General features: G+C 58.6%; 54 protein-coding genes and 1 riboswitch (2 of these 55 cut by a window edge). Of the genes, 36 read left to right on the top strand and 18 right to left on the bottom strand.

Translation table 11 applies throughout. From position 1 onward, the window contains the following. Together AABE20_RS13265 and AABE20_RS13260 are read right to left on the bottom strand one after the other, a co-directional pair. Positions 1-341, bottom strand: partial view of a methionine synthase gene (locus tag AABE20_RS13265; RefSeq protein WP_338333515.1) — the beginning only. Its footprint begins 688 nt before the window's first position; 341 of the gene's 1,029 nt are visible here — the first part of the coding sequence; it begins with the start codon at positions 339-341; its stop codon lies beyond the left edge, outside the window. A gap of 27 nt (positions 342-368) precedes the next feature. Next, complete coding sequence (locus AABE20_RS13260) at positions 369-1,352, bottom strand: DUF1852 domain-containing protein (protein ID WP_338333514.1); 984 nt, start codon at positions 1,350-1,352, stop codon at positions 369-371. Positions 1,353-1,707: 355 nt separating this feature from the next. Between AABE20_RS13260 and AABE20_RS13255 the strand changes: the two genes are divergently transcribed. The 17 genes from AABE20_RS13255 to AABE20_RS13175 all read left to right on the top strand — a co-directional run bounded on the left by AABE20_RS13255 (position 1,708) and on the right by AABE20_RS13175 (position 17,935). Then, entirely contained in the window at positions 1,708-2,205 is a 498-nt protein-coding gene (locus AABE20_RS13255) for an RNA polymerase sigma factor (RefSeq protein ID WP_338333513.1), read from the top strand. Positions 2,206-2,295: 90 nt separating this feature from the next. Continuing rightward, entirely contained in the window at positions 2,296-3,240 is a 945-nt protein-coding gene (locus AABE20_RS13250) for a FecR family protein (RefSeq protein ID WP_338333512.1), read from the top strand. Positions 3,241-3,515: 275 nt separating this feature from the next. After that, on the top strand, positions 3,516-5,948 hold the full coding sequence (locus tag AABE20_RS13245) for a TonB-dependent siderophore receptor (RefSeq protein ID WP_338333511.1): 2,433 nt from the start codon (positions 3,516-3,518) through the stop codon (positions 5,946-5,948). A gap of 35 nt (positions 5,949-5,983) precedes the next feature. Next, positions 5,984-6,232 (top strand): hypothetical protein, encoded by a 249-nt coding sequence (locus AABE20_RS13240; protein WP_338333510.1) that lies wholly within the window; start codon positions 5,984-5,986, stop codon positions 6,230-6,232. A gap of 1 nt (position 6,233) precedes the next feature. After that, positions 6,234-7,784, top strand: coding sequence for a PepSY-associated TM helix domain-containing protein (locus AABE20_RS13235; RefSeq protein ID WP_338333509.1), 1,551 nt, complete (start codon positions 6,234-6,236; stop codon positions 7,782-7,784). Further along, on the top strand, positions 7,784-8,143 hold the full coding sequence (locus tag AABE20_RS13230) for a DUF3325 family protein (protein ID WP_338333508.1): 360 nt from the start codon (positions 7,784-7,786) through the stop codon (positions 8,141-8,143). Before AABE20_RS13235 ends, AABE20_RS13230 begins: the two co-directional genes overlap by 1 nt. Positions 8,144-8,361: 218 nt before the next feature. Further along, on the top strand, positions 8,362-8,547 hold the full coding sequence (locus tag AABE20_RS13225) for a hypothetical protein (protein ID WP_338333507.1): 186 nt from the start codon (positions 8,362-8,364) through the stop codon (positions 8,545-8,547). After that, a complete protein-coding gene (gene exbB, locus AABE20_RS13220; protein ID WP_338333506.1) occupies positions 8,544-9,290 on the top strand; it encodes a tonB-system energizer ExbB in 747 nt (248 codons plus the stop codon). The genes AABE20_RS13225 and exbB overlap by 4 nt, the downstream gene beginning before the upstream one ends. 6 nt (positions 9,291-9,296) lie before the next feature. Then, positions 9,297-9,809: a TonB system transport protein ExbD gene (exbD, locus tag AABE20_RS13215; protein ID WP_338333526.1), complete on the top strand. Its 513-nt coding sequence runs from the start codon at positions 9,297-9,299 to the stop codon at positions 9,807-9,809. After that, the gene (locus AABE20_RS13210; RefSeq protein WP_338333505.1) at positions 9,806-10,678 is read left to right on the top strand and encodes an energy transducer TonB family protein; all 873 of its coding nucleotides are present in this window, start codon (positions 9,806-9,808) and stop codon (positions 10,676-10,678) included. Before exbD ends, AABE20_RS13210 begins: the two co-directional genes overlap by 4 nt. Positions 10,679-10,715: 37 nt before the next feature. Next, on the top strand, positions 10,716-11,219 hold the full coding sequence (locus tag AABE20_RS13205) for a Fur family transcriptional regulator (RefSeq protein ID WP_408740973.1): 504 nt from the start codon (positions 10,716-10,718) through the stop codon (positions 11,217-11,219). Between the two features lie 475 nt (positions 11,220-11,694). Then, positions 11,695-13,122, top strand: coding sequence for a gamma-aminobutyraldehyde dehydrogenase (locus AABE20_RS13200; protein ID WP_338333504.1), 1,428 nt, complete (start codon positions 11,695-11,697; stop codon positions 13,120-13,122). Between the two features lie 7 nt (positions 13,123-13,129). Further along, entirely contained in the window at positions 13,130-14,149 is a 1,020-nt protein-coding gene (locus tag AABE20_RS13195) for an ABC transporter ATP-binding protein (protein WP_338333503.1), read from the top strand. 45 nt (positions 14,150-14,194) lie between these two features. After that, a complete protein-coding gene (locus tag AABE20_RS13190) occupies positions 14,195-15,328 on the top strand; it encodes an ABC transporter substrate-binding protein (protein WP_338333502.1) in 1,134 nt (377 codons plus the stop codon). Beyond that, positions 15,295-16,179, top strand: a complete 885-nt coding sequence (locus tag AABE20_RS13185; protein ID WP_338333501.1) for an ABC transporter permease — start codon at positions 15,295-15,297, stop codon at positions 16,177-16,179. The genes AABE20_RS13190 and AABE20_RS13185 overlap by 34 nt, the downstream gene beginning before the upstream one ends. Continuing rightward, the gene (locus tag AABE20_RS13180; protein ID WP_338333500.1) at positions 16,176-16,964 is read left to right on the top strand and encodes an ABC transporter permease; all 789 of its coding nucleotides are present in this window, start codon (positions 16,176-16,178) and stop codon (positions 16,962-16,964) included. The genes AABE20_RS13185 and AABE20_RS13180 overlap by 4 nt, the downstream gene beginning before the upstream one ends. A gap of 17 nt (positions 16,965-16,981) precedes the next feature. Next, on the top strand, positions 16,982-17,935 hold the full coding sequence (locus tag AABE20_RS13175; protein WP_338333499.1) for a LysR family transcriptional regulator: 954 nt from the start codon (positions 16,982-16,984) through the stop codon (positions 17,933-17,935). A 68-nt stretch (positions 17,936-18,003) separates the two neighbouring features. Here the strand turns inward: AABE20_RS13175 and AABE20_RS13170 are convergent, their stop codons facing one another. After that, positions 18,004-18,966 carry a LysR family transcriptional regulator gene (locus AABE20_RS13170; RefSeq protein ID WP_338333498.1) on the bottom strand — a complete coding sequence of 321 codons (963 nt, stop codon included), beginning with the start codon at positions 18,964-18,966 and terminating at the stop codon, positions 18,004-18,006. A gap of 288 nt (positions 18,967-19,254) precedes the next feature. Between AABE20_RS13170 and AABE20_RS13165 the strand changes: the two genes are divergently transcribed. The 6 genes from AABE20_RS13165 (at position 19,255) to AABE20_RS13140 (ending at position 28,337) form a co-directional block, all read left to right on the top strand. Continuing rightward, positions 19,255-21,603, top strand: a complete 2,349-nt coding sequence (locus AABE20_RS13165) for a TonB-dependent receptor (RefSeq protein WP_338333497.1) — start codon at positions 19,255-19,257, stop codon at positions 21,601-21,603. 134 nt (positions 21,604-21,737) lie between these two features. After that, the gene (locus AABE20_RS13160) at positions 21,738-23,033 is read left to right on the top strand and encodes an allantoate amidohydrolase (protein ID WP_338333496.1); all 1,296 of its coding nucleotides are present in this window, start codon (positions 21,738-21,740) and stop codon (positions 23,031-23,033) included. Positions 23,034-23,071: 38 nt separating this feature from the next. Further along, on the top strand, positions 23,072-23,863 hold the full coding sequence (locus AABE20_RS13155; protein ID WP_338333495.1) for a TatD family hydrolase: 792 nt from the start codon (positions 23,072-23,074) through the stop codon (positions 23,861-23,863). 12 nt (positions 23,864-23,875) lie between these two features. Then, positions 23,876-25,756, top strand: coding sequence for an adenine deaminase (locus AABE20_RS13150; protein WP_338333494.1), 1,881 nt, complete (start codon positions 23,876-23,878; stop codon positions 25,754-25,756). A 69-nt stretch (positions 25,757-25,825) separates the two neighbouring features. Continuing rightward, positions 25,826-27,178: an NCS2 family permease gene (locus AABE20_RS13145; protein WP_338333493.1), complete on the top strand. Its 1,353-nt coding sequence runs from the start codon at positions 25,826-25,828 to the stop codon at positions 27,176-27,178. Positions 27,179-27,299: 121 nt separating this feature from the next. Next, positions 27,300-28,337, top strand: coding sequence for a threonine aldolase family protein (locus AABE20_RS13140; RefSeq protein WP_338333492.1), 1,038 nt, complete (start codon positions 27,300-27,302; stop codon positions 28,335-28,337). 44 nt (positions 28,338-28,381) lie between these two features. Here the strand turns inward: AABE20_RS13140 and AABE20_RS13135 are convergent, their stop codons facing one another. From AABE20_RS13135 to betC, 4 genes are read right to left on the bottom strand one after another with little or no spacing between them, the layout of a single operon-like run. Beyond that, on the bottom strand, positions 28,382-29,698 hold the full coding sequence (locus AABE20_RS13135) for an Hsp70 family protein (protein WP_338333491.1): 1,317 nt from the start codon (positions 29,696-29,698) through the stop codon (positions 28,382-28,384). Positions 29,699-29,732: 34 nt separating this feature from the next. Further along, positions 29,733-30,992: a hypothetical protein gene (locus AABE20_RS13130; RefSeq protein ID WP_338333490.1), complete on the bottom strand. Its 1,260-nt coding sequence runs from the start codon at positions 30,990-30,992 to the stop codon at positions 29,733-29,735. Further along, positions 30,992-33,403, bottom strand: a complete 2,412-nt coding sequence (locus AABE20_RS13125; protein WP_338333489.1) for a TonB-dependent receptor — start codon at positions 33,401-33,403, stop codon at positions 30,992-30,994. The genes AABE20_RS13130 and AABE20_RS13125 overlap by 1 nt, the downstream gene beginning before the upstream one ends. 7 nt (positions 33,404-33,410) lie before the next feature. Next, positions 33,411-34,949: a choline-sulfatase gene (betC, locus tag AABE20_RS13120; protein WP_338333488.1), complete on the bottom strand. Its 1,539-nt coding sequence runs from the start codon at positions 34,947-34,949 to the stop codon at positions 33,411-33,413. A gap of 119 nt (positions 34,950-35,068) precedes the next feature. Between betC and AABE20_RS13115 the strand changes: the two genes are divergently transcribed. After that, positions 35,069-35,998, top strand: a complete 930-nt coding sequence (locus AABE20_RS13115; RefSeq protein WP_338333487.1) for a LysR substrate-binding domain-containing protein — start codon at positions 35,069-35,071, stop codon at positions 35,996-35,998. Positions 35,999-36,099: 101 nt separating this feature from the next. Here the strand turns inward: AABE20_RS13115 and AABE20_RS13110 are convergent, their stop codons facing one another. The 5 genes from AABE20_RS13110 to epsC all read right to left on the bottom strand — a co-directional run bounded on the left by AABE20_RS13110 (position 36,100) and on the right by epsC (position 41,029). Continuing rightward, positions 36,100-36,519 (bottom strand): DUF6691 family protein, encoded by a 420-nt coding sequence (locus tag AABE20_RS13110; protein ID WP_338333486.1) that lies wholly within the window; start codon positions 36,517-36,519, stop codon positions 36,100-36,102. After that, on the bottom strand, positions 36,516-36,935 hold the full coding sequence (locus tag AABE20_RS13105) for a YeeE/YedE family protein (protein WP_338333485.1): 420 nt from the start codon (positions 36,933-36,935) through the stop codon (positions 36,516-36,518). Before AABE20_RS13105 ends, AABE20_RS13110 begins: the two co-directional genes overlap by 4 nt. A 3-nt stretch (positions 36,936-36,938) precedes the next feature. Beyond that, complete coding sequence (locus tag AABE20_RS13100) at positions 36,939-38,588, bottom strand: SufS family cysteine desulfurase (protein WP_338333484.1); 1,650 nt, start codon at positions 38,586-38,588, stop codon at positions 36,939-36,941. Further along, complete coding sequence (locus AABE20_RS13095) at positions 38,575-39,948, bottom strand: family 2B encapsulin nanocompartment shell protein (protein ID WP_338333483.1); 1,374 nt, start codon at positions 39,946-39,948, stop codon at positions 38,575-38,577. The genes AABE20_RS13100 and AABE20_RS13095 overlap by 14 nt, the downstream gene beginning before the upstream one ends. A gap of 247 nt (positions 39,949-40,195) precedes the next feature. Next, on the bottom strand, positions 40,196-41,029 hold the full coding sequence (gene epsC / locus AABE20_RS13090) for a serine O-acetyltransferase EpsC (protein WP_338333482.1): 834 nt from the start codon (positions 41,027-41,029) through the stop codon (positions 40,196-40,198). A 487-nt stretch (positions 41,030-41,516) separates the two neighbouring features. Here epsC and AABE20_RS13085 point away from each other — a divergent pair, with 487 nt between their 5' ends. From AABE20_RS13085 to AABE20_RS13060, 6 genes are all read left to right on the top strand, one after another. Next, positions 41,517-42,074 (top strand): TetR/AcrR family transcriptional regulator, encoded by a 558-nt coding sequence (locus tag AABE20_RS13085; protein ID WP_338333481.1) that lies wholly within the window; start codon positions 41,517-41,519, stop codon positions 42,072-42,074. A gap of 147 nt (positions 42,075-42,221) precedes the next feature. Beyond that, positions 42,222-44,225, top strand: a complete 2,004-nt coding sequence (shc, locus tag AABE20_RS13080; protein WP_338333524.1) for a squalene--hopene cyclase — start codon at positions 42,222-42,224, stop codon at positions 44,223-44,225. Between the two features lie 236 nt (positions 44,226-44,461). Then, the gene (locus tag AABE20_RS13075) at positions 44,462-45,004 is read left to right on the top strand and encodes an RrF2 family transcriptional regulator (RefSeq protein WP_338333480.1); all 543 of its coding nucleotides are present in this window, start codon (positions 44,462-44,464) and stop codon (positions 45,002-45,004) included. Between the two features lie 35 nt (positions 45,005-45,039). Then, the gene (locus tag AABE20_RS13070; RefSeq protein WP_338333479.1) at positions 45,040-45,471 is read left to right on the top strand and encodes a cupin domain-containing protein; all 432 of its coding nucleotides are present in this window, start codon (positions 45,040-45,042) and stop codon (positions 45,469-45,471) included. Positions 45,472-45,489: 18 nt separating this feature from the next. Further along, positions 45,490-46,398, top strand: coding sequence for an NAD-dependent epimerase/dehydratase family protein (locus AABE20_RS13065; protein WP_338333478.1), 909 nt, complete (start codon positions 45,490-45,492; stop codon positions 46,396-46,398). A gap of 109 nt (positions 46,399-46,507) precedes the next feature. Further along, complete coding sequence (locus AABE20_RS13060; RefSeq protein ID WP_338333477.1) at positions 46,508-47,458, top strand: LysR family transcriptional regulator; 951 nt, start codon at positions 46,508-46,510, stop codon at positions 47,456-47,458. Between the two features lies 1 nt (position 47,459). Here AABE20_RS13060 and AABE20_RS13055 read toward each other — a convergent pair whose 3' ends face one another. Together AABE20_RS13055 and AABE20_RS13050 are read right to left on the bottom strand one after the other, a co-directional pair. Continuing rightward, a complete protein-coding gene (locus AABE20_RS13055) occupies positions 47,460-47,873 on the bottom strand; it encodes a CrcB family protein (protein ID WP_338333476.1) in 414 nt (137 codons plus the stop codon). A 32-nt stretch (positions 47,874-47,905) separates the two neighbouring features. Beyond that, positions 47,906-48,724 carry a universal stress protein gene (locus AABE20_RS13050; RefSeq protein ID WP_338333475.1) on the bottom strand — a complete coding sequence of 273 codons (819 nt, stop codon included), beginning with the start codon at positions 48,722-48,724 and terminating at the stop codon, positions 47,906-47,908. Between the two features lie 138 nt (positions 48,725-48,862). Further along, positions 48,863-48,943: riboswitch (Fluoride riboswitch) on the bottom strand. 108 nt (positions 48,944-49,051) lie between these two features. On the opposite strand from AABE20_RS13050, the gene AABE20_RS13045 reads away from it, so the two are divergent. From AABE20_RS13045 to hmuQ, 4 genes are all read left to right on the top strand, one after another. Next, a complete protein-coding gene (locus AABE20_RS13045) occupies positions 49,052-49,648 on the top strand; it encodes a PadR family transcriptional regulator (RefSeq protein WP_338333474.1) in 597 nt (198 codons plus the stop codon). 58 nt (positions 49,649-49,706) lie between these two features. Further along, complete coding sequence (locus AABE20_RS13040) at positions 49,707-50,492, top strand: siderophore-interacting protein (protein ID WP_338333473.1); 786 nt, start codon at positions 49,707-49,709, stop codon at positions 50,490-50,492. 106 nt (positions 50,493-50,598) lie between these two features. Continuing rightward, positions 50,599-52,131 (top strand): MDR family MFS transporter, encoded by a 1,533-nt coding sequence (locus tag AABE20_RS13035; RefSeq protein ID WP_338333472.1) that lies wholly within the window; start codon positions 50,599-50,601, stop codon positions 52,129-52,131. Between the two features lie 200 nt (positions 52,132-52,331). Continuing rightward, the gene (gene hmuQ, locus AABE20_RS13030) at positions 52,332-52,652 is read left to right on the top strand and encodes a heme-degrading protein HmuQ (protein ID WP_338333471.1); all 321 of its coding nucleotides are present in this window, start codon (positions 52,332-52,334) and stop codon (positions 52,650-52,652) included. A 38-nt stretch (positions 52,653-52,690) separates the two neighbouring features. Here hmuQ and AABE20_RS13025 read toward each other — a convergent pair whose 3' ends face one another. Next, positions 52,691-53,359, bottom strand: a complete 669-nt coding sequence (locus AABE20_RS13025) for an HD-GYP domain-containing protein (RefSeq protein WP_338333470.1) — start codon at positions 53,357-53,359, stop codon at positions 52,691-52,693. A gap of 328 nt (positions 53,360-53,687) precedes the next feature. Beyond that, positions 53,688-55,055, bottom strand: coding sequence for a GGDEF domain-containing protein (locus tag AABE20_RS13020; RefSeq protein ID WP_338333469.1), 1,368 nt, complete (start codon positions 55,053-55,055; stop codon positions 53,688-53,690). 398 nt (positions 55,056-55,453) lie between these two features. Between AABE20_RS13020 and AABE20_RS13015 the strand changes: the two genes are divergently transcribed. Next, positions 55,454-56,137 (top strand): Fe2+-dependent dioxygenase, encoded by a 684-nt coding sequence (locus tag AABE20_RS13015; protein WP_338333468.1) that lies wholly within the window; start codon positions 55,454-55,456, stop codon positions 56,135-56,137. Between the two features lie 140 nt (positions 56,138-56,277). After that, positions 56,278-56,874, top strand: a complete 597-nt coding sequence (locus AABE20_RS13010) for a YceI family protein (RefSeq protein ID WP_338333467.1) — start codon at positions 56,278-56,280, stop codon at positions 56,872-56,874. Positions 56,875-56,909: 35 nt separating this feature from the next. Here the strand turns inward: AABE20_RS13010 and AABE20_RS13005 are convergent, their stop codons facing one another. Further along, on the bottom strand, positions 56,910-57,329 hold the full coding sequence (locus AABE20_RS13005; protein WP_338333466.1) for a hypothetical protein: 420 nt from the start codon (positions 57,327-57,329) through the stop codon (positions 56,910-56,912). Between the two features lie 86 nt (positions 57,330-57,415). Continuing rightward, positions 57,416-57,671: the end of a histidine-type phosphatase gene (locus AABE20_RS13000; RefSeq protein ID WP_338333465.1), read on the bottom strand. The gene runs 953 nt beyond the window's last position; 256 of the gene's 1,209 nt are visible here — the last part of the coding sequence; the start codon falls outside the window, past its right edge; the stop codon is at positions 57,416-57,418.

The raw sequence follows: 57,671 nt of genomic DNA, 5'->3' as shown, positions 1-57,671 counted from the left end.
TCGACAAAAACCGGTTTTTCGCGCGCTACGGTGCCCACAACGGACGGCACGCTTGCATCGTAGCGGTTGCGAATTTTAACCGTCTGACGGTTCTCGAAGTCGACGCCACTGAGATGCTCGATAAAGGTCGTAACAAAATGCTGGCGCGTCTGCTCGCCATCGCTGACGATATCAATGCCAGCGCGGTCCTGATCGTCCAGTGTCAGGCGAAGGGCATCCTGTTTGCCCTCGACCAGTTCTTCCCCCTGCAATTTCCAGGGAGACCAGAGTGTTTCAGGCTGGGCAAGCCACGAGGGTTTGGGCAGGCTACCAGCCGTTGACGTGGGGAATAGTGTTTTCATGAGAGATGACCTTGTGTTTCTGATCGCTCAAGCGGTGTAACCGGCAGACCATTTTTCAAGAATGTGGTGATACGGCCTGATAAAATGCTCGTCCGTATAGTGCCCCTGCGAGATGGCGAGCTGTGTACGTTCCTCGCGGTCGTAGACAATGCGGGTATTGGAATAGTCCTGATACTTCAGGCTTGGTTGATAACAGTCAGCCGCAGCAGAATTGGCATTGTAAATTTCGGGGCGATAAATCTTCTGAAAAGATTCCATCACGCTGATGGTGCTGATCAGTTCAAGGGGTGAATAGTCAGACAGCAGATCGCCAAAAAAATAAAAGGCCAATGGTGCCACACTGTTGGGTGGCATGAAATAACGAACCTGCATCCCCATTTTTTTGAAATACTGGTCCGTCAGAGAAAACTCATGCTGCTCATATTCAACACCGAGAACAGGATGCTGATTTTCCGCCCGATGGTAGGTGCGATTGGTTGAGACACTGAGGCAGATGACAGGCAGTTTTTTGAAGTTCTGTTTGTAAGCTGTCGAGTTCATAACGCTCTTGAAGAGGTTTCCATGCAGGTCTCCATAATTATGGGGAACACTGAATTCGGTTTTCTCCTTATTGTAAGCCGGTAACAACACGCTGAAGTCGTAATCCCGCACGTAAGAGGAAAAACTGTTCCCGGCGAGTCCCTCTATCCGTTTGTTTGTGTTTTTATCAACAAGTGTTGTGTAGAGGACTTCGATCAGAGGAAAGCTGCCCCTTTTGCCCGCAAAGGCGAGATCCATTTCAACAGAAACGATTTCAAGTTCAAGAGTGTAGCGATCTTTGTTGGCATTATCCCAATGTGCCAGATCATTAAACCGATTATCGATCATGCGCAGGACGTTGCGCAGGTTTTCCTGACGGCTTTCCCCCCTCGCCAGATTGGCAAAATTGGTCGTAAGGCGGGTTCTGTCGGAAGGATGATAGTTTTCATCGAAACGAAGCCGATGGATGCTGAATGCCGAATCCTGAATCATTGTTGTCCTGCGTCCCTTTTGCCACCGCAAACCAGAATGCGAACACTGGGGATGCAAAGCCTCTCCAGTTTTGACCTCTGAGTTTTTTAGGCGGTTGCGGTCATCACCATGGCAGCTTTATGCCTGAACGAACCTGTGAGCAGAAATGATTTGATTTCATCAATACATCAATATCGTTCATGGACCACTGTTCCCATAGGGTAACGGGACGGCTGGAGGCAGAAGACCTACCCTTGTTCAGCCTCCAGCCATCGGGTGGAATGGTTTGCGAGCACAGAGGGGCTTTGCCGTATTTGCGAGTAATTATTAGTTGTGGTATATGCGCCAGAGCATAAAAATCAGGTGGCCACGCAGGGTGGATAAGGCACAAATTAACAGGCTGTTTTTGAGCCATCGGCGTGAACTGGCTGACTATGTTGGCAGGCAGTTGAATGACCGCGATCTGGCGGCGGATTTTGTGCAAGAAACATTCATCCGGTTTATGGAACGTGGAGATGCCTTGCCCGCGGAATCCTGTAGGGCCTTTCTGTACAGCACAGTGCGTAATCTTGTGATCGACCATGTGCGTGCCGTGCGCAGGCGGGGCATTGTGGGTCAGCCGCTGGAAGATCTGACCGCTGTTATGGATGACCGCCCCTGCGTGGAGGAGGTTGTGGCCGCCAGGCAGCGCATCCGCCAGATTGCTGTTCTGCTGGACGAATTGCCCCCACTCACCCGCCGTATTTTTGTGCTTAACCGTGTGAGTGGTCTGAATTACCGCACAGTGGCCACCCGGTTGGCTGTGTCTGAAAGTACGGTGCAGAAGCATCTGGCCGCAGCGTTGCGGCACCTTCTGTTGCGTCTGCCGGGTTAAGCCTTTGGTCAATATAATGCTTCTTTGCAGGCTGGGGCATAAGGCTGATGCACGCCCGGTTGCAAATGTTGGTCAGGCGGTGTGACTGACATGCGCAACAACTCACAGGATGATCTTGAAGCCGAAGCCGCAGAGTGGGTCATCCGCCTTGGTGGTGGTGCGCCAACACCTGCGGAACGGCAGGCTTTTGCCGCATGGCGGGCTTTATCCCCCCAGCATAACATGGCGTTCCAACGGGCATCCCGCCTGTGGGGAGATCTGGACCTTGGTGGGCGGGAAAAGCAGGCCCGGCGGCGGCGGGTTATAACGCATGCCGCTACGGGCTGTATGGCCGGGTTGTTTGTGTTGGGGGTGGGGTTTGGCTCCGGCTGGATCGAACCTGCCCGCTGGTGGGCAGACTATACAACAGAAACCGGCGAAATACGAACCGTTCGGTTTGAAGATGGCTCCTCCGCTGTTTTGAACAGTTATGCCGCTCTGACCATCCGTTATACAGCGCGCGAACGCCGGGTCGTGCTTCTGGATGGAGAGGCATACTTTACCGTCGCACCTGTGCTGGGGCGTGAGAGCAGACCCTTTGTGGTGGAGGCGGCAGGGGGCGCATCAACCGCGCTGGGCACCCAGTTTATGGTAACGCGTGATGGGGCGAATGTGGATACCACTGTGACCGAACATAGCGTGCGCGTGGCCGCTACGGGGCATGGTGGGCTGCCTCAGTCTATTATTGTCCGGGAAGGGCAGAAGGTTCATTACGGCCAGGATGGTCTGACTGTGCCGCAGAATGCGCCTGTTGCGGTGCTGACAGCATGGCGCAATGGGCAGATTGTGTTTGATAATGAACCGTTATCCAGTGTGATCGGGCGGCTGAACCGCTACCGCCATGGGCGCATTGTGCTGGCTAACCGCACGCTGGCGGACCGGCGGGTGAGTGGGGTGTTCACCTGCTCGGATGTGGAGCGGGCTTTGGCAACGATCAGTCAGGAATTACGTGTAAAATCGGTTTCCATTGGTCACCTTGTTACGGTTATTTATTGATCCGCACGTGTTGGCGGGTACGTTGCAGGCTTTACCCGCAATCCGGGCTTGTGCAGCAATACATTGAAAATAAAGAACAAATTAAAAAATATTTGAAAAGATGGGAAAATCCTTACTGATTCTTGCTGGCTTGAACGTCTTACTCCACAACGCAAATGCAATTCATTCTCGGTTATGCCGGGAGCGCCTCGTGGAGTGGGAAGAGGATGGGTTTTCAAAAGGCACGCCAGCAGGCAAGGCGTGGTACGAACTACAGAACGGCTTTTTGTCGCTTGATGTCTGGCACGGCATTGGTGTGTGCAGGGGTTCTGGTGCTGGGGGAGCGCGGACAGGCCCAGAGCCAGACAGCCGTAACCACGACAGTGCAGCCCATGCTTTCGCTCAATATTCCTGCGGGTGATCTGAACACCTCCCTTCTTGCGTTAAGCCGCACGGCCGGGTTGCAGGTGTTTTATGATATGGACAAGGTCAAGGGGCTGCATGCCAATGCGCTCTCTGGCACCATGAGTGCTGATGAAGCTTTTGCGCGCATACTGGCCGGGAGCGGTTACACGTTTACGCGTTCTGGCAGCCATATTTCAATTATCAAGTCCTCATCAGCCATTATGCTTGGCCCGGTGCGGGTGGGCGGCACCTACCAGACCCCTGTTCCGTCCACGGCCATGATTGGCAACCTGCCGCCGGTTTTGCCGGGGGGGGAGATCGCACGCGGTGGACAGCTTGGTATGCTTGGCAACCGCGATGTGATGGATACGCCGTTTAATGCAACAAGCTATACAGCCGAATTTATTGAAAAACGCCAGATCAGAAGTGTGCGTGACGCCCTGAAGGATGACCCCTCGGTCAGGTCTATTTTTTCAACCGGAACTGCGGGTGTGGAGCGCATACAGATCCGCGGCTTCAGCCTTGATAACGTGGATATGTCATACGGTGGCATGTATGGCATGATGCCTTTTAGCGGTGTCACATCCGAACTGGCGGAGCGGGTGGAAGTGCTCCGTGGCCCTGCGGCATTGCTGAATGGCATGTCCCCCGGTGGAGGCATTGGGGGGGTGGTCAATGTGGTGCCTAAACGCGCGCATGACAAGCCCATGACCAAACTGGAGGCGGATTACACGTCCAATTCCCAGTTTGGTGGCCATGCGGATCTGGGCCGACGTTTTGGTTCGGAAAAACAGCTTGGTGTGCGGCTGAACGGCATGATCCGCTCCGGTTCGACCGCAATCCCCTATAACGATATGAAAACAGCCCTGATTGCGACAGCAGTTGACCTGCGCCTTGACCATGTGCGGCTTTCAACCGATTTTGGATACCAGCAGCGAGACATAGATGGCGTAACCCCCTATGTCTCGCTGGCAACGGGTGTTCCGGTCCCCAGTGCTGCGCGTTCAAAGCGGAATCTGGACCTGCCGTGGAGCTACTTTAACGGGAATGATATTTTTGGCGACTTCCGTGGGGAGGTCGATCTTTTCCGTAATTTTACGGCATATGGTAGCGTTGGTGTGCATAACTATACCTACAGGGGCGCTTACTCCCAGCAGGTTGTTATTAAGGATGCTCTGGGGAATGGTGCGGGGGCCACGCCTGTTGGTATTGCGCAGAATGGCCGTTACCTAACGGCAGAAGTTGGTGTGCGTGGGAAGGTGGATAGCGGCCCGGTTACGCAGGAACTCGCTTTTTCGGCCAACCGGCTGGACATGACCATGGGGCGCATATTTGGCGCCAATACCGGCATTCCCGCATATGCCATAAACCTGTATAGTGGCCCGGACCGGTTCTTGTTAAATAAGGCGGTTTCCGTACCCCGTAGTTCGCCCAAAACGGGCACGTCAACATTATCCAGTCTGGCTTTTGTGGATACGATTTCCGCGCTGGACAAGCGTATTCAGGTTACGGCGGGTTTGCGGGTCCAGCGTGTTCAAAGCTCCAGCTTTACCGCAGCCACAGGTGCCCAGACCGCCACATACGACAGAACGGCCATTAGCCCCTCGGTGCTGGCTGTGTTCAAACCGCTCAAAAATGTTTCCATTTATGGCAACTGGATTCAGGGCCTACAGCAGGGCACAACGGTCGGCACGAGCTATGCCAATGCGGGGGAAATTTTTGCACCCTACAAATCCACCCAGTATGAAGTGGGTGTAAAAGCTGACCTGAAAAGATTTATTTTATCGTTGGATGTTTTCCAAATTTCTCAGCCCAGCACGGTGTATGATGTAAAAACCAATATCATGTCCACCAATGGCAACCAGCGTAACCGTGGGCTTGAGCTGAATATTGCCGGGGAGGTCGTGCATGGCCTGCGCGCAACGGGCGGGGTTATGCTGCTTGACCCAACCCTGACCAAAACGCAGGGCGGAACATATGACGGCCAACGCGCCCCCAATACCGCGCCGGTTAACTTTAACATGGGGCTGGACTACGACCTGCCATTTGTTAAAGGCCTGTCTGTTACATCCGATATTATGTACACCGCGTCTGAATATATTGAAAACAGCCTGAAAAACCGCAGGAGCATTCCCGGCTGGGTCAGGCTGGATATGGGCGTGCGCTATGCTATGGATAATCCGGCTTCCAAAGACGGAAAAATCACATTCTTGCTGAATGTGGATAACGTTACCAATGCCCGTTACTGGAATTCCAGCGGTTATAACTATCTGTCCCTGAGTGCTCCCAGAACATTCCGTTTTGCGGTGACGGCTGATTTTTGATGCGGCATTCAGGGCTGAAAACAACAGGCAGGGTCATGCTGGCGGTCGTGATGGGGTATTTTGCCTCATCCGCCTTTTTTACAGTGTTGAGTGTTCTGCTTGTGGGCATGGGCATGCCACGGGCGGAGAGTGTGACTCTGGGAATCATGCTGACCTTTATTGTGTATCTTTGCCTTATTGTATGGGCTTTTGCGGCCCGCGCAGCAGGGCAGCCGGTCGTTGTGTTTTGTCTGCTGATTCTGTGCGGGTATGGGCTGCCTCTTTTTGTAAGGCATGGGGGCTGATATGGAGCAGGGTTTCCGCCGGTCCATGGAGTGGCTGCATACATGGGCAGGGGTTGTGCTGGGCAGCGTGCTGTTTGCGGTTTTCTGGATGGGTACACTCTCGGTTTTTGATAACGAGATTGACCGCTGGATGAAGCCAGCAACCCGTTTGCCACCTTCCCCCCAGACCCTCAGCCTTGAAGCCTTCCGGCCATCTCTTGATGAAGCCATTGCAGCCAAAGCGGCTTTTTGGAATATTATTTTACCCAATGACCGCCAGCCCGAGCTGCAACTGCGCTACAAAACGGGAAAAACCTTTGTCAGCCACGATGTTGATCCAAAATCGGGCCGCATGCTGCCAGATTCCGGTACATTAGGCGGGACCGGGTTTATTTTTCCATTCCATTATACGCTTCAGATCGAACTGAGGGATATGGGGGAATGGGTGGTTGGCCTGGCCGCTATGGCCATGCTGGTCCTGTGCGTGAGCGGGGTTATTATCCACCGCAAAATATTTGCGGAGTTCTTTACGTTTCGGCCCCATAAAAAATCAAGGCGTGTCCTGCTGGATCTGCACAATCTGTGTGGTGTTCTTGGTCTTCCTTTTCATGTTTTTCTCACGTTTTCGGGGTTGGTCATTTTGGGGGCAACCTATTTTCCCGCAGGTGTTCATGCGGTTTATGCCAACCCCCGCGCTTATTTTTTTGATGCCAATAACCTCTCATTCCTTGCGGTCAAACCAGACAGAACGGCGGCTCCTGTTGTCTCGCTGGATGAGGCTGCTACACGTGCGCGGGCCATGTGGGGGGGAGATGTTCCCCAGACCGTACTTGTGGCAAACCCGGGAAAAGCCTCCAGCCGCCTTGCCTTTTTTCGGGTGAATGAGGGGCATGTTGTGATGGACCGGGATGTGGTGGCCTTTAGTGGGGCCACGGGCGCCTTGCTCTCCCGCTCTCCACCGTTAAGCCCTGTTATGCAGGCCCAGCGGTTTTTGAGCGGGCTGCATCTTATTCAGTTCCATCATTGGGTTTTGCGCTGGATGTATTTTGTGCTCGGTCTGGGAAGCTGCGCAATGATCGCAACCGGATTTTTGTTCTGGCAGGAGTCACGGCGCAAAAAGCAGGGCAATACGTTTGGCTTCCGATTGGTGGAAGGGCTGACATCTGGTTCCGTTACAGGAATTATTTTGGCAACACTTGCATTTTTTGTAAGCAACCGGCTTCTGCCCGCCAATGTGCATTGGTTGGGGCAGGGGCGTGCGGCACTGGAAGTATGGGTTTTTTACACCGTCTGGCTTGCAACATTTGTGCACGGCTGGGTCTGGCCCCGCCATGTGTGGCTTGGCCAGAGTGCGGCCATTGCGGTGTTTGCCGCAGGTGCCGTGCTGCTGAACTGGGTTACAACGGGGGACCACCCGCTCCGTACACTCACCCATCGTTACCTTTGGCCCGTTGCGGGTATGGATATGGTGTTGCTGGTGGGGGCGGGGCTTGCCTTGCTGGCCACCCTGCGCCTTGCCCGCAGGGTGGGGGCGCATAGCGGCGCCAGCCAGCGGGTGGAAGGGGCGGGTTAATGGCTGTTCTGCTCTATTCTGCTTTTGCTGTGGTGCTGTTTCTGGCTTTTGCCTTGCTGGCCCTGACCCAGTTTGCACACCGCCGCGCCACGGGGGCTGCGGACCTGCCGCCAGAGCGGGTGGGGCAGACCCGTGCTGTGGCGGGGCTGTTGGTGGGTGCGGTGCTGTGTGTGACAACATATACCGAAGGCGGCGGATTTGGCTTTCTGCTGTGGGTTGGGCTGGTGTCTCTGGCGGCGTGTGCTGTGGCCCTTGTTCTGGGCTGGTGTCCCGCGTTACTGGCCCCGCTGGCACGGATGATGGTGTTGCCAGCAAGCCCTTTTTCCGCAAGGCATCAGCCTCCGGGTGCTGGGGGGTGAGCACATAGATGTGAGCATCTTTTGTAATTTTTTTTACCGAAAAAGCCTCTCCCGTTCGTCTTAATAACAAGAATGGAGTGTGCGCTTAACGGCGCATGCATGCGCGGTGCTGTTAGAACCCGCAGGGCAAGCCGCGCTCTGCACGGAGGGGGCTGTTGTGGTCATGTGTCATTTTGCAAGTTGCGACCTACTCGCATGTGCAGGTAAGGCGGGCTTTCATGGTGGCTGACCTGTACAGACCCCAGTGGGTGGGGCCGGTCGCACTGGGCCTGTGTGCCCCGTTTGGCCTGCTGTCCGCTTTGCTGGTTCTGCCGTGGGAGCGCCTGCCCATTCCTTTTATTGTCACAGCCGTCTGCCTGATCCGGGCGTGGAGCAGACCGCCTTTGAGAGGAGGTCTTTCATGACCGATCTTGCCCCTGTCGCCTTTTCCCCGTGGGAGATGTTCCTTAACGCGGGGCTTGTTGTCCGTTGTGTCATGAGTGTGCTTGTAGTGGCGTCCGTGCTGACATGGACTATCCTGATCGCCAAGTCGGTTGAACTGCTGCGGGTGCGCGCTGGGCTGGGTCGTGCGGAGCAGGCGCTGGAGCTGGCCGGAACGCTCGATCTGGGGGAGGAGGGCACGCGCGCCAGCAGCATTGCCCACACGCTGGTTGTGGCCGCACAGACCGAACGCCGCCGCTCGGCCGACATTCCCGAAGATAGCGAGGGCCAGAAGGAGCGCATTGTGCTGCACCTTGAACGGCTGGAAGCCGCTGAAGGACGCAGGCTCATGCGTGGCACCGGCCTGCTGGCCACCATTGGCGCGACTTCCCCCTTTGTCGGGCTGTTTGGCACGGTCTGGGGGATTATGACCTCCTTTACCGGTATTGCGGCCAGCAAGGCCACCAGCCTTGCCGTGGTGGCCCCCGGCATTGCCGAGGCCCTGCTGGCCACAGCCCTCGGGCTGGTCGCGGCCATTCCGGCGGTCGTGATTTACAACCATCTTGCCCGCCAGACCGCATCGTGCCGTGCGCAGGTGGCGGACCTGAGCGCGCTGGTCATGCGCCTTGTCTCGCGCGATCTGGGGCGTATGCAGGCCCAGATCGCCAGCGGGCAGGTGGTGCGCCTTGGCGCCGCGCGTGACCCCCGCTTGGCCACTGGGGAGTAAGTGGCTGTGCTCCGTATCCGCCATACAGATGAAAACCCGCATGAGGCGAGCGAGATTAACGTCACACCGTTTATTGACGTTATGTTGGTGCTGCTGGTGATTTTTATGGTTACCGCCCCGCTGACCACGGTCAATGTACCGGTGGACCTGCCCTCCTCGACCGAAAAGCCGACGCCGCGCCCGGATGATCCGGTGTTCCTGACGGTGAAGGCCGATCACGGTCTGGCTCTGGGGGAGGAGGATATCAGCACCGCTGTCCTGCCCGGTGCGCTGGCAGCCGCCACCAAGGGCAACAAGGAGGAACGCATTTTTTTGCGTGCGGACAAAACGGTGGATTACGGCACGCTCATGGGGGTTATGGATAAGCTGCGCACGGCCGGGTACCTCAAGGTGGCACTGGTTAACCTGCAAGGGCAGGAGGAAGGGAGCGAGGCAGGCACAGCGCCCGTGCCTTCCGCCCTCGCAGGTTCTGCCGCCCCATGGCCGGCCAGCCCACAAGCCCCCGGAACCACGCCATGAGCAGCACGGCAGATACCGGGCAGGCGGCGGATGGGCAGGCACTGGTCCTGCCTCTTTCCTTTGCGGCATGGCAGCGTGCGCGCCAGCGCCACGCCCGGCGGGAGGACGCCCTGCGCTGGGGCCTGTCGCTCCTTGCCGTGCTGGGGGTGAGCGGAGGTGTTGTCGGGTGGGTCATGCATCTGCCACCCCCCGTTATGGCAGTGCCCGAACCCCCACCCACAGCCATTGCCATAGATATGGCCCCCGAACCTGTTTCCACCCCCACGCCCCCGACCGACCTGCCGCCGGGGCCGCAGCAGACACAGTCCATTCCCGACCCCACCCCGGTCGAGCCTCCCAAGGTAACCGCTCCGCCATCCCCCGCACCCAACCCGCCAGTGCCCGTGCCCAAGCCGGAAAAACCGCGCAGGCAGGTCAAAAAGCACAAACCGGCCCCCATGCAGGCCAAGCCCACACCGGACAAAACCCCACCAGCGGAGGAGACCACCGCCCCGCCATCGTCAGACGCGCCACCGGCTCTGGCGCAGGCGGCTCCGGCTCCGGGGGCTGCATCCTCCAAAGCCTCGCGCGACCCGGTTTCGTGGCAGGGGGCGTTGCTGGCGCAGCTTGAAAAATTCAAGCGCTACCCGTCCGATGCCATGGCGGAGCGGCAGGAAGGGGTGCCCAGTGTGACCTTCTCCATGGACCGCAAGGGGCATGTTCTGAGCGTGACACTGGCCAGTAGTTCGGGCCACCCCCTGCTGGATCAGGAGGCGGTGGACCTGCCCAGACGCGCACAACCCCTGCCTGCACCACCTGAGGGCGTGCAGGGGGACCCAATTACCCTGACCGTGCCAGTTGAATTTTACATCCATGCCGCCGGGAACTGATGTTTCCGTTTGTGTTCCCTCTGATCGTGACAGGGTCATGACCATGCCTGTTTTGTTTGAACACCGCCGCTCCCCGCCCGCCCTGCACCAGATCCGCCCCGGCATGGGGGCCAGCAGTCGGCAGGTCCGCCAGTTGGAGACCCGCTGCGAGGAGGCGGGGATCAAAATGACCGACCTGCGCCGGGTGCTGCTGCATGGTCTTCTGGAGGCAGGGCCGGGGGCCACGGCGGTGGCAATCTGGCAAACTCTAGGTGCCATGACCGGTGGGCACGCGCCCTCGCAGGGGTCTATCCAGCGCAACCTGAACCTGCTGGTGGGGCATGGTATTTTGCGGCGGGATGTCTCGTCCGAGCGGTTGTGGCATTACCATGTGGCTGCCGAGCGCAAGCTGGCGCTGGCCATTACCTTTGTGGATGCGCGAACAGGCCGCAAAATTGCTTGTGATGTGCCAGAGGTTGCCACCCTCCTGCGCCGGGTTGCCGCAGAGCGCGGGCTGGCCGTGCAGGGGGCGTCCATTATGGTTACACCCTCAGCAGGGTAAAAGTTGCGCGTTCAATTCATATTTTTGCAGATGCAGTAAAATAAAGACGCTTGCTGATCGTCTTTCTGGCAGGGGCCACCCGCAACACAGATACCGTGTTGCATGCACGGGCCTGACCTGTGGCCATCCCTCCTTTGGTAAACCCCGCAGGACGCACCCGCACATGCCCGGTGCCCGGCCTTTTGTGCGCTGGCGTCAAAGAGAAATCACGACCATAAAAGCCGGGAGGGCAAAAGGCCCCACCCCATGTGCTGGAAGGGGATAGATTTGCCCCCAAGATATAGGATTTTCTTGGAACACAATTATTTTATGGCGGATTTTTTATAAAAAACACTTCAATATCAAACACGTAATAGAGTATCGTATTTTCCGATATTAAATGTTGCCATTATCTATTGGTTTGGTATCGTAACGTATGCCACGGTTGCCCGGAATGGTAAGGCCCGGCCATGTCGGGTAACGGGAGTAAAAAAATATGTTCACGAAAATGCTGGTCGGCGGCCGTTTTGTTGATGGCGCCGGGGCTGCGGAAACCGTTTTTGCCCCCGTCACGGGCGAAGTCATTTTGAGCATTGCGGAAGCATCGGCCGAGCAGGTGGATGCCGCCGTTGCATCCGCCGTTGCGGCTTTTCCCGCATGGGCCGCACTCTCCCCCGCTGAACGCGCTTTGTGTCTGCTCAAAATTGCAGATGCGATCGAAACCCATGCCGAAGAGCTTGCCACAGTCGAGGCGCTGAACACCGGCAAACCCCGCCATCTGGTGCTGAGTGATGAGATCCCGGCCATTGTGGATGGCTTTCGTTTTTTTGCCGGTGCCGCGCGCAACGTGCAGGGGCCGGTGGCGGGCGAGTATATGGCCGGTCACACCTCCATGCTGCGCCGTGCTCCTGTGGGGGTGGTTGGTGCGATTGTTCCGTGGAACTACCCCCTGCTTATGGGGGCATGGAAGCTGGCGCCCGCACTGGCCGCGGGGAATTGCTGCGTTATCAAACCCTCGGAAAACACCCCACTCAGCCTGCTGCTGCTGGGCCAGTTAATGAATGCGTGCCTGCCCGCAGGTGTGCTTAACGTTATTACCGGCCGTGGTGGCAGCGTAGGCCAGCAACTGCTGGACCACCCCGATATTGGCATGATCTCCCTGACCGGGGATATTGCTACAGGGCGCAAGGTTATTACGGCAGCGGCAAAAGCGGTCAAACGCACACATCTGGAACTGGGCGGCAAAGCGCCAGTGCTGGTGTATGATGATGCCGATCTGGAGGCCGTTGTGCAGGGCCTGCGGACCTTTGGCTACTACAATGCCGGGCAGGACTGCACGGCGGCATGCCGTGTTTATGCCGATGCACGGATTTATGACCGTCTGGTCGCTGAACTGACAACCGCCGTGGCCTCCATCCGTTATGGACACGCGGATGACGCCCTGAACGAGATTCCCCCACTTGTGTCCGCCCGCCAGCGTTCCCGCGTTGCGGCCTTTGTGGAGCGCGCTGCCGAACTGCCCCATGTGGAAGTTACAACAGGTGGCAAAATGGTTGAGGGGAACGGATTTTTTTACGAACCCACAGTTATTGCCGGTGCCAGACCGGGGGATGAAATTGTGGAGCGCGAGGTGTTTGGCCCCGTGGTCTCGGTCACACGGTGCACGGATATGGAAGAGGTGATCAGGGATGTGAATGCATCCATTTACGGTCTGGCCTCTTCTGTTTGGACGCGCGACATCGGGCGGGGCATGTCGGCTGCTGCGCGGCTGCGTTATGGGTGTACGTGGGTGAACACGCACTTTATGCTGGTGAACGAAATGCCCCATGCAGGCTTCCGCCATTCCGGCTACGGGAGCGACATGAGCCTTGGCTGTCTGGAAGACTACACAATTCCCCGCCATGTCATGGTAAACTGGAGCTGACAGGCCAATGACGGACAACTCGACTAAGGGTGCTGCGGCAGTCAGGCTGAGTGGTCTGACAAAATCCTATGGTCACGGCAAGCCTGTTCTGAAAGGCATTGATCTGGAGATTGGTTCGGGCGAGTTCTTTACCATGCTCGGCCCGTCGGGTTCAGGCAAAACCACAACGCTGCGCCTGATCGGTGGGTTTGAACTACCAGATGCAGGGCAGGTCACGCTTTTGGGGCAGGATGTTACGCGCCTGCCACCATACAGGCGTGATGTGAACACCATGTTTCAGGATTACGCGTTGTTCCCGCATATGAGCCTGCGCGATAACGTGGCCTACGGCATGAAAATCCGGGGCGTAAGTGCTGCCGAACGCACAGAGCGCGCACAACAGGCGCTGGACATGGTGCATTTGGATGCCGTGGCCGACCGCAGGCCCTCGCAGTTGTCGGGGGGGCAGCGCCAGCGTGTGGCGCTGGCGCGCGCATTGGTGAACAAACCCAAACTGATTTTGCTTGATGAACCCTTGGGCGCACTGGACCTGAAACTCCGGCGCGAGATGCAGGTCGAACTCAAGCGTATTCAAAAACAGACGGGTATTACGTTTGTTTACGTCACCCATGATCAGGAGGAAGCCCTGAGCATGAGCGACCGGATTGCGGTGTTTGCCGAAGGGGTGATCGAGCAGGTGGGCACGCCGCAGGAACTGTACGAACGCCCGGCCAGCCGCTTTGTGGCCCGCTTTATTGGGTCGTCCAGTATTCTGGAGGGAGACCACGGCAGCGCCATTCTGGTCCGCCCGGAGGATGTGCGTATGGAACCGCACGGTTACACCCCCACCCCGGACGAGGACATTCTGCCCGGTGTGATTGAGGAAATTGCCTATCTTGGCCCCGTTACCCGCTGTCAGGTCCAGCGGATGGAAACCGGGGCCTGTGTTACGGCCATGGTGCCATCCCGCGCGGCGCGCACCTTGCAGGAAGGCATGGCCATTGTGGCCGTATGGGCAAAGGATGTGGCCTACCCCCTGCCGCGTTAAGGGGGGTGGTAAAAATTCAAGGCGTCATCAAGGAAGGATAAGGACATGAAGGGTTTTACAACTGCACTGCTTATGGCTTCCTGCTGCACGGCGCTGGTGGCGCAGGCGCATGCCGCCGACCTGCCCGGCGCTATTGGCAAGGGCGAAGGCGACCTGAACGTCGTGGCGTGGGAAGGCTACGCGGACGATGCGTGGGTCAAACCGTTTGAACAGCAGACGGGCTGCAAGGTCCACCGCAAATATGTTGGCTCCTCGGACGAAATGGTGGCGTTAACGCGCATGGGCGGCGGCAAGGGGTTTGATGTGGTCTCCGCCTCCGGCGATGCCGCGTTGCGGCTGATTTTTGGCCATAACGTCCAGCCGGTGAACATGAGCCTGATCCCTGCTTATGACGACCTTATGCCCGAGCTTAAGGAGCCATCCTTTAACACCGTCAAAGGTGTGCATTATGGCGTGTCCTACGAGTGGGGGCCGAATATTCTGATGTGGAACACCAAGGCGTTCCCCGTTGCTCCCACCAGTTGGGCCGTTATTTATGACAAGGCCCATGCGGGCGCCATTACCGTGCCCGATAACCCGATCCAGATTGCCGATGCCGCCCTCTACCTTGCCCACGTCAAACCCGAACTCGGCATTACAGACCCGTACGAACTGACGCAGCCCCAAATGGATGCCGTGGTGGCTTTGCTCAAGGAGCAGCGCGCGCTGGTCAAAAAATACTGGGCACTCGCCTCGGACGAAGTAGACCTTTTCAAAAGTGGTGATGCACAGGTTGGTTCGGCATGGCCGTATCAGGCCAACACATTGCGTGCAGCAGGTGTGCCTGTGCAGGACACAATTCCCACGGAAGGCGCTACAGGCTGGGCCGATAGCTGGATGATCAGCGCCCATGCCGAACACCCCAACTGCGCGTATCTGTGGATCAACCATGTGATGACCCCAAAGGTGCAGGCCCAGCAGGCACTCTCGTTTGGGGAAACACCGGGTAATACCAAAGCCTGTGCGGAAATGGACGCCATGCAGCCCGGTTCGTGCAAACAGTACCACGCCAATGCGTCATCCGCGTATTTTGCGACAATCAAGTTCTGGAAAACCCCCATGAAGGCGTGCGGCAATGGGCAGAACACCTGTCTGGATTACGGCGCATGGCAGCGCGCATGGCAACAGGTCAAACAGTGATGGCGGGCGGGCGGAAGTTTCTGGGGCATGTGGCTCTGCTTCTGCCACCGTTTGGGTGGCTGACGCTCTTTTATCTGGGCAGCCTGTTCATCCTGCTGCTTTCGGCCTTCTGGCAGGTGGATTCCATGTCCGGCGAGGTGATCCATGACTGGACACTGGATAATTTTCGCCAGCTTGTATCGGACGCAACCTACCGGATTGTGGCGCAGCGCACGATCGGGATTGCCGCACTGGTAACGGTTACGGATATTATTCTCGCATGGCCACTGGCCTATGTGATTGCGCGCAAGGTGGGGCCACGCCTCAAGCTGACCCTGCTGGTGCTGGTGGCCCTGCCGCTCTGGTCCAGCATGCTGGCGCGCATTTACGCATGGCGGCTGATCCTTGGGCATGACGGGGTGCTGAACTGGTTTTTGCGCGCAGCGGGCCTGCCCGAGCAATCCTTTGCATTTACCAACGTGGCGTTGTGGCTGGTGTTTACCTACCTGTGGCTGCCATTCATGCTTATGCCGCTGGTGGCAGCCCTTGAGCGTATTCCCGCGTCCTTGCTGGATGCGGCGGGCGATATGGGGGCCACACCGTGGCAGACTTTTCGGACCGTTATTTTTCCGCTGGCCATTCCCGGCATGGCGGCGGGGTCGGTGTTCACATTTGCCGTAACACTGGGGGAATATGTGACCCCCATGCTGGTGGGTGGGGCCGGGTCCGAGTTTATTGGCAACGTGGTGTATTCCAACGTTGGTGTTTCGGGGAATGTGCCGTTTGCTGCGGCATTTTCCATGGTGCTTCTGGTGGTGATCGGCGCTTACATGCTGGTGGCCCGCAGGTTTGGAGCGTTTGACGGAGCATGACCCTATCTGTGCGCCTGTTTGCCCTGTGGGGGGCGGCCCTTGCGGTGCTGGCTTTTCTGCTTTTGCCGCTTCTGCTTGTTATGGTTTTTGCCTTTGATGCCTCGGCCGTGCAGGTTTGGCCCATCCGTGGGGTCTCGCTCAAATGGTTTGCGGCCACATGGGCGGATGAGGAGGTGCGCAATGCGCTCTTTATCTCGTTCGAGGTGGCGGTGCTGGCAACGGCGCTGGCCACCGTGCTGGGCACACTTGCGGCTGTGGGTCTGAATGGCCTGTCCTCGCGCGCAGTGCAGGTTGGCTCGTTTTTTCTGACCCTGCCCATTGCGCTGCCCGGTGTGTTGACCGGCATTGCCATGAACAGTTTTTTTACCGCGTGTGACATCCCCTTTACGCTGGTCACGCTGGTTATTGCGCATACCACTTTTTGCACGGTCATCATCTTTAGCAACGTTATGGCCCGGTTGCGGCGTCTGCCGCCGTCTTTGTCGGAAGCGGCGCAGGATATGGGGGCTACACCCCTGCGCGGGTTTGTCAGCGTTACCCTGCCGTTGCTGGGTGGGTCCATTGCCTCTGGCATGCTGCTGGCCTTTGCCCTGTCCTTTGATGAGGTGATTGTCTCCACCTTTACCGCAGGCACGCAGACCACTTTGCCTTTATGGATATTTGGGGCAATCCGCCTTGGCCAGCATATGCCCGAGGTCAATGTGGTGGTGTTTGTGGTGGTGGTGGTCACGCTTCTGCCAATTATTCTGGGGCAAAAACTCGCAGCCTCCGTCTCGCGCGAGTAGGGGGGGAGGGCGCGCACATGGCTCTGACATTCCGCCAGCTACGGTATTTTTCCTCCGTTGCGGAGGTGGGGTCCATTTCTGGCGCGGCCATGGTTCTGCTTGTCTCGCAGTCCACCGTTACCGAAGCCCTGCGTGATCTGGAGGCCGAGATGGGGTTCCGGCTGTTTGACCGCCACGCGCGTGGGGTTACGCTAACCCGGCGCGGGCAGCAGTTCCACCTGCGCGTGCAGCGTATTCTGGACGATGTGGCCGATGCCCAGCGTATGCAGGACGAAGGGGAGGAAGCACTGGGCGGCACGCTGGTGCTGGGGGTTACTCCGGTTGTGGCCGGTTATGTGCTGCCAGACCTGCTAACCCGCTTCCGCCGGGCCTTTCCACGGGTCAAGGTTACACTGGTGGAGGACCGGGCCGAATATCTGGACCATATGTTAATCGGTGGCGAGCTTGATCTGGCGATTATGCTGCGCCTGGGCGATGCGGTGCCCAGTGCGTGTGGTGCGCGGGTTATGGGGGTTTCGCCGCATTATGCGTGGCTGGCCCATGGCCACCCGCTGGCTGCGGAAAAGCAGGTCAGCCTGCGCCAGCTCTGCTCCGAGCCGTATATTGCCCTCACGGCGGATGTGCTTGAGGAGCGCATGAGTGCCGTGTGGGAACGATTCGCCTTCCGCCCCGATACGTATTTTCGCTCCAGTTCCATTGAGGCCGTGCGTAGTCTGGTTGCCGCAGGCCACGGTATTGCCCTGCTACCCCAGCTTATTTACCGCCCGTGGTCCTTGGAGGGCGAAAAAATAGAATGCCGCCCCGTGCAGGAGGATCTGCCAACGGCTGACCTGCTGGTTATGTGGCGGAGGGGGCTGCCCCTTGGGGTGCAGGCCCAGTATTTTATGGATATGGCGCTCCAGCGCACGGGGGGTGTTGTTGGGGCCGGGCCATCCGGTCCTGCGCCTTTTCAGGATTTGCGTGGGTATTAGTGTGGTTTTTTCAAAGGTATGCAGGCGGGGTGGTGTGCCCATGCCTGCCGCGGCAGAGCGGGTGGTGCTCAGCCGGGTTTAAGCCTGTCGTCCATCAGTCTGGGTTTGCCCAGAAACTGCTGGGGGTTTGTGTCAAAACCTTGAAAAATCTTTTTGAATTTTTCAATAATAAAATGTGCGCTTGGTGACAGGACACGTGTTTTGGGAATGATGAGCGAGAGCTTTTGCGTTGCAAGCTTGGTTTCGTTCAGTTCAATAAACAGGGCTTCATTGTCGTTGTAGTGCCCAAATGCATCAAGATCACGCATGATTGCAATGCCCAGATTTTTTTTCACCATATCGCAAACAAGCGCAATATTGTTGGAATTAAACACAATATCGTAGGGCATGTCTGTTTCCTCCAGCAACTCCTTGACCAGCCGCCACAACGTGGTGGAGGAGTCCGGGGCGACAATAGGGTAGCCCGTGCAGTCCGTTACCCGCACATCCTGCATTTGTGCCAGCGGGTGGTTGCGCGGGACCAGCACGCCAAGGCGGGACAGGGCCTCGGCCTCCACACTCAGACCTGCAAATGACGGGGGGTCAAATGTCACCCCCAGATCACAGTCCCCCGCGCGGAGCAGAATGGCCGCCGTTGCCGCCGTGGCCACAGTAACCTTAAAGCGCAGGCCCGGACTGTCATCATGCAAAAGCATGATCACGGAAGGAATAAAGCTAACAGCCAGCCCATCGGCCACGGCAATGCGGACCTCTCCGCCCCGTGCATTTTTGAGTTCGGCAAGGTGGCGGTGCAGGGCTGCTTCCTCCTTGCCCCAGCGGGTGAGCTGATGAAAAACCGCCTCCCCCGCCGCCGTCAGCCGCACCCCGCCAGAGACCCGGTCAAACAGCCGCACCCCCAGTGTTTCCTCCACATTCAGGACCTGCCGGTCCACGGCGGAGGCGGCAATGTTCAGGTGTTCGGCCGCCTTGCGGATGGAGCCATGGTGGATGACCTCCAGAAAATAGCGCGAAAACTTGGTCAGCAGCACCATGTCCGTTGCCCTTTTGTCATGTTGTAATCCGAGTGGAGCATGTTGGTAAGAGAATAGGTAGAGCTTAATCAAGAATAAACATAATCATTTCTTAATCGCACCGAAATGTCTTTGCACGTGCAGAAAAAGGCTACACAACGTGCAGAATTTAGCGCTTCCAAAATGGCATACACAAACGATACGTTACATAAACAGAACGAAGAGTTCTAACAGGCTGAGGCTGGGATAAGTAAAAAAGAACACAAAAACAGTCTTTTAGGCGGAAGACTGTAGGGGCGGGCACAAACAATGAAAATTTTTTCGTTAAGACACAGGCTGTTCGTATCGGCATCGGGCATTCTGGTTTTGGCAGCACTCCACAACACGGCGCGCAGCGCTACGGCAACGGCTGCGGGCAGTGTGCAGGCGCCAGACCGGGTGGCGGCAAGCGGGCATAAAGCCCCCGCAAAATCCTCAGTTGTTGCGCAGGGTAAGGAAAATATTGACGTAACCTCCAACAGGCAGACCGTCAGCCTGTCCATGGATGGCGGCGGCGGGATGATGCGGCGCGAAACCGCAGCCTATTCCGTACAGACAGTGACAAAACAGTTTATTGACCAGAAAAGCCCTACAAGTAGTGTGCTGGACCTGATCAAGACCATGCCAAGTCTTAACGTATCCTCGGCGGATACATCGGGCATGCATGGTGGGGGCATTGAAAGCCGAGGTCTGACGGATGCGGACATGGCTATTCTGCTCGATGGCGTACCCGCAAGCAGTGCCGGGTATATTGACCAGAACGTGGATTCCGAAAACCTTGAGCGTATTTCCGTAAGCCCCGGCGCTATGGCCATAGAGGCCCCGGTTACCACAAGTGCAGGTGGTGTGCTGCGCGAGGAAACCCTGACCCCGTCCCATAAAATGGGCGGCACAATGGATTTTTCATACGGCACAAACAACCTCTCGCGCGAGTTCCTGCGCCTTCAGTCGGGCGATATTGGCAATACGGGCGTGCGCTTTTATGTATCGGGTTCACACACCCATGCCCGGCAATGGATGGGCGAGGGCGCAAACGACCGCCAGCACATTGATTTTGGGCTGCAAAAGGACTTCCAGAACGCATCCAGCGTAAAGCTGTATTTTTCGTGGAACAACAACCAGATCATGGTTGATAACTACGCAACGGAGCAGCAGTACAAAAACTACAAGCACACAGGAACCGGCTATAACCGTAGCGGTTACAACGCCACGGGTGGGAACGATAATTACTGGAAGAACAATATCTCCCACTTCAACACGGTTTTTCTGGTCATGCCGGTGCATGTTGTGTTGAGCAGAAAGCTGACGCTGGACGTAACCCCCTATTTTTACGATGCTCTGGGCTGGGATAGCTGGGGTGTGGGGCAGTCTTCTGCGGGGCAGTATGTTCTGGGCAATGGTTCGGCACTGCCCGGTGGGCAGCAGCTTGTGCAGTCATGGAATGCGTATAGCCAGCCCGATGTGGGGGTAACCGCAAGGTTGGGTTATGATATTGACAGCCACAACCATTTTTCTGTCGGGTACTGGTATGCCAACAATTTTTCCAAAATTGGTCTGCCGGTCAATGTGTCCTATAGCGGGGCCACAACGCCGGGTAATTCCAACACCGCACTGTACACGCCCGGTGGCAAGCGCGCGCTGGGAGCACTGACAAACACGGGGTATGAAATTCACTCCATTTTTGTGCAGGACGAGGCCCGTTACCTGCATAACAGGCTGCGGATTAACGCGGGCTTCAAGTTCATGATGACAAATTACTGGATGAAGAACCTTCTGGCGTCTTCCTCCACGCCGGGGGCGCGTTTGGGGGCAAACTCCACAGTGCCTTTGCCGCAACTGTCCATTTCGTATGATATTGACGACCACAGTCAGGTTTACGTGCATGGGGAAGGGGACTTCCGCCAGCCCGACCCGTCCGCCATTCAGGCAGCGACCGGCCTGCCCAAAAACCAGTATTCGATCAAGGAGGAACTGGGCTACAGGTACCACGATAACCATGTGATGCTTGACCTGTCTTTGTTCAACTACAACATTACCAACCGCCTTATGAGCACCTATCTCGGTGGCGGGGTATTTGGCAGCGCCAATGCGGGCAACCAGACCGTGCGTGGTTTTGATCTGATGGTGGCCGCACGGCCGATCCACCACTTCAGCCCCTATGCATCGTTCGAGTATTTGCACGCGACCATGGATTCCAACGTGCCGTATGGCGCCAGCTACCTGCGCACCAAAGGGCATGAAGCGCCCATGGCCCCCAAGGTTATGGCCAATTTTGGCCTGTCGTATGATGACTCGCATTTTTTTGGCAACTTTGCCCTGCATTACGCCAGCTCCCAGTCGGTTACCCTGACAGGGGACCAGCGTATGCCCGGCTACGTGACGGACAGCCTGAGTGTTGGTTATCGCTTCAAGCCTTTTTCTTTCCTCAAATCACCCACGTTCAAAATGAACTTTCAGAACCTGACCGGGGCCGTTGTGCGCACGGGGCCGGTTGGTATTGCAACAAACGCCACGCAGGGGCAGCTGCTGGATGGCAGCACGCTCGCGGCGGGGAGTGGAGCGCAGTTTTACGTTCTGCCGCGCTTTAGCATGACGGGAACCATTTCCACGGATTTCTGAGACAGCAAAAAAAAGAGGTCGCCCCACAATGCCCTGCCCACAAACCGGTAGGTGGATCAGGGCTGGGGCGGCCTTTGTGGCATGGCGTGCATGGCGCTGCCGGGATTGAGTGCCGATTTATGTTGGTGGGTTAGATGGATAAGCAGGAGCGGATTGTCGAGCACGATGCAGGGGCGCGTGCAGTCAGACGATGTGAAGAACTCGGATGTGACCCTTATAGCGATATGCGCGGCGGCCTGTTCCGCCCCTACCTTGGCGCGGCGCACAAAGCAGCGGCAGAGGTGCTGCGGGGGTGGATGCAAGGTGCAGGCATGAGCGTGCGCACCGATGCCACAGGCACAATCATTGGCCGGTATGAAGGACGCCACACCAACGCACCAGCACTTATGATCGGATCGCACATAGATAGTGTGTGGAACGGCGGTTTTTACGATGGCGCTTTGGGCGTTATGCTGGGTGTGGAATGTGTGGCAGCTTTTGCCAGACGGGGGATACGCCTCCCCTTTGCCCTAGAGGTTGTGGCTTTTGGGGATGAGGAGGGGTCGCGCTTTCCGCTTTCCATGCTGGGTTCCAGAGCCATGGCGGGCAAACCTGTGGGGGATGTGAGCCAGATGCGTGACCGCAACGGCACAACCCTGCACGAGGCCATGCGGGGGGCAGGGCTGGATGCGGGCGCCATGGGGGAAGCCCGGCGGGCGCGGGCGGATGTTCTGGCTTATCTGGAAGCCCATATTGAGCAAGGCCCCGTGCTGGAGCACAGGGATGCGCCGCTGGCGGCGGTGTCGGCCATAGCCGGTATTCAGCGGTTTTACATTCGCGTGCAGGGGCAGGCGGGCCATGCGGGCACCGTGCCGCTGCACATGCGCCATGACGCCCTGACTGCCGCGTGCGAGATGGTGTTGGGCATAGAAGCACTGGCACGCGCACACACGGCGGAGTTTGTGGCGACTGTGGGCAAAATAGACGTTCATCCGGGCGCTGTGAATGTTATTCCGGGGAGTGCCAGCCTTTCGGTAGAAATCCGCTCGGCAGATGCCGCCTGTCTGGAACATGCATTTTTGCAGGTGCGGGAACTTGTGCAGGGCATTGCCGAACGCCGGAGCGTTGGGTGGGAGGTGCGCGACCACCAGACCTTTGCCCCCGCGCCGTGTGATAACCGTTTGGTGGACCTGCTGCGTTCTGGCATTCGGGCGGAGGGCATGGCCGACCATGTGCTGGTCAGTGGCGCAGGCCATGATGCGATGATGATGACGGACTGGGTGCCCACGGCCATGCTGTTCCTGCGTAGCCCCGGCGGGATTAGCCACCACCCCGATGAAAGCGTGATTGTGGCGGATGTGCAGGCCGCGTTTGATGTTATGGTCAATTTTATTACGCGCCTGCCAGAAGTGCTTGATATTTCGGCCACACAACAGGGCACGGTGGCATGACCCACCCAAGCCACGGACCAGCAGCGGGAGAACACGGCATGAACCTTGTAGACAGCCATTGCCATCTGGAATTCGCCGAGCTTTCGGGGGATCTGGATGCGGTCATGCAGCGTGCGCGCGCGGTGGGTATCCGCCGGTTTGTCAGCATTGGCACCAGTGTGCATGCTTTTGCACAAGTCTTGCAAAAGGCGGAGGACATGGAGGATGTTTTCTGCTCCGTAGGCACCCACCCCCACTGGGCGGACGGCGAGACGGACGTGCAGGCACAAGACCTTGTAGCCCACGCCGCCCACCCCAAGGTGGTGGGCATAGGCGAGGTGGGGTTGGACACGTTTTTTACGACCGCATCTTGGGATGCGCAGATGCGTAATTTTCTGGTCCATATAGATGCCGCACGGCAAACACAGCTCCCCCTGATCATCCACTCCGTCAAGCAGGATGCGGCCATGGAGCAGGTTCTGCGTGAACAAAACGCCAGGGGGCATTTTCCCGTTGTCATGCACTGTTTTTCCGGTGGTCCTACGCTTGCGCGCGCCAATGTGGAAATGGGACACTACCTCTCGTTCTCCGGCCTGCTGACCCATGCGGAAAACGAAGGCATGCGCGCCATTGCGGCCAGCCTGCCAGCAGATCGTATTCTGATCGAGACCGACGCGCCCTCCCTTGCCCCCGAACCCTATGTGGACCAGCGTAACGAGCCAGCTTATCTGGTGCATACGCTTAAGGTTCTGGCCGCGTTGCGCAAGGTAACCCCGGAGGAGATGGCCCGGCAGACAACGGAAAACTTTTTCCGGGTTTTTCGCAAAGTTCCCGATTTTTCTCTGGCATAATGGATTAAGGGTATGAAATCAGCATCGGAGATGATGTCGGGGAATGACCTGTTCATCAGTGCGGCACAGGAAGTACGCATCCGTCAGGAACTGACCCGCGTGGCCATGGGGCTGATCCCCGCAGATCTGGTGTTGCGCGTGGGCCGCCTGCTGGATGTGCACACGCGCCGCTGGGTGGACAAGCAGGACATTGTTATTTACCGCCGCCGCATTGCATGGACCGGCCCCGCAGGTGCCTATACCGGCACGGCCCGCGCCCATGTGGACCGGCTGGACCTGTCCGCCGTGCCCGGCTTTGGCGAGGTGCACAAACACATAGAAAGTTCGCACCTTACCCCCGAATACGAGGCCGCTCTGGTGCTGCCACGCGGGAATACATGGACGTGCGAGGCCAGCCACGAATTTTCCAACGTGGATGGCGCGCATAACCTGCCTTTCTGGATGACGGCGCGCAGCCATGGCGTGGCGCTCAAAATTTTTCCGCTCCCCGGTTCCGCCGTTCCCCCCACCGCGTATGAAGGTGGGGGCGGATATTACGGGTATGACGAGCAAAGCGCCTTTATGGGCAATAACCTGATGGTGCCCGGTCTGGACGAGGTCATGGACTGGCCCAGTGTGTGGAACCCGCAATCCCCTTCCTACGCGCGGTTATGGGGCATGATCGAGGCAACATTTGCCCATCGGGGCGTGGTGGAGGGGCATGGGGCGGGCCTGCATGATACGCCCTCCATCAACGCTTTTGCCGCAGCCGGTCTGGCCTCCGACCACGAGGTGCTGACCATGGCCGAACTTCAGGCCAAACTTCAGGCCGGTATTTTTGTGGAGCTACGGCACGGGGCCATTCCCGAGCTGGTGCGGGGGATGCTGGATGCAGGCTTTGAGGATTTTTCCCAGATCGCCCTCACAACGGATGATCGTTCCGCAAGCGAGACATTGCGCATGGGCGCTACGGACTATAATGTACGCAGAGCCATGGAGGCTGGCCTTGCGCCAGAAATTGCCATTCAGTGTGTGACCCTTAACCCTGCGCGCCATATGCGCCTGACCCCGTGGGTGGGCAGCCTTGCCCCCGGCCGCTTTGCCGATGTTGTGCTGCTGTCCGATGTGGCGGCACTGGACATTGCGGAGGTCTGGGCAGATGGCCAGCGCGTGGCCGAAGCCGGGCGTTACATTGCCCCCGTGCCAGATATTCCATGGCCCGCATGGGCCAGCCAGACCATTAACATTGCGCATGAACTGGAGGCGAAGGATTTTGCCATTCCAGCAGATGCAGGGCGGCAGAGCATGCAGGCCGCCGTGCTGCGCCCGTTCCACTGGGCGGATGATTTTCTGGTGGCAACCCTGCCCGTGCGTGACGGACAGGTGCAGCGCGACGTAGAACAGTGCATTACCAAGTTTGCTGTTGTGGACCGCTATTCCGGGCAGGGTAAGGTGGGGCGCATGTTCTGGCGTGGCTGTGGCCCCAAAACGCCCGATACGGCTGTGGGGTGTTCGGTCGCACATGACCAGCACAACATATGGGTTGTTGGCTCGTCCGATGCGGCCATGGCGCGGGTGGTCAACCAGATCCGCCAGCAGCAGGGGGGCTGGGCGCTGGTGCGCGACAACACCGTGCTGGCAACCGTCCGCTACGAGGTCGGGGGGCTGATGACCGCCCGCCCGGCCGAAGAACTGGATGCGGACATGCAGGAACTCTACGCGCAGGCGCGCACCATAGAGTGGATGCACGAACCTACCTATTCCCAGAACTGGCCGGAGGGTTTTCCCGAACGGTTGTGTTTTGCCACGCTCACCTGTTCGCCGTGGCGGTGGGTGCTGGTGGCCCCCACCCCCCGTGTGCCCGAAGGGTTTGTGAATGTGCAGACCGGGCAGACCCACCCCATTGTCTGGTAGGGGTGGCAGGCAAAACGGGTCTGTGGGGGGCCAATTTTTTTCGTCACAAAAACTGGAGTGCTGTTTATTATGAGAGGCGTCCCATCCTTGCAAAAGCTCTTCGGGTTTAATGTGGCGGAGCATCAGTCCAGCGTGGGCACGGAGGTGCTGGCCGGGCTGACAACTTTTGGCGCCATGGGGTATATTATTGCGGTCAACCCCGCCATTCTGTCGGCCACCGGGGCGGACAGGGCGGATATGATTACCGTAACCGTGCTGGCCGCCATGTGTGGCTCCCTGCTTATGGCGTTCCTGTCGCGCCTGCCCATTGCCCTTGCACCGGGCATGGGGTCCAACGCGGTTTTTGCACAGGTTGTTGTGGTCAAAATGGGCCTGTCCTATGGCACAGCGCTGACCATGGTGCTGGTCGGTGGCATTTTGTTTACCTGCCTGTCGCTCAGTAATGTGCGCCAGCATATTGTGCGGGGTTTTCCCGTACCCATCCGCATTGGCTTACAGGCGGGTATTGGCTTGTTTATTGCCTATCTGGGCCTGCGGAGCGGGGGGCTGATTGTAACGGATGCCGGTGGGGGCGTTGCTTTTGCGGACCTGCGATCGCCTTCCGTTATGGTGGTTTTTCTCTCGCTTTTGCTCATTGCCGCTTTGGTTGCAGCCCGTGTGCGCGGGGCCATGCTGCTGTCCATTCTGGCGGTTACGGTGGCGGGGTTGTTCATCCAGACCAGTCCGGGCCATGTTATGACCGTTCTGCCATCGCAGATGGTGGCGTTGCCCCATGCCCCCAAAGCGTATTTTTTTGCGTTTGATACCAGCGAGTTTTTCCACAACTTCTTTCTGGTTCTGCCTTTAACACTCTACTTTTTTCTGTCCGATTTTTTCTCGGCAACCGCAACCATGATCGCGGTTACGCGGCGTGCGGGCATGATGGATGCACAGGGTAATTTTTTGAACTCCCGTCGCGCTTTTCTGGCGGACGGGTTGGCCTCCATTGTTGGCGCATGTCTTGGTAGCCCGACCGTGGGGGCGTATGTTGAATCCGCAACCGGGGTGGAGGCAGGTGGGCGCACGGGCCTGACAACCCTGACCGTTGCCATTCTGTTTGGCCTGAGCGCGTTTTTCTGGCCGTTAATTGCCTGTATTCCACCACAGGCCACCACAGCAGCCCTTGTTATGGTGGGTATTCTGATGATGGAAGGACTGACGGAGCTGGATATTTCCGACCCGCTCCAAAGCATTTCCGCCGGGATGATTGTGCTGCTCACAGTCACAACCGCCAACCTGATGATCGGGATTTGTGCCGGGTGTTTTGCCTATACGGTCATGGCTGCGGCAACACGGAGCTGGGCGCGGCTGACACCCGTTTTCCTGCTCACCAATGTGCTGCTTGTGATCTACCTTGTGCTGGTCACCTACGCGGTGAACTAACCCACACTCCGCACCCCACCCATAACACTGCAAGGCCATACACGCAGGTTGCGTCTGGCCCCCTGTTTTCCACAGTGGTTCGGGCTGTACGCCTGACACAATGCGGTAAAGAGACTAAGCGATGAACACGCGTCAGCAATTCACGAGCGATAATTACGCCGGTATGTGCCCCGAGGCATGGCAGGCCATGATGGACGCCAACGAAGGCTCCCTTATTCCCTACGGCGAGGACGAATGGACCAGCCGTGCGGCGGACTCTTTTCGCACCCTGTTTGAAAAGGCGTGCGAGGTCTTTTTTGTTTTTAACGGCACGGCGGCAAATTCGCTGGCGCTGGCCGCACTGTGCCAGTCCTATAACAGCGTGATCTGCTCCTCCTTCGCCCATGTGGAAACGGATGAGTGCGGCGCACCGGAGTTTTTTTCCAACGGGTCCAAACTGCTGGTGGCCCGGACCGAAAGTGCCAAACTGACCGAGCAGGACGTTCGGCTGCTTTCCACCTGCCGGAGCGATATCCATTATCCCAAGCCACGGGTCGTCACCATTACACAACCGACCGAAACGGGGGAGCTGTATTCCCTGCCCGAAATCCGCGCACTTGCACAAACATGCCGCGAACTGGGGCTGTATTTACATATGGATGGTTCCCGCTTTGCCAATGCCTGCGCAGCCCTTGGCTGCTCGCCCGCGGATATGACGTGGCGTGCAGGGGTGGATGTGCTGTGTTTTGGCGGCACAAAAAACGGCATGGCAGTGAGCGAGGCAGTTCTGTTTTTTGACCGCGCATTGGCCGATGGTTTTGACTACCGGTGCAAACAGGCGGGGCAACTGGCGTCCAAAATGCGGTTTCTGTCCGCCCCGTGGGTGGGCATGCTCCAAAGTGGGGCATGGTTGCGCAATGCCCAGCACGCCAATGCCTGCGCGCGAAGACTGGCCGAGCAGGTGGCGGATATTCCTGCCATGTCGCTCATGTTTCCGGTGCAGGCCAATGGTGTTTTTATTCGCGCGGAGGAGGGCGCACTGGCGCGGTTAAGGGCCTGCGGGTGGCGTTTTTACACCTTTATTGGCGGAGGGGCGCGCTTTATGTTCGCGTGGGATGCGGATATGGCGCAGGTGGACCGGTTGGCAGCCGACATGCGGCGTTGTGCCGGAGTGCCGTAACCCGACCAAGGGGTGGGGTGTGGCCTGCCCTTGGTCCGTGGCCCTTACGCTGCCGCCAGCGCCAGCCCTTCGGCTACGGATACAAACTCCCCGCCCAGTTCCACCCGTTCCGCACCAAAGCGGGAGGTAAACAGCGCGCGCACTGCGGGCACAAAGGATGTGCCGCCGGTCAGGAACACGCGGTCTATCTGTGCGGGGTGTAGAGCGGCCTCGCGCAAGGCTGCGTCTATGCCTGCGCCAAGTCTGGCAATGTCGGGGGCAATCCAGCGGTCAAAATCGTCCCGGTGGATGGTTGTGCAAATCTCCAGTCCGGGCTGGGCAAAGCGCAGTTCCGCCGTGGTGTTGGTGGACAGGGCGCGCTTGGTGGCGGACACGGCGTTGTAGAGTTCCTGCCCGCGTTGTTCACGGATCAGTTCGATCAGGTTTTTCAGCTTCTGGGGGTCGGACGCAGTGCGTGTGACATCCTCAATTTCGTTAAGAATACGCGGTGTGCGCATGAGGGAGAGCCGGTGCCAGCGGGCTAGTGCGTGGTACCACTCAATCGGTACGGGCAAGGGTTCGCCCCCCATAATGCGGAATGTGCAGTCCCGCCCAAGGTAGGGGGCCACCACGTTGTCTATAATCCGAAAATCAAACTGGTCGCCCGCCAGCCCCACGCCTGCATGGCCCAGAGGCTGTGTTGCGTGGCGCCCGGTTGGGTCAAACCGCACGACCGAAAAATCGCTTGTGCCACCGCCAAAGTCACCAACCAGAACGGTTGCGGGCCGGTCCAGCCGTTGCATAAAGCGCCAGCCTGCGGCTTCTGGCTCCATCATAACCGCAACATCAGCAAAGCCTGCCTGGGCAAAAGCGGCCCTTAGCCGGGTTTCGCCCAGCGCATCATCCGCGTTGTCGCCCACAAAATGCACGGGCCGCCCTACGGTTACGTGGCAGTCCGCCGGGCGCAGCCCGCCAAGGGCCATCAGTTCGCGCAAAAATGTGGCAATCAGGCTTTCAAGCGACAGGCGCTGGCCAAACACCTGTGTCTCGCGGAAGCTGGCCTGCGCCAGATAGGACTTCATGGACATGATCAGGCGTGTTTCGGCCGGGTCATCCAGATGTGCCTCAATGGCGTGTGCACCAACCGCGCGGTGCTGCACCCGCCGCCCTCCTTCCATGTCCTGCCATAAAGCCAGAAGGGTCCGGCATGTTTCCGAAGGGTCTCCATCGGGTGTGGCAAAGCAGATGGTCTGGATTGTGCGGTCAGGGCGCGCAATGACAATCACACTGTTGGTTGTGCCAAAATCAATGCCGATGCGGGTGGGGGAGGGTAAGGAGGTCATAACGGATGGAAAATAGAACCCGCGCGCCGTGCTGTCCATGCCCTATATGCACAGGTGGGCAAGGCGGGCTGCCTTATGCCCCGCCCGGCCTACGTGCGTGGTGTTCGGGGTGGCTCCGGTTCTGCTCCGTGCTGGTGGTGCTTGGGGCGTAGCAGACCTGCGCTGGTGCCGCCCGTAGTGCGCGGCTGCCGGCGTGGGGGCGGGTGACGCGCAGGGTGGCGAATGCTGCGCACAGGCACAGGCCAAAGCTGAACAGGCCGGTCCACAGGTAAAGCCCGTTTGTCTGGGTGGCGCTGGCAAAAAGTGTTGTCGCCGCTTGGGAGAACATCCACGCTCCCCCTGAGCGGGCTGCCAGTTTGCCGGTCGGGTCCACAAGGCAGGCCAGCCCCACAAGGCTTGGATAAATAAAGAACCATACAGCATAGTTCAGCACAAAAGCGGCACAGAACAGCAGGGCGGTTGGTGGGCAGGCCTGTACCACGCAAACCCCGCCAACCAGCACAAGGGCGGGCACAAGGAGCGGGCTGCTATTGTGCTTACGGCTTTGCACAACCGTAACAAGGCAGACCACCAGCCCCGCAATATTGGCAATGGCCGACAAAACCCCAAAAGAGGTTGGAGCCAGCCCAACCGATGCCCCGATCCGTTGGGTAAAGGGCCACACAGCCAGACTGCCCCCGGTGTAAAAAAGAACGGCCAGCAAAGCCCATACAGGCGCCGGCCCCGGTGGCGCAGCACATGGGGCGTGCGTGTGGGGTGGAGTGTGCCGCACACCTGTATCGGGCAGAAAAAACATAAAAGGCAAGAGCAGAACAACAAGCCCGGCAAGTGCCAGAAAAATACCTTTCTGCCCCGCAACCGCACTGGCATGGGGCAGCAAAAGGCTTGCCAGACTAAACACAACAGTCTGCACGACCATAACAAACGAGAGCACAAAAACAGGTCTGCCCAGTCGGCTTGCGCCAATATTGACCACCGCATTCAGCCCGCCAAGGCACCCGCCAGACAGAACACGCAGTAAAAGCAGGGGCCAGACCTCCACCACAAAGGCGGAGCCTGCCTGCGCCACCACCAGCCCCACAGCCGCAAGCACGGCCACAAAGCGCAGCCGAAGCCGGGCGGACAGGGGGGCCACAGCGGTCATGGCCACGGCATAGGCCAGCATTTCCACACAGCTCCATAGCCCGGCAAGCATAATGCTGAACCGACCGCTCCGCACCAGTTCGCCCACGGCAAACGGTCCAAGCGAGTTCATGCTATGGGCGGCGCAGTCCACAGCGCTAATGGCCGCCAGCACCACAAGCCCGGCCCGGTTGCCATGCCCCCTTACCATTACAAGGACCGCATGACTTCAAAGCCAAAGGCGCGCAGATCGCCCGGATAACGGCTGATGTTGCGGTTGAAGAACTCGCCAAAAGCGTTGGTGTAGGTCATCTGGTTGGTAATGTTATGCAGCCAGAAGGCTACTTCCGTTTTTTCATCTACGGAATGCCATGCCACGCGCACATTGCCCGTAATAACCTGTTTTTGCGAAAAAGCGTTCCGAACCAGCGCCTGCATTTGAGGAGAGGACAAAAAAGCGGCAGGGGTTGTGGCGTGGGCGTCCGACCATGCCTGAAAGCGGTAGCGGCTTGTGTAACGCCAGTCTGTTTGGACCGTAAAATCCCCAAAGGAGACAGGAATTTTGTAACTGAGCAAAAAGTTGGCGGTCACACGCGGCGCACGTTCCAGCGGCTGGCCGGACAGGTCCACCGCATGCCCACCATTAAATGGCGTTGGCGCACTGGCGTTTTTGAAATTGGTGTAATGCGCGTCCTGATACGTTACCCCAAAGGAGCCAAACAGGTTTTGCAGGGGGCGGACCTGCCCCTCGAACTCAAACCCGTTGGATACGGCCTGTGCCGCATTGGTGGTGTGTGTGCCGGTATTTTGCAGGATGGTCACCTGCATATTGCTGTAGTCGTAATGAAAGCCCGAAAGGTTGAGCTGCGCCTTGCCACCCCACAGCCGTGCTTTTACCCCGCCTTCATAATCGGTCAGTTCTTCGGGGTTGTACAGGCTGAAGTCGGATGTGGTGGCAACATAGGTGTTGTAGTTACCTGTGCGAAAACCGCGTGCATAGCGCAGGTAGGCCATAATGCCGGGGGCTATGCGGTATTTCAGGCTTGCGTCTTCGCTGTCCTTGTTAAACGTTTTGCTGAGCGGCGGCCCTGCCATGGCCTGCCCCGTGTTGGGGTCTATAAAGGTATGGGTGTTGGTGTTGATGTAGGTGATCGCACGGTTGCTGGTGTTATAGGGGTTGGATGGGTCGGTGTTATAGGCCCATGCCTCGCCATTGGCGCTGCGTGTTTCCGATGTAAAGCGCCCGCCAATATCGAGCGTTAAGCGTGATGTCAGGTCAAAGGACAGGGCCGAGAATACGGCGGCGTCTTGTGTATTGATGTTAAAACTCGAAGCATTGCCCCCCGTGCCAAAGGCGCTGTTAATGGGGCTGTAAAGGGGTTGCTGGCTATAGGACTGCGTAAGGTTGCGCATGTAATACACGCCTCCCACATAACGGATTTTTTTGTTCTGGGGAGAAACAACCCTGACCTCGTTGCTCAGAACGCGGGCAACGCCGCCAATGTTTTCTTGGTAATCAACAGGGGCGGGGCTTGCATCATCATCAGAGAAAACGTTGAAGTGGTTCCATTCCAGCGCAAAAATATTGGCCAGACTCCACCCATTTTCAAAATCATATTTGGCATTGACCGACAGGCCAGACCGCCGGGTTGTGGCATCCGTGCGTCCGTTGTTCTGGATGTTGCGGGTGGAGGTCTGGGCGTAGCCCTGTGCGTCCGTGCCCCCCGGCAGCAGGCCCACATGGTCTATGGGCACCTTGGTTTTGTTGCGGCCAAGGTGCATTTTAACCAGAATGGAAAGATTATCGACCGGCTTGGCCAGTATCTGCCCGCGCATGTCGTAATACTGGTAGCCCCCTGTTGGGTTTTTGTGGGTTCCGTTATAGTACTGTCCATCGTAATCGCGGTTGACTATGGCAAAGCGGGCCATCAGTTTGTCTTTTATAATTGGCCCGCCCAGAGCGCCTTCCTCCCCCCACAGGCCGTAATTGCCTGCGGTGCCGCGTACGTAACCATCCAGTGTGTTGGTGGGTTTTTTGGTATAGTACGATACCATGCCCGCTGTGGTGTTTTTGCCCTGCAAGGTGCCTTGTGGCCCCCGAAAAACCTCCACATGGTCAAGGTCATAAATGGGCACACCCTGCGATGCCCCACTATCGAGGAACACATCATCCTCAGAAACACCGACAGCGGTTGTCATGTTGGCCGAAAAATCGTTGGTGCCAATCCCGCGCAGCCGGTAGCGCGGGTTGGCCGAGCCTGATGTGGTTTCCGCCATCAGGCCGGGCACGTCCCGCGCCAGAGTTAGCGCGTCCCGCACGCCGGTTGTTTGCAGGGTTTTGCCACTGAGCGCCACAATGGATGCAGGCGTTGCGTTGGCCTGCTGGGCGCGCTTGTTGGAGCGGACGGTTATTTCCTCCAGCTTGCCCGTGGTGGCGTGTGTGCTGGCCTGCGCCGCAGCGGGCTTTGGTGCTGCGGGCTTGGGGGCCGCTTTGGGGGCGGGGGCCTTGGCCTGCTGCTGTGCGGTGGGCAGGCTTTGCTGGGCGGCGCTGGCTGTGTAAACCGTGCCGGTGGAGAGCACCAGAGCAAAGGTAATCCGGTGTGTGATGGGTGTATGAGCCATGGTTGTTCTATCCGTTCCTCTGGTAGGGTAGCCGGGCTTCGGCCTCGAGCTGTTCCAGAGGTTTGTGATTTCTGATGTACTGGCGGTGTGCGTTTGCGGGGGGCTGGTAGTCCCACGGTGTACAGTGCCCCGTGGCTAGTGCCTGTTTGATCAGGGCGCGCCGTTGCTGGCTGGTCACCACGTTGCTGTACAGGGCTGCAAAGTCCCAGCGCTGTTCGGCTTCTTGCAAAAAAGCGGCTGCTATATGGGCGTGTTCGGGGTGGGGGGCCAGATTGCGGGTTTCATCCGGGTCAAGCTGTATGTCGTATAGCTGGGCCGGGTCGGCGGGGGTGTGAACAAATTTCCAGCGCCCACGGCGGATCATGATTGTGGGTGCAAAGGTGCCTTCGCCCAGATATTCGCCAAAAATTTCGTCCTGCTCCAGCGCTTCGCCCTGTAAGCAGGGGGTCAGGTCACGGCCATCGGTCTGGGTTATGGCGGGGGTGCGGGCTAGCGCGCACAGTGTCTCGCCCACATCGGCCAGACTGACAGCCTGTGTAACCCGCCGGGCCTGCGTTTGACCGGGCAGGGATATAATCAGTGGCACACGGCCCGCTCCCTCGCGGAACGACATTTTGTACCACTGGCCGTGTTCGCCCAGCATTTCACCATGATCACTGGTGAAAACAATGGCCGTGGTCTTGTCCAGCCCGGTTTCGGCCAGTGTGTCCAGCAGTTGTTTGAGCTGGTGGTCAATGTAGGAGATCGCGCCAAAATATGCCCGGCGGGCACGCAGAATGTCTGCATCTGTGGGAGGGGCTGCGTTTATGCCGCAGGCTTCGCGGATGCGGAGTTCGGCTGGGTGTGTGGGGTCGGGGGCCGCCACGCGGGGGAGGGGAATGGGGGTATTCTCGTACAGGTCCCACCATTTTTGGGTGATGTTGAACGGGTCGTGCGGGTGGGTAAAGGAAGCCACAAGGCAAAAGGGGTGTTGCCGGGTATCTGTACGGGCCAGATCGTACAGTTTGCGCCGGGTGGCAAAGGCCACTTCCTCGTCAAAATCAAGCTGGTTGGAGCGTAGGACCGGACCGGCGTTGAGCACGGAATCCATGGAATGGTACCAGTCCGGGCGGGTGTTGCGGTCGGTCCAGTCGGGCACCCATGTAAAGTCGGCGGGGTAGATGTCTGTTGTCAGGCGTTCTTCAAAACCGTGGAGTTGGTCTGCGCCAACAAAGTGCATTTTGCCTGCCAGAATGGTCTGGTAGCCGCCAAGGCGCAGGCGGTGGCCAAAGGTTGGAATGTCGGAGTGCCATTCGCAGCCATTGTCGTACACACCACTGCGCGAGGGCAGCAGCCCGGTCATGAATGTGCTGCGCGAAGGGCCGCACAGGGGGCTGGCCGTATAGGCGTTGGCAAAAACCGTGCCCTGTTTGGCCAGCTTGGTCAGTGTTGGCACCTTGAGCACGCTGGGGTCCTGCCCGCCAAGGAGTGCGGGCAGCACGCAGGCCGTCAACTGGTCGGCTACAACGACAAGAAAGTTCAGAGGCGCTGCGGACTGCTCGCTCATAACGTGAATTATCTCCACCCACAAAACAACACTATGATGATCGTTAGTTTTTATATAAGCACATAAAATATGTTATTTGTGATGTATGTTCATACTTATCCGTGGTATAAGCTGGCTTTATGACACCCAACCAGATTGAGTATTTGCTCCGCTCCCTGCGTATTCTGGAAACCATAGGCAGGCGCGGCAGCTTTAGCGCTGCGGCAACAGAGCTGGGCATGACCCAGCCTGCCATTAGCCAGCAGGTTGCACAGTTGGAGGGGGTTCTGGGCCTAACGCTGTTCCGTCGGCTGCACCGGGGTGTGGCCCCAAGTGATGCCGGGCAGATCCTGCACACGGCGGCAGCGGATGTGCTGGCCAGACTCCACGCGGCCATGCAGGCCATCGATTCCTGCAACGCCCCAAAAAGCCTGACCGTGCTGACCGATTACGGGTTTGCCGCCAACTGGCTGCTGCCCCGCCTGTCGGATTTTGAAAACCGCTACCCGGAGCTGGACCTGTGCCTGCTCACCACACAGGCCCGCCAGATGGGAGGTGTGTCCGATCAGGCGGATCTTTCCATTCTGTTTGGTAAAAAGCCCGATGCGGCAGGCGGGGAGAGCCTCCGTTTGTTTGCGGAGGAAGTCTACCCCATATGCAGCCCCCGCTATCTGGAACAGATGGGCGCATTTGCCACCACAGCCGACCTTGTACGCGCCCGCCTGCTGGATCTGGACAGTCCGGCCCAGCACTGGTTTACATGGCAGGACTGGTTTTTGCTGGCGGGGCAGGCGCCCCGGCCTGCGGGCAAAACCAAAAACTCCATGCTGTTTGGTAATTATCCCTTGCTGCTGCAAGCTATTTTGCAAGGTCAGGGAATTGGTCTGGGCTGGAGACCGTTAATAGATGACTACCTGCAAAGCGGACAAATTGTGCTGGCATGGCCAGAACCGATCCGCAGCGACCGGGGGTATTTTTTGTCCATCAACCCCGACAAAACAAACAGGGCGGCGGCATTCAGGCACTGGCTGCTGGAGCAGGCGCAAACAAGCCCGTTTGCCAGTGCGTAAAACGGGCAGGTAGGCTGTGCCGTACCGGAATGTGCCAGAACCATAGGGCCGGGGTATGCGGCCTGAACCCTGTTGGGCGTGGCACAACAGGGGGCGGCGTTTTAGGGGGTTCTGGTGCGCCCGGCCCCGCGCGCACCCAGCCAGCCAAGGGCTATACAGACCACAAAAACCGCTGCTTTTGCGCCGTCCAGCCCCAGTAGCACCAGTGCCGGACCGGGGCAGACGCCACTCAGCCCCCACCCCACGCCAAACAGCATGGACCCGGCGACCAACCCCCTGTCGGGCGGCCAGCGGCGTGGCCAGTGGAACGCCTGCCCGTTGGCATCCAGCCCTTTGCGCCGCAAAAGCCAGAAGCCGGGTAGCGTTATGGCAACAGCCCCTCCCATAACGCCAGCCAGAATGGGGTTCCATTGCCCGGTTATGTCCAAAAAGCCCAGAACATTGGCCGGGTTTGCCATGCCGGAGAGCCACAACCCACCGCCAAACAGCAGGCCGCATAAAAACGCAATAAGCACGCTCACAGCCCCCACCCTTCCAATCGGGTTACAAAAACGGTTGCCATGGCAACACCCATAAAAATGGCGACTGCGACCAAGGACCGGCCAGACCTGTTGCCCAGCCCGCAAACACCATGCCCACTGGTGCAGCCGTTAGCCAGCGCCGTGCCAGCGCCAATCAGCAGGCCGGAAACAACAAGCCGCAGCCAGCCAGTATGGGCAAACAGTGCAGGCACGGCTGCACCTGCCATGCGGGCCAGCAGGCCAGTTGCAATCAGGCCCGCCAGCACACCCCAGCGCCACCGTTGGGTGGGGTGGCGCAAGGCGTTGCCCAAAATGCCGCTAACCCCCAGAATGTGCCCCTGTAGCGCCATAAGCAGAACGGCGGCTGTGCCAATCAGCACGCCGCCGCCCAGTGCCGCCAGCCATGCTGTGCTCACGGCCTAGCGCACCAGTTGCCCAAGGGCGGCGACCAGCGCATCCACATCCTCAAAGCTGTTATACAGGCCAAAGGATGCCCGGACCGTGGCCTCCACCCCAAACCGGCGCAGGGCTGGCTGGGCGCAATGGTGGCCCGAACGTGCGGCAATGCCGTGCCGGTCAAGGTGTTTGGCAACATCGGTTACGCTGTGCCCATCCACAATAAAGGAGAGCACACTGGCCTTGGCCTGCGCTGTTCCAATAATGCGCACGCCGCGCAGGTGTGCAAACTGCTGTGTGGCGTAGTCCAGCAGCGCATGTTCGTGCGCGGCAATGGCAGGCAGGCCAATGCTTTGCAGGTAGTCTACCGCAGCCCCAAGCCCCACGGCTCCGGCTATGTCGGGGGTGCCTGCTTCAAACTTTTCTGGCAGGCCCTGGAACTCGGTATGGGCAAAGGTTACGTCGCGGATCATATGCCCACCTCCCTGCCACGGGGGCATGGCCTCCAGCAGGTGGCGCTTGCCGTACAGAATGCCAATGCCGGTCGGCCCGTAAATTTTGTGGCCTGAAAGGACCAGAAAATCCGCATCCAGTGTGGCGACATTGAGCGGCAGATGGGGGGAGGACTGCGCCGCATCCACCAGCACGGGTACCCCTGCTGCGTGCGAGAGGGCAATAATCTGCTCAACAGGGTTAATGGTGCCCAGCGCATTGGCCACATGCGTGACCGACACAATTTTGGTACGCCCCGTAAGCAGTGCCGCAAAGTTGTCCAGCAGCAGTTCCCCCCGATCATTAACAGGGGCAACCCGGAGCACGGCCCCGGTCTGCCGCGCCAACAACTGCCACGGCACAATATTGGCATGGTGCTCTATGGTGGTGATCAGAATTTCATCACCCGGTCCAATATTGGCCCGGCCATAGCTTTGGGCCACAAGGTTTATGGCCTCGGTTGTGCCGCGCACAAACACAATTTCCGCCGCCTCACGCGCGCCAATAAAGCGCTGGAGTTTGGTGCGTGCGCCTTCAAACGCATCGGTTGCGCGGGCGGCCAGCGTGTGGGCCGCACGGTGGATGTTGGAATTATCGTGCTCATAAAATGCGGAGGTGGCGTCAATAACCGCGCGGGGCTTCTGGGTTGTTGCGGCGTTGTCCAGCCAGATCAGTTTATGGCCGTTCACCTTCTGGTGCAGGATGGGAAAATCCGCCTGAATGCGGGCAACATCATACCCACCGGGTGTGCGGGGGATTGCGTGTGGCGCTCCAGATTTTGTGCATGCGGCTGCTGTGGCATGGTGCAAAAAATACGGCACGGCATCATGGGCCTGCTCCACAGTGGCCGGGTGTGTGGCGGGCGGCGTATGGGCTGGTGGGGTGTGGGGGAGGGCAAACGTGCCGCTAAAAAAGGGGGATGTTACAGGTTCCTCCCACGGGCTGGGGGGCGCTGCGTGTGGGGTTTGCGAAACCGGGTGTTTGGACCACACCGGTTCGTAAATGGAGGCATCCGCCCCCGATGCAAACGGACGGGTGCCCTGCGTGTTCTGTGTGGGCACGGCAAGGGTGTCTGGAGCGGCAGATGCCGCTCCATGCCCCAATACCTCGCGGAATGCCTGCTCAACCGCACGCTGCTGGGCCAGACCTTGCGGGTCTGCCAATGTGTCAGGTGTAGTCATAATAGCTCCCGATCTGCACGTTATCGAGCCGGGCAATGGCGTCTTCCACCAGCACGGCGGCGGAGAAGTACCGTGTGATCAGGTGTGATGCCACGGAATGCTGGTCCGTGCCGCTATACCGGACGGAAAGACCGGGTTCGACCTCCCCCGTCACCCCGGTATTGTGCAGGCCCACAACACCCTGTTCTTCCTCACCCACGCGCAGGAGCAGAATGCTGGTCCGGCCATCGGGGGTTACGGGAATTTTGTCTGATGGCACAAGGGGGATGCCGCGCCACGTAATAAAAGGCGAGCCAAACAGGGTAATGGTCGGTGGCGGCACACCCCGGCGCGTGGCCTCGCGCCCGAAGGCTGCAATGGCTTTGGGGTGAGCAAGGAAAAAGCCCGGTTTTTTCCATACTTTTGTCAGCAGTTCGTCCAGATCATCTGGCGTGGGCGGTCCGCCGCGTGTGGGCACACGCTGGGCAATGGCGGTTTCGTTCAGCAGCCCGAATTCGGGGTTGTTGAGCAGTTCCCATTCCTCCCGCTCGCGGATCACGTCAATGACCACGCGCACCTGTTCACGCAACTGGTCAAACTCGTTGCTGTACAGGTCGGTAATGCGTGTGTGTGTGCGCAGGACGGTTTGAATGGAGTGAATATAGTATTCGCGCGGGTGGTCCTGATAATCCACAAAAGTGGTGGGGAGTTTTGGCTCTCCATCCACGCTGGAAAGAACCTGAATGGCGGCTTCCCCATACTGGTTCACATCGGTCTGGCTGACCGGGTCCTGCGGGGTCAGGGCGGTTTTTAGCCATGCGGTGCTGGCGATCTGCTCGGGTGGGAGGGAGAGCAGGGTTGTGTGGCCAACGGCGCGCAGGCCACGACTGCTTTGGCCGGAGGGCACCACAAAATACTGCCCCGGTGCAGCAAACAGGTGCCGCACGGCGCGCGCGGCCCCGTTATCCGCATGTTGTTGCACGGCACCTGTGGCCACAAGGACCAGCGTGCCTTCAGGCAGGGCAAAATCCGCGCCGTCGGGCTGTGTGTGGCGCTGGAGTTTGCCTATCAGCTCATGGATCTGGGTATCGGTGGCCTGAGAAAATTCAGGCAGTGCGCGCAGGCTTTCCGGCACGGGCTGTGCCGCGGCCCCATCCCCCGTAAAGAGCACCCCGCCAAAGCGGGAGGAAACAAGGCGCCGCCGGTTAACGCGGAACACGCCACCGCCAACATTCACCCACGGCAGCAGCAGGTGCAGCCAGCGCGGGCTGCGTTCCAGATTTTGCACACGGGTAACATGCGCGGTTGAAAGCTGGCGGGCGGACAGGTTGCGGTCCAGTGCGGAGGCACCAGCCACATGAACAGACTGTGTTTCAGTCACGGGTAATAGTCTTTCATCTATTGGGAGTATTTGAAGATGTGGAGGGATCAGAAATGGTTTTCCGAGCCGTGTGGCTCAATCAACATCGATTTGTAAAAAACGTTGTAGGATACATGGTCATGCTCCTTTTTATAACGAATCAGCAGGTCTGATCCGGATTACCTGTTCAGCGTAGCACCCGATGGGGAGAGGTCAACATTAAACTGCAAAAAAAATGTTGAATATATTATATCACGAAAAAGATATGTTATATAAGATAATCAATGGAAGGGAACGACAGGTCCATTGTCAAAACAGGCCAATGGGCATGGCTGTTTACGTAACGCGCGGGGTTGCCAGCCACAGCGGTAAACGGGCTTACGGGTTTGACAACCACAGCCCCCGCGCCAACTTTTGCTCCTTCCCCAATTTCTATTGCACCAAGAATTTGTGTGCCCGGCCCCACCAATGCGCCCCGCCGTACTGTGGGGTGGCGTTTGCCTGCGTGCTTGCCCGTGCCACCCAGTGTTATGTCGGACATAAGAACCACATCGTCTTCCACCACGGCTGTTTCACCAATCACAATGCCGTAGCCGGGGGCCAGCACAAGCCTGTGGCCCAAGGATGCGGCAGGGTGAATATCAATTCCCATCACTTCGGAAACACGGCTTTGCAGATGTAACGCAGAGAGGCGTTGCCCGTTCCTCCACAAAATATGGGCCAGCCGGTAAGCCTGCACGGCCTGAAAACCCTTAAGGTGCATAAACGGGCTTAGGTAGTCCCTGCGGGTTGGGCTTTTGGTGGCGTAGGCCTGCAAGTCCTGTGCGGCGGCAACCATAATGGCGGGGTCTTGCTGCAAAATGCGGCAGAAAAGAGCATATAGTTCCGCAAAGGGGATGATGGAATCATCTAGTTTTTCGGCCACAAGCCGTGCCAGAAGGGTCCGGGCTGGTGCGGTGTGCAGGGCGGCATAGTGTGGCCAGAGCTGCTTGGCGGTGGGGTCTTGCAGTTCGGTTTGCAGCCTGCTCCACACTTTGTGGGCAAATAGGGCTGTGTGCTCATGGGCTGCGGCCTGTTGGGGGGCTTGCATTGTCTTAACCATAAGACCCACCTTTTTTCCAAAATTTCGGAAATAATCGGTGTGGAAACAAAAGTCTCAGACGCGCCTGTGTTCCCCCACGATCCGTGGTGAGGGCATAAACCCCCCCTTGCCAGCCGCATCAGGCAGGTGGGGTACAGTATGGCGCGTGCGCAGGGGGCAACCCCTGTTAGTCAGGGGTGTGTTCTGTTGCCCAACATCGGGCGGTCAGTTGGATGTGTTTGCACAACACCATAACAACACGGTTACACCTTGGCCTGTGGTCCCTGTGTTCAGGACAGTAGGGTTAATTTAGCGTAATTTTATGGGCAGTCAATATAAATACTCATAAAACTTCGTTGTTAAGTTTCCAGAAATACACTACCGTAAGTCGTTAATTATGCCAGGCCCAGCTTTGTGCGGTTTGCCGTGTTCCCCCGGCATGGGGTTGAAAAGGGGTGTGCTCTGGTTTAATTCCGTCCAGATGGAATTAAACTTGGCAAGGTAAGGCATGGCCCGCCCCAGAACCATAGACCGCGAAAAAGTGCTGGCCTGCGCGGAGCACCTTGTGCAGCGTAGCGGGGCCACGGCTCTTACGCTCGATGCCGTGGCGCGCGAGGCAGGGATTACCAAAGGCGGTCTGCAATACTGCTTTGGCAGCAAGGACGACCTGATAGCCGCCCTGATCGAACGCTGGATACTGGTGTTTGATACGCACGTAGCCCGCTGCCGTGGGGCCGCGGCTGGCCCGGTCAGCCTTGCGCGGGCGTATGTACAGGCCTGTGGCCGCATAGACGATGCAGCCCGTGCCCGCATGGTGGGCATGCTGGTAACCCTGCTCCAGTCGCCCCGGCATTTGGCCCCGATCAAGGCATGGTATGCGCGCTGGCTGGGGCAGGGCGACGGCCATACCGTGGAAGCACGGCAGATACGCACAATGATTTTTGCCGCAGAAGGGGCTTTTTTTCTAAGAAGTCTCGGCTTTGTCGATATGCAGGATGCGGAATGGACCAGCATTTTTTCCGATATTCAAAAACTGGCTTTACCCACGGGGGTCAGTCCCGCATAAGCGCCAGACCTTGCATGAATATACTTTGATATTGTGTTCGGGTATTCACACATGAATACAAATTTCCACCCCTCGAAAGTGAAGGCGGCCGTGTCTGCTATTGTTCCTCCCACTCCCTCAAGTGCAACCTCCACGCCTTTTACGGGCATGGGCAACAGTCTGGCCCACACCGTGGCCGCCGCCTGTGACTGGCTGATAGGGGAGCAAAAAGCCGACGGGCACTGGGTGGGGCCGGTGGCCTCCAATGCCTCCATGGAGGCGGAGTGGTGCCTTGCCCTGTGGTACCTCGGGCTGGAAGACCACCCCCTGCGCCCCCGCCTTGGCAATGCCTTGCTGCGCATGCAGCGCGAGGACGGGTCCTGGGGCACTTACTGGGGTGCGGGCAATGGCGATATTAACGCAACGGTGGAGGCGTACGCCGCCCTGCGCTCGCTGGGTTACCCGGCGGATATGCCAGAACTGAGCAAGGCCTGCGCATGGATCATGCGTATGGGGGGCTTGCGCAATGTGCGCGTATTTACCCGCTACTGGCTGGCGCTGATTGGCGAATGGCCGTGGGAGCAGACCCCCAATCTGCCGCCAGAGGTGATCTGGTTCCCGAACAAATTTGTTTTTTCCATCTATAATTTTGCGCAATGGGCACGTGCGACTCTGGTGCCGCTGGCCATTCTTTCCGCCCGCAGGCCAAGCCGCCCCCTGCGCCCGCAGGACCGGCTGGATGCGCTGTTCCCCGGTGGGCGCGAGACGTTTGACTACGTCCTGCCCAAAAAGGAAGGGTTGGACCTGTGGTCGAGCTTTTTCCGCACGACCGACCGGGGGCTGCACTGGCTCCAGTCCAAATTCCTCAAGCACAACACGGTGCGCGAGGCAGCCATCCGCCATATGCTGGAATGGATTATCCGCCACCAAGACGCCGATGGCGGGTGGGGCGGTATTCAGCCTCCATGGGTGTACGGTCTTATGGCGCTACGGGGGGAGGACTACCAGTTCCACCACCCGGTCATGGCCAAGGCTCTGGCCGCGCTGGACGATCCGGGTTGGCGGCGGGACGAGGGCGATGCCTCGTGGGTGCAGGCCACCAACAGCCCGGTATGGGATACAATGCTGGCCCTTATGGCCCTGCATGACGCCAGTGCCGAGGAACGCTACACCCCCCAGATGGACAAGGCGCTGGACTGGCTGCTTGAGCGGCAGGTACGCGTAAAAGGGGATTGGTCGATCAAACTGCCAGACGTGGAACCGGGCGGCTGGGCGTTTGAATACGCCAACGACCGCTACCCCGATACAGACGATACCGCCGTGGCCCTGATCGCACTTTCCTCCTGCCGTAATCGGGAGGAATGGAAGAAAAAAGGTGTGGAGGCCGCCATAACCCGTGGTGTGAACTGGCTGATTGCCATGCAGAGCACCTGCGGCGGCTGGGGCGCGTTTGACAAGGACAATAACCGCAGCCTGCTGTCCAAAATACCGTTCTGTGATTTTGGCGAGGCACTGGACCCCCCCTCGGTCGATGTGACCGCCCATGTGCTGGAAGCCTTTGGCCTGCTGGGCGTGCCCCGCCAGACCCCCGCCCTCCAGCGTGGGCTTGCGTATATCCGTGCCGAGCAGGAGGCATCGGGCGCATGGTTCGGGCGGTGGGGTGTGAACTACCTGTACGGCACCGGCGCGGTTCTGCCCGCCCTTGCCGCTATTGGGGAGGACATGACCCAGCCCTACATTACCCGTGCGTGTGACTGGCTGATTGCCCACCAGCAGGACGATGGCGGCTGGGGCGAAAGTTGCGCCTCTTATATGGATGTTGCCTCCATTGGGCGTGGCGCCACCACACCATCGCAAACCGCATGGGCGCTTATGGGGCTGATTGCCGCCAACCGCGAACAGGACCATCCGGCCATTGCGCGCGGCTGCCGCTACCTGATCGACCGGCAGGAAGCAGACGGAAGCTGGACAGAGGCAGAGTTTACCGGCACCGGCTTCCCCGGTTACGGGGTGGGGCAGACCATCAAACTGGATGATCCCGCCGTGGCCAAACGTTTGCAGCAGGGTGCGGAACTCTCCCGCGCATTTATGCTGCGTTATGACCTGTACCGCCAGTTCTTCCCCCTTATGGCGCTCAGCCGGGCTGCACGCATTATGCCTGTGGGTGGCTGAACCAGCCTGCTGCCGCACAAAGCAGGGGAAAACCCGGTTGCAGCAGCGGCCATTCGCCCTTGGGGCGGTGGTCTGCTGAGCAACCGTGGGACGGTGGAGGCTCCCGCGTGTGACCATTGGTCTGCACGTGGGGCTGGCAGACCCGGCATAAAAACAGCAAACAGCACAGAATAAGGACCGCCCTACGGGGCGGTTTTTAACTTGCGAATCAAAACGCGGACTAATATGGTCTGCGTATGGCACTTTATGGCGCAAGTACTGAATATGTTCTGCACAGCCTGCTCTGGCTGGTGGGCCACCCCGAACCGGTCAGCAGCCTTGATCTGGCAGAAATGCAGGGTATTCCCGCAGCCTTTATGGCCAAGCTGATGCCCCGGTTGGAAAAAGCCGGACTTGTTACCGCCGCCGAAGGGCTGCGCGGTGGCTACCAGCTTGCCCGTCCGGCGGCACAGATCAGTGTGCTGGATGTGGTGGACGCAGCCGAAGGGCGCAAAACACTTTTTAATTGTCAGGAAATCAGGGGGCGTTGCGCACTGTTTGGCAACACCCCGCCAGAATGGGCCGAACGCGGGGTATGCAGTATTCATGCCGTTATGCTGCGGGCCGAGCAGAGCATGCGGGCCGAACTTGCCCAGACCACTCTGGCCGACTTGGCCCGGAGTGTTGGCAACAAAGCCCCCACAGCTTTTTTTGGCGAAGTGCAACACTGGTTTGAGGAGCGCGCCCGCACGCGCAAAACCAGCAGGGTGCGGCAAAAAAAGCGCGCCGAACAAGCCTGATACGGGACAGAAATTTTTGTAAAAAAGGTTCGCATATGCGTCTGTTTTTCGCTTTTTGTGGCTTGGTGCTCTGCTCGGGTTCTGCTGCGGTACACGCAGCACCAGCACCAGCACCAGCACCAGCACCAGTATCCGCCGCCGCGACCAGTGTGACACCCCTCCTTACCCACGACCTGCCCGGCCTTGCTGGTAAGGAGGGGGCCATGCTGCTGGTGGATTACCCACCCGGCGGGGCAGACCCGGTGCACCGGCATAATGCCTCTGTCTTTGTGTATGTGCTCAAAGGTCGTGTGGTTATGCAGGTCAAAGGTGGGGCTGCCGTAACATTGCATGAAGGGCAAAGCTTTTTTGAAGGCCCAGCCGATGTGCACCTGATCGGGCGCAACGCCAGCACCACGGAGCCTGCGCGGTTTATTGCTTTTTTTGTCAAGGACAAGGCCGCTCCCTTTGTGGCCCCAGTCCACTGAACGCACGGACAAACAGGCATGAAAATTCTTGTAGCCGGGGCCAGTGGTGCTCTGGGCCGCCCCTTAATCACACATCTGCGCCATGCCGGGCACGAGGTCTGGGGCATGGCGCAAAGCCCGCGTGGGGTAGAGGTTGTTGGCGCGCTGGGGGCTGGCGTGGTGCAGGGGAATGCACTGGACCGGTCTAAGGTTTTTGCCATTATGGAGCGCTTGCGCCCAGATTGTGTGGTGGACCAGTTAACATCGCTCCCCGCCAGTCCGTTTGACCTGCCACTCAGGTTGCCAGCCGACCGGGTGCTGCGCCTGCAAGGGGGTGGCAATCTGTTTGATGCCGCACAGGCCTGGGGCGTGCAGCGGTATATTCAGCAATCCTGCGGTTTTTACCTTGATGGTGCCGGAGGGCTGGCGGACGATACGGCCTTGCTCAAAATTGCAGCGCCGGGCCATGTGGGCGAAAGTGCGCGTATGTATGCCGCATTGGAAAAACGGGTGATGAGTGCGGCAGGTATGCAAGGAACAGCCCTGCGCTATGGCTTTTTTTATGGCCCGCACACATGGTACTGGCCCGATGGCGCGTTTACGGCGCACATGCGTCGGGGGGAGGTGGCCCTGATCGGGGGCGGGCGGAGTGTGTTCTCCTTTATTCATGTGGATGATGCGGCTGCGGCAACAGTTTCCGCCCTGAGCGCGCCGGGCGGTGTGTACAACGTGGTGGATGACCAGCCCACCGGAGTGCAGGCATGGTTGCCCGCCTATGCCCGGTGGGTGGGTGCTTCCGCGCCGGGCCAGATGGAAGAGCAGGCCGCCTTGCAGCAATTGGGGGAGGAAAGTGTGTACTACCAGAACAACCTCGATGGTGCGAGCAACCACAAAGCACGGCGTGTTCTGGGGCTTGCCCCCCGGCAGCAGCCGTGGGGTGCGGTGTAAAAATGGTTGGGGGAGGGGCGGCTATGGTGGCGTGTTACGGCTATTTCTTGGTTGGGGCCGCGCATGCAGGGCCTGACGGAGTACAAACCAATGGCACGGAGCCATAAACATGCGACTGCCAGATTTTGAGGCCTGGGCCATTTTTGCAAAAGTGGCGGAGTTTGGGTCCTTCGCCCGCGCGGCGGATGATGTGCAACTGTCCAGACCCACGGTTTCCAAGGCTGTGAGCAGGCTGGAACAGTCCTTGGGGGTGGCGTTGTTCCACCGTAACTCCCGCCACCTGTCCTTAACACAAACCGGGCAGACACTGCTTGCCCACGCCAACCGCATTCTGGTGGAAGCCCAGAGTGCGGAGGTCGAGGCGCGCGGCGGCAGGCAGCGTCCATCTGGCCGGGTGCGTATGGCTGCCCCCATGACCTTTGGCATACGCCACCTTGCTCCCGTGCTGCCCGCGTTTATGCAACGCTACCCCGATGTGGACCTGAGCATAGATTTTAGCGATGCGGTGGTGGACCTTGTGGCCGATGGGTACGATGTGGCGTTGCGCATTGCAACACTTGCGGATTCTTCCTTGCGTGTACGCAGCCTTTGCAGTTTTCGGCTGTTACTTGTGGCCGCTCCCGCATGGCTGGAGCAGCACGGCCGCCCCGACCACCCACGCGCGCTGGAGGCGCATAAGGGCTTTGTGTACACCAACACGGCCGCGCCGGGCCTGATCCGCCTGAGCCATGTGGAAACGGGTAAGGAGTTTGTGCTTGCCCAGCGCGCAGGCTTTGGGGCCGATAATTCCGAGGCATTTCTGCCCTGTCTGGAGGCCGGGCTGGGTTATGGCCTGTTCCCTGAATTTATGGTGTGGGATGCCCTGCGTGATGGACGGCTGGAATGCCTTTTGCCGCAGTGGCAGGCTGCGGCCATTACGCTGTACCTTGTAACCCCCGCAAGCCCGCTGCGGCCCATGCGGGTGACCGCCTTGCTGGATTATGTGGAAAACGCCTTTGCCAACCCGCCATGGGGCATGGAGTCCGCTCAGGTTGGTATGAAAAAAAACATGGAATTATAAATTAGTTTTCGCTCCCGTTCATGCCATTTATGGCCTGTGCCGCAACATAACCCGCACTGACACTGAGCATACACAGGCCCACAGACAGTCCGATGTTTAGCAACGCCCGCCCCGGAGCGCCGTTTTTGAGCAGGTCCAGCGTTTGCAGGCTGAAGGACGAAAACGTGGTGTACCCCCCGCATAACCCGACCATAAACACCAGCCTGCCGGTTTCGGACACAGGCAGTCGCCCCCCTGCTGCCGTTAAGGTGCCAAAAAAGGCAATGGCGAACGAGCCGGAAACATTAATGGCAATTGTTCCCCACGGCAGAACCTGGCTCCATCGCAGCGTGGCCAGCCCCACCCAGTAGCGCAGCAATGTGCCCGCAGCCCCGGCAAGGCCGATAAGAAGGGAGGGAAGAATATTGGTCAACATGGAAAACCCTGTTCTTCTGGTTCTTGTTTTTGTTAATGGTGGGTCAGGATCGGCCATGTGGCATGGGCCAGAAGATCCATGGTGGGGCCGCCAAACAGCCACTCAATAAAATGCGGTCGGCCATACGCCCCCATAACCAGCAGGTCCGCTCCGGCTTGTGTTGCGCGTGTTCTTATCTGCTCGCCCACGCTCTGCCCTGCCAGCACAAACCGCTCCAGCGTGACCGCCACGCCACTGGCGCGCAGGTCTGCCAGTAAGGCCGGGTCAGGCACCGTATTGGGCTGGTGCTCCCCAACAAGAATGCGCACATGCGTGGCGGTGTGGAGCAATGGCCGGGCGGCATGGACCGCGCGGATCAGGTTTGGCGTGTCCTGCCATGCCACAACGGGGTGCTGTGCAAAGGTGGGGAGCGGGGTGGGCGGCGCCATAACCACCGTTGCCTGTGCATCGTACAAGGTGGCGGCAAAGCTTTGCCGGGTGGCCTGCGTGGCATCCGCACTGGCGGGGCCAAGCACAACATAATCGGCATTGTCTGCGGCATGGCGGACGATTGTGCGGGTATCCCCTGTCTGTTGCACCCATTGGCTGCGGGCCGCGTTGGGGGCGGTTATGCGCCAGTTTGCAAAAACCTGCTGCACGGCTGCTGCGCGGGCTGTGGTGGCCTGCGTAAAGCGGGCCTGTTGTGTGGGGTCGGGCATGCCTTCATCCGGGCTTTGAAAATCCGGGTTGGTGGCAGGGCTGGGGTGGAGGGCGCAAATATCTCCCCCACCCAGCCGCCCGGCCAACTGGTCTGCTGTGTGCAGGACCAGCGCTGCGGTCTGGGGTGCGTCAAGAACGGCAAGTAGGCGCATTACAAAGGGTTCCTGCCTGTGCGGCCTGCGGGTGCTGGGCCGTGCTGGACCACGCCATAGCCGTTGTGGCGGTGCGGTCCGGTCTGTTTGTGTATGCGGGGCATGGGTTTGGACACACTCCTCCCTCGCGCATGGTTTTGCGGGGTAGGAATCATCAGCCAGCAAGGCGGTTCGATTTTGGCGGGCCAAAATCCGGCAGAGTCCATTGCCGTTCCCAATATGAATAAAACAGAGCCAGCAAGTCAATCCTGCCTGTGGGGCGGGTATTCTAAAAAACATATCCCGATATATCTTGACTTACGATATATCGGAAATTATATCGGAATTATGAAACATAAAAACAGACACGCAGGCGGTCGTCACCGCCACCAGTTTTTTGCCCCCGAAGGCCCGGGCGGCCCGGCAGCGCATGACCGCCACCACCACGGGCGGGGCGGCGGCGGACGCCGGGGTGGCCGCCACCGGCTGTTCGATTATGGAGAGATGCGTCTGCTGGTGCTCAGCCTGATCGGGCAAAACCCGACCTATGGGTACGAACTCATCAAAACCATCGAGGACAAGTTTGCAGGCAGCTACACACCCAGCCCGGGCGTAATCTACCCCACGCTCACATGGCTGGAAGAAGCAGGCCATATTCGCCCCACGGAGGAAAGCGGGCGCAAGACCTACCACATCACCCCCGAGGGCGAGGCTTTTCTGGCCGCCAACCGGGCCGCTCTGGACGAGATTCTGGCCCGTGCCGCCAACACCGATACCCCCGAGCGTGGAGGCCGCCGCAACGCGCCACTGCCCATTATGCGTGCGATGGAAAACCTGAAAACCGCCATGCGTTTGAAGCTGCGCAACGGTGGGCTGGACCCGCAGGAAGCAGAAAAAATTGCCGCCGTGCTGGACGAGGCCGCCCGCGCAATCGGGCAGGCGTAAACCCTTCCACGCCACGCAACCCAGCGGTAGCCCCCCATTGTTAAAGGATCAGACCGGCATGCAAACGCCAGAAAATGGGCCGCTCTGGCCGCCCGCCCCCATGAGCGAACCCATACGCCACCCCCTGCGCAGACGCAGCCTGAACGTAGCGGCGGTGGAACGCCTGACCCCCCATATGATCCGCATAACCCTGAGCGGGGCGGATCTGGCGGATTTTGCCAGTGCTGCCCCGGATGACCATATTAAAATCTTTCTGCCCGGAGCAGATGGTGCGCAGGTGCGCAGGGATTACACCCCCCGCCATTACAACCCGCAAACCAAAACGCTGGTGCTGGACTTTGTGGACCATCACGGTGGCCCCGCCGCCGCATGGGCGCGCACGGCGCAGGTGGGCGACAGGCTGGACATTGGCGGGCCAAAAGCCTCGCGGGTTATGGACCGCACCGTAACCCGCTGGCTCCTTGTGGGGGACGAGACCGCTCTACCCGCTATTGGCCGCCGGGTGGAGGAACTGCCTGCGCACGCAAGTGCGACCACCGTTGTGGCGGTTCCCGGGGCGGCGGACGAACAGCATTTTGCAACGTCTGCCACCCATCATGCACATTGGGTGTACCGGCCTACGGAGCAGGCGGATCAGGCGCAGGCCATACTGGCGGCACTGGGCCAGATTGCCATTGCACCGGGCACCTTTGTCTGGGTTGGGGCCGAGGTCCATGTGGCCAGAGCCGTGCGCCGCTACCTGCTGGAGGAACGCTGCGTGCCAGTCCAGTGGATAAAGGCTTCGGGCTACTGGGTTATGGGGCAGGCCGATGCCTCGGTGCGGGATGTGGAGGCCATGGGCTGACGCCCCCCAACCGTGCAAGTTATGGGGGCAGACCAGAGCCGTATGCCCCCAAGCCGCAGCATGGGGGCAAGCCCCCTGCGGATGACTGAATAACAGGATAAAACCGTTGCAGCCTTCCCCCGTAACGCAAACAGCGCTGGCCTATACACCCACAACACGGACCCTTGTTTTTGCCGGTCTTATACTCACCATGGTGCTGGGCGCTCTGGACCAGAGCATTGTGTCCACCGCGCTACCCACCATTGTGAGCGATCTGGGCGGGCTTGCGCGCATGTCGTGGGTGGTTACGGCCTTTATGCTTACCTCCACCATTGCAACGCCACTGTATGGCAAACTGTCCGATATGTTTGGCAGGCGGCCTTTGTTGGGGGTTAGCATTGGGTCTTTTCTGCTGGCCTCGCTTTTGTGCGGTGTGGCGCAAAGCATGTGGCAGCTTATTCTTTTCCGGGGGTTGCAGGGGGTGGGGGCCGGAGGGCTTATGACCCTCTCCCAAACGGTTATTGGCGATATGGTAACCCCGCAGCAGCGTGGGCGTTACCAAGGGCTGTTTACGGGCGCGTTTGCCATGAGCAGCGTAACCGGGCCTTTTTTGGGCGGGGTGCTGACCAGCGCCCTGTCGTGGCGGTGGGTGTTCTGGGTTAATCTGCCCATTGGCCTGCTGGCTTTTGCGCTCATCATGCTCAACCTGCCCGGTGGTGGCGCGCAGGCCAAACCCCGGATTGATTATGGGGGTGCGGCGTTGCTGAGTGTGGCAACGGCGGGGTTTTTGCTGCTGTTTAATGCGGCGGGCACGTCCCTTGCGTGGTCATCCCCCCTGACCTTTGGGTTAATGGGGGCGAGTTGCGCGTTTTTTGGGGCATTTATTGTGCACGAGCGCCGTGTGCCCGAGCCACTGGTCAGCTTTGAGCTGCTGCGTATTCCCAGCTTTTCGGTCTGTGTGGCGGCAACGGGTGTTATGTCTTTTGCCATGATGGGGTCTATGGTTTTTCTGCCCCTGTATTACCAGTTGGTGCTGGGGCAAAGCCCGGCTTTTTCAGGGATTATGCTGCTGCCACAGGTTGGCACCATGATGGTCAGCTCCATACTGGGTGGGTATGTCTCTTCCAGAACGCAGCGTTACGCGCTGTTGCTGGCCATTGGTGTGGGTATTGAGTTTACAGCACTCAGCCTGCTTGCCCTTTGTGCCCACCATGGTGCGCAACCGCTGTTCTTTTTGCTCAGTATGGGCTGCCTTGGTGTGGGCATGGGTATTGGTATGCCCAACGCTACGGTCATGATCCAAAATGCCGTGCCGCGGAACAGTCTGGGCATTGCTACGGCCATGATGTCGTTTATCCGCTCGCTTGGGGGCGCACTTGGGGTGGCCCTTTCTGGCGGGGTTATGGCGCTGACCTTGCAGCACTCCCTGCGCACCTTGGCGGTTAAAATGGATATTGCGGCCTTTTTGCAAAAGGGCATGGTGGCCCTTGGTGGGCTTTCCCCCGCCATGCAGGCACAGGTCATACAGGCCTATAAAGGCGCCATTAGCGCCAGCCTGAGCGTGAGCAGCAGCTTTATGTTTGGTGCATTTGTGCTGGTTGTGGGCCTTATGCTGCACACCACACGCGCGGTGCAACCAGGGCAGGGTCAGGAGCATTAGGCTCAGGCGCCATGTGGGCCTCATTCCGCAGGTTGGCGCGTGTAGGGTGCAGGGGCAGGCAGGCCGGATTTATTGTTGCTGGCGCCCCTGTTTGGGCGCAGGATCGGGCGCTGCGGCATGGGGTGCCGGGGCCTGCGTTTTTTTGGCTGTGCGCATAAGCATGTTGCGCCATGGCCCATATAAGAAGGAACACACAGACCATGCCCCAGTATATTGCCATGAACCGTTTTTTGGTCACGCCTGAGAATGAAGCGGCTTTTGAACAGCGTTGGCTGGACCGGGAGGTGCTGTTGCAGACTGTGCCCGGTTTTATCAGCTTTCAGTTCCTGCGGGGGCCAGAAAAAGAGGGTGGCAGGCTCTATGCCTCGCACACCGTATGGGCATCATACGATGCATTTGTGGGTTGGACCCAGTCCGAGCAGTTCCGTCAGGCTCATGCGGGTGCAGGGCAGGGGCGCGCCCTGACCGCAGGCCCACCGGTGTTTGAAGGCTTTACCGTTCTGCAAAGCGTTACGGTCTGAGCAGAATCCTGCCAACCCCCGGCCAGCGCAGTTGGGGGTTAGTTGGAGTGCAGATTGGCGGGGAGCTTGTTCCCCAGTTTTTCCCACGCGTAATCCGCGTTCCAGACGGCTAGCAGGTCGTCCAGATGGTCGGCGCACAGAATGGCCAGTTTGGGTTCAAACGCGCGCCCGGCTTCTTGTTGCAGAATTTTGCGAACGGCTTCTGGTGTCCACGAATGTTTGTAATTCCGTTTGGACAGGCAGGCATCAATGGTATCGGCAACAGAGATCACCTGCACCCAGAGCGGAATGTTCTGGCCTTTTAGCCCCAGCGGGTAGCCTGTGCCGTCCCACCGTTCGTGGTGGAGCAGGGCTGCATCCATTACTTCACGCGGGAACTCGTGTTCGTACCATTGCAGCACGCCCAGCCCCAGCAGCGGGTGCTTGCGAATAACGCTTTTTTCTTCCGGGGTCAGCGGGCGGGGGGCATGCAGAATATCGCGCCCGGTTAGCACCTTGCCTGTATCGTGCAGTTGCCCCGCAAGCTGGATAATGCTCTGGTCCAGCCCAAACCCTGCGAGTTCATTGATACGCGCAGCCAGCAACCCAACGCGACGACCATGCCCGTTCTGGATATTGCTCACACCCTGAATGAACTCTTTGTGCGGGAGTGAGGGCGGGGGAAGCGTTCCGGCATCCCACGTGGAGGCGATGGTACAGTCAGGCATACATAGTTTACTCGTAGAGATTGAATGTGATTTATTCAGTTTTCTTTGGGTGATTTTATAATCAATAAAATATGCAGTAAACTCAGAAAAAAATTTATTACCAAGAAAACATGGCGTTTCTGCACTGCACTTGTTGCAATGCCAGAAGAGAATTGCAGCCCAGCGTACACAAAACCGCACGCGGCACAGGAATAAAAATGTTTTCAATCAATGTATTATGCATAAATCTGCGGTGGGCGGGAGGCAGATGCCCACACCCACACGCCCTCTTATACACAGGGCGTGTGGCCAGCATTGCTGATCAATTCGTAATATAATCAGGCTTTTTTTAAGGGCCGTGATGCGCGGTTACAATACGGTTGCGACCATTATTCTTGGCTTTGTAAAGTGCTTCATCCGCCTGATGGATCAGCAGGCGGCTGTTGGTTTCCCCCTCAAAGGATGTCACTCCGCCCGAGAGGGTTACCTTGACCTGATCATTGGAGGAAAGCGTGAGCGGCTGTTCGGCCAGCGCGCGGCGGATACGCTCCGCACAGGCCAGCCCGTCCGCCACCGTGGTTTCGGTCAGAACAATCAGGAACTCTTCCCCGCCATAGCGGAAGATAAAGTCGTTGGCGCGGACGTTGGCGGCAATAATTTCGGCCACAAAACACAGCACTTCGTCGCCGATCAGATGACCAAACCGGTCATTGATTTTTTTGAAGTGGTCAATGTCGAGAATAACCAGACTGAACGGTTTTTCATGCGTTAGGGCAAAGGTGATCTCGTTCTGGATCACCACGTCAAGGAATCGGCGGTTGAAAACCTTGGTCAGCGGGTCGCGCCCGTTTTCCACTTCCTCCAGATGCCGGAAGACACGCCCGATCAGAAAGGTCAGGTTGGTAATGGCTTTGTGGAGTTCGGTTGGGAATTCGCTCGGAATAATACCGGTCTTGTGAATGGTCTCGATCTTGGCGTCCAGATCGCGCACCTTGTTCTGGATTTCTATGGCTTCATGCGTGCCTTTGAACAGGCTCATGCCCTTATGGGTCAGCCACAGGCCAAACTCGGACTCCGCAATGGTGGGCAGGTCCGCCGCATGGCCTTTACACAGGCAGAAAAAAGCCTGCGTGCTCCAGCCTGAAAAAGTGCTGATCTGTGTTTCTTTTTCGTAGGAAATATTGTGCCCGAGGGAGACAAGGCGGAAGGCTTCGTCACTTTCCACTTTTTTGCGGAAATTGATGTCGTAAGCCTTGATCATGAACTTGAAGGCAAAGTCCATCATGTTGTTCAGGTAAATAATGGCGGCAATGACATCGTCCTTATTCGGGGTGGATGCTTTAATGCCATCAATAAGTGCCTGTTTTATAATATAAATTCCGTAAACAACAATGTCAGTCGGAATTTCCAGCTGGGCATGGACAGCCCCCACGCGGCACTGGAGTTCGCTCAGTTCCTCGGCATGGTTGGCATCGGTAAAAAACAGGCTCTGGATCCAGGAGAGCAGCTGGGGCCGCATTTTGACCTCAACAAGCTCCTTTTCCAAAAAAATGGCCGCGCGTTCATGCTGGAAGAGCGCTGTGTAAAACAGGTTCACGCAGTTCTGCCCGGAGTCCGTGACAACGGTGCGTAAAATTTCACGGATATGGGCTGGGGTCTCGTTCATTGTCTCCTTCATCTGATTAAGGGGAGACAGGGTAATGAATGCGGGAGACATATGTTAACGGAACCCTTTGATAGAAATATATAAAATATGATTCGGTACGGATTGTTGAACGCGCGGGACAAGAACCATATCAGATTAGGAACGCCATAGTATAATACGAACCGCGTTTATAATACAAAGCACGGCCTGTGGTATTTGTGCATATCACAACCAATGTGCCTGTGTGGCTGTTGTGTGCTGGTGGCTATGGCATTGTTCTATGCTTTTTGTGCTGGGCATAATGGGGTGTGGCCCATGCCGGGTAAGGGATTGGACTGTATACCCTAACGGTTGGGATGCAAGGGGTGGTGTGGCGTGCTGGCGGAGATGGCCGATATGTATTTTTATTGATAATAATTCGCATTATCACCTATAAGCGGGCAACACATTCAGCCAAGGAGCACAGGTGCATGCTGGTCCATATTCCCAAAGTTCTGACACAGGAGGACGTGGCGCGTTTTCGTCAGATTCTGGAGCAGCAGCAGTGGGTGGATGGCAAGGTCACGGCAGGGGACCAGTCGGCCAAGGCCAAATACAACCTTCAGATCCCCCAGGACAGCGAGGCCGCCAGACATCTGGGAGACCTGATTTTGCAGGCGCTTGGCCGTAACCCGCTGTTCCATAGTGCTGCACTGCCGCTGCGTGTGTATCCGCCCCTGTTCAACCGCTACGACGAGGGCATGCAGTTTGACATGCACGTGGATAACGCCATCCGCCCCATACCGGGCACGGGGTTCAGGTTGCGGACGGATGTCTCCTCCACCCTGTTCCTGAGTGCGCCGGATGAATATGACGGCGGCGAGCTGGTTATTCAGGATACCTACGGCCAGCAGAGCGTTAAACTGCCTGCGGGGGATATGGTGGTCTACCCTTCCACCAGCCTGCACGCGGTTAGCCCCATTACGCGCGGGAGCCGCTGGGCATCCTTTTTCTGGACCCAGTCCATGGTGCGTGATGATACGCAGCGCGCATTACTGTACCAGTTCGACCAGTCCATTATGGAAACGCGCCAAACCCTGCCAGACAACCACCCCGCCGTGCTGGGGCTGACGGCCACCTACCATAACCTCATGCGCCAGTGGGCCGAGTTGTAGGCCGCATGCCCCCCCGCCACAGGGGGGGCTGCATATATTGTGGCGTAAGGGGTGGCAGCTTTTTGGCGGCTCACCCGTTATCAGGGGGTAGGGAGCGGCCCAATGGCTGGATGCCGCCATTGGGGAGAGGTCCTGTGCTCATGCGGTCTGGTCAAACGGTGTTCTTTTTCTGTGCAGCTTTTGTGGGGGCGGCTTTAACGGCCGGGGCCGGTGTGGCAGCACCACAGCATGTGGTGCTGGGGCCAGCCAATACGCAGGCCCACCTGTATGCCAAAACAGCCGTTACCAACATTGAAGGCAGTTTTGAACAGGTCGAGGGAACTCTGACCTACGACCCGGAGGACCAAAGCTGCCATGTGGAACTGAGCATGGGGGTGCAGTCCCTCAAGGTTGGGTCCGCTGTGCTGCGGAGTATCATGCTCTCAGGCATTATGCTGGATGGGGATGACCACCCGAACATGCGCTTTGTGGGGGAGTGTAAACCCACAATCCGTCAGGGCAGGCCGCACACCGTACTGGTGGGCAGGCTGAGCATGCGGGGCCAGACCCACCCACTCAGCTTTGATGTAGCCATGCATTTTACGGGCAATACCCTAACCCGGATTCAGAGCGATGCCACGTTTGACCAGCGCCAGTGGGGGGTGAGCACGCTCCTGCATGCGGTGGACCCCATGGTGCGGGCGCAAACGGTTATTGACCTGCCTTCTTCCTGCCCGCCGCCTGCTGCGCATCCATAACCCGTGGCGCACTGGCTGGTATGGTGCGGAGGGGGCTAAGGGCTTGCCTGCCCGGCCATATCCGCCCGGTGGTGTGGGGGGAGCAGGGGGCTGATGCGGTGGTAGGCGTCTTCCTCCGTTTCGTCCGGGGCTATGCCAAGCCAGTTGGGTTTGCGCCGGATGACCCAGTCCAGCATGTGCGCGCAAACCTTGCGGCATAGGGCAAAGTCCTCTGCCAGCAGGGCAATGCCCAGCGGGAGCATCCACAGGCCCAGAATGGGCAGGAAGGAGAAAAGCCCCCCCACAATCAGCATGACCCCAGTGGGCAGGCGGAGCCATTTTTGCCGTGGCTCGCGGAGCCAGAACAGCCAGCCGCGCGTTTTGTCCGGGAGTTGGACAAGGAGCAGGGCCATGCGGCGTTGCCGCACGAGTTCGGGCGGGTGGGGTGTGCCCGCGTTGGTCCGTGCATCTGTCATGCTGTTAATATGGGGGTGGGGTGGGCGTTTACAAAGGTGCCCGCTCACTCAGGCCAGCACAAAGCCTGTGTGAGCGGGGGAGACCTTTAGTGTGCGCGGCTTGGCCGCAAGGCCTGCAACGATGGGCCGCTTGCAATAACCTGACTATCCAGTGCGGGGTCTGGAGTTGCCAGTGTGCGCAGGGCCTCCAGCCCCTGATGGAACAACCGCACAACAATATGCGGGCCACTGGCCGTGCGCCACAATTCAAAGGCCAGAGTTGTATCGGGGGCAGTGGGGTCGGGCTGGTCGGTAAAGGACCAGTCCAGCCCGTACAGGGTGGCCAGTATGTCCAGATTTGTG

It is taken from the genome of Acetobacter zythi, assembly GCF_963921165.1.
Taxonomy (GTDB): Bacteria; Pseudomonadota; Alphaproteobacteria; order Acetobacterales; family Acetobacteraceae; genus Acetobacter.
The sequence above is the reverse complement of the archived record's forward strand: the minus strand, read 5'-3'. Positions and strand labels throughout refer to the sequence as shown.

Coding starts and splice junctions, on each gene's coding strand:
- hmuQ (WP_338333471.1), top strand. CDS start 52,332: ATGCCCCAGTATATTGCCATGAACCGTTTTTTGGTCACGCCTGAGAAT.
- AABE20_RS13240 (WP_338333510.1), top strand. CDS start 5,984: ATGCTGGCGGTCGTGATGGGGTATTTTGCCTCATCCGCCTTTTTTACA.
- AABE20_RS13065 (WP_338333478.1), top strand. CDS start 45,490: ATGAAAATTCTTGTAGCCGGGGCCAGTGGTGCTCTGGGCCGCCCCTTA.
- AABE20_RS13205 (WP_408740973.1), top strand. CDS start 10,716: ATGACCATGCCTGTTTTGTTTGAACACCGCCGCTCCCCGCCCGCCCTG.
- AABE20_RS13210 (WP_338333505.1), top strand. CDS start 9,806: ATGAGCAGCACGGCAGATACCGGGCAGGCGGCGGATGGGCAGGCACTG.
- AABE20_RS13085 (WP_338333481.1), top strand. CDS start 41,517: ATGGCCCGCCCCAGAACCATAGACCGCGAAAAAGTGCTGGCCTGCGCG.
- AABE20_RS13250 (WP_338333512.1), top strand. CDS start 2,296: ATGCGCAACAACTCACAGGATGATCTTGAAGCCGAAGCCGCAGAGTGG.
- AABE20_RS13190 (WP_338333502.1), top strand. CDS start 14,195: ATGAAGGGTTTTACAACTGCACTGCTTATGGCTTCCTGCTGCACGGCG.
- AABE20_RS13130 (WP_338333490.1), bottom strand. CDS start 30,992: ATGGTAAGGGGGCATGGCAACCGGGCCGGGCTTGTGGTGCTGGCGGCC.
- AABE20_RS13185 (WP_338333501.1), top strand. CDS start 15,295: ATGGCAGCGCGCATGGCAACAGGTCAAACAGTGATGGCGGGCGGGCGG.
- AABE20_RS13165 (WP_338333497.1), top strand. CDS start 19,255: ATGAAAATTTTTTCGTTAAGACACAGGCTGTTCGTATCGGCATCGGGC.
- AABE20_RS13170 (WP_338333498.1), bottom strand. CDS start 18,966: ATGGTGCTGCTGACCAAGTTTTCGCGCTATTTTCTGGAGGTCATCCAC.
- AABE20_RS13175 (WP_338333499.1), top strand. CDS start 16,982: ATGGCTCTGACATTCCGCCAGCTACGGTATTTTTCCTCCGTTGCGGAG.
- AABE20_RS13245 (WP_338333511.1), top strand. CDS start 3,516: ATGTCTGGCACGGCATTGGTGTGTGCAGGGGTTCTGGTGCTGGGGGAG.
- AABE20_RS13200 (WP_338333504.1), top strand. CDS start 11,695: ATGTTCACGAAAATGCTGGTCGGCGGCCGTTTTGTTGATGGCGCCGGG.
- AABE20_RS13155 (WP_338333495.1), top strand. CDS start 23,072: ATGAACCTTGTAGACAGCCATTGCCATCTGGAATTCGCCGAGCTTTCG.
- AABE20_RS13015 (WP_338333468.1), top strand. CDS start 55,454: ATGCTGGTCCATATTCCCAAAGTTCTGACACAGGAGGACGTGGCGCGT.
- AABE20_RS13230 (WP_338333508.1), top strand. CDS start 7,784: ATGGCTGTTCTGCTCTATTCTGCTTTTGCTGTGGTGCTGTTTCTGGCT.
- AABE20_RS13160 (WP_338333496.1), top strand. CDS start 21,738: ATGGATAAGCAGGAGCGGATTGTCGAGCACGATGCAGGGGCGCGTGCA.
- betC (WP_338333488.1), bottom strand. CDS start 34,949: ATGAGCGAGCAGTCCGCAGCGCCTCTGAACTTTCTTGTCGTTGTAGCC.
- epsC (WP_338333482.1), bottom strand. CDS start 41,029: ATGGTTAAGACAATGCAAGCCCCCCAACAGGCCGCAGCCCATGAGCAC.
- AABE20_RS13150 (WP_338333494.1), top strand. CDS start 23,876: ATGAAATCAGCATCGGAGATGATGTCGGGGAATGACCTGTTCATCAGT.
- AABE20_RS13140 (WP_338333492.1), top strand. CDS start 27,300: ATGAACACGCGTCAGCAATTCACGAGCGATAATTACGCCGGTATGTGC.
- AABE20_RS13010 (WP_338333467.1), top strand. CDS start 56,278: ATGCGGTCTGGTCAAACGGTGTTCTTTTTCTGTGCAGCTTTTGTGGGG.
- AABE20_RS13040 (WP_338333473.1), top strand. CDS start 49,707: ATGCAAACGCCAGAAAATGGGCCGCTCTGGCCGCCCGCCCCCATGAGC.
- AABE20_RS13045 (WP_338333474.1), top strand. CDS start 49,052: ATGAAACATAAAAACAGACACGCAGGCGGTCGTCACCGCCACCAGTTT.
- AABE20_RS13100 (WP_338333484.1), bottom strand. CDS start 38,588: ATGACTACACCTGACACATTGGCAGACCCGCAAGGTCTGGCCCAGCAG.
- shc (WP_338333524.1), top strand. CDS start 42,222: ATGGGCAACAGTCTGGCCCACACCGTGGCCGCCGCCTGTGACTGGCTG.
- AABE20_RS13195 (WP_338333503.1), top strand. CDS start 13,130: ATGACGGACAACTCGACTAAGGGTGCTGCGGCAGTCAGGCTGAGTGGT.
- AABE20_RS13125 (WP_338333489.1), bottom strand. CDS start 33,403: ATGGCTCATACACCCATCACACACCGGATTACCTTTGCTCTGGTGCTC.
- AABE20_RS13020 (WP_338333469.1), bottom strand. CDS start 55,055: ATGTCTCCCGCATTCATTACCCTGTCTCCCCTTAATCAGATGAAGGAG.
- AABE20_RS13115 (WP_338333487.1), top strand. CDS start 35,069: ATGACACCCAACCAGATTGAGTATTTGCTCCGCTCCCTGCGTATTCTG.
- AABE20_RS13235 (WP_338333509.1), top strand. CDS start 6,234: ATGGAGCAGGGTTTCCGCCGGTCCATGGAGTGGCTGCATACATGGGCA.
- AABE20_RS13025 (WP_338333470.1), bottom strand. CDS start 53,359: ATGCCTGACTGTACCATCGCCTCCACGTGGGATGCCGGAACGCTTCCC.
- exbB (WP_338333506.1), top strand. CDS start 8,544: ATGACCGATCTTGCCCCTGTCGCCTTTTCCCCGTGGGAGATGTTCCTT.
- AABE20_RS13070 (WP_338333479.1), top strand. CDS start 45,040: ATGCGTCTGTTTTTCGCTTTTTGTGGCTTGGTGCTCTGCTCGGGTTCT.
- AABE20_RS13050 (WP_338333475.1), bottom strand. CDS start 48,724: ATGCGCCTACTTGCCGTTCTTGACGCACCCCAGACCGCAGCGCTGGTC.
- AABE20_RS13260 (WP_338333514.1), bottom strand. CDS start 1,352: ATGATTCAGGATTCGGCATTCAGCATCCATCGGCTTCGTTTCGATGAA.
- AABE20_RS13005 (WP_338333466.1), bottom strand. CDS start 57,329: ATGACAGATGCACGGACCAACGCGGGCACACCCCACCCGCCCGAACTC.
- AABE20_RS13055 (WP_338333476.1), bottom strand. CDS start 47,873: ATGTTGACCAATATTCTTCCCTCCCTTCTTATCGGCCTTGCCGGGGCT.
- AABE20_RS13135 (WP_338333491.1), bottom strand. CDS start 29,698: ATGGACAGCACGGCGCGCGGGTTCTATTTTCCATCCGTTATGACCTCC.
- AABE20_RS13145 (WP_338333493.1), top strand. CDS start 25,826: ATGAGAGGCGTCCCATCCTTGCAAAAGCTCTTCGGGTTTAATGTGGCG.
- AABE20_RS13060 (WP_338333477.1), top strand. CDS start 46,508: ATGCGACTGCCAGATTTTGAGGCCTGGGCCATTTTTGCAAAAGTGGCG.
- AABE20_RS13180 (WP_338333500.1), top strand. CDS start 16,176: ATGACCCTATCTGTGCGCCTGTTTGCCCTGTGGGGGGCGGCCCTTGCG.
- AABE20_RS13075 (WP_338333480.1), top strand. CDS start 44,462: ATGGCACTTTATGGCGCAAGTACTGAATATGTTCTGCACAGCCTGCTC.
- AABE20_RS13225 (WP_338333507.1), top strand. CDS start 8,362: ATGGTGGCTGACCTGTACAGACCCCAGTGGGTGGGGCCGGTCGCACTG.